We start from the raw sequence: 56420 nt of genomic DNA on the forward strand, positions 1-56420 counted from the left end.
CCGTCGGCTACGGGTTCTTCATCCCGGTCTTCTTCGTGTACTCCGGGATGAGCTTGAACCTCGCAGCCATCGCCGAGGCGCCGCTGCGGGTGCTGCTGTTCTTCGCGCTGATGCTCGCCTGCCGGGGGCTGCCCGCGCTGGCCGTGTACCGCGGCGTGCTGCCCGCGCGGCAGCGGGTGCAGACCGCCTTGATCACCGCGACCGCGCTGCCGGTCCTGGTGGCGCTGGCCGAGATCGGCCTGCGCAACGGCACCATGCTGCGGGAGAACGCGGCGGCGCTCGTCGGCGCCGGCGTCCTGACCGTGCTGCTGCTGCCGGCGCTGGCCGTCGCCGTGGACCGGCCGGCCGCTCAGCCGGCCGAGCGGGCCGACCGCGCGGGCAGGCGCCGCTCCAACGGCCCGGTGAGGAAGAGCAGGAACAGTCCCAGGTAGTTGACCGCCGGGAACAGCACGCCGAGGAGGAGGGCCACGAGGATGGTCCCGGTCGTGACCAGGCCGGCCACGGGGGGTTGCGGGGGCGTCCCGGCCCGGCGGAGCGGCTCGCGGCGCCAGACCAGCAGGCTCAGCGCCGTCAGGCAGGCCGAGCTGACCGCCATCGTGCCGATGTAGACGGCGACCGCGAGCCGGTCGACCCCGTAGAGGGCCACGACCTGCGTGGCGAAGGGCAGCAGGACGACGGTGAGGATCCAGACGAGGTTCACCCCGACGAACAGCCGGTCGTACGCGCCGACCTGCTCGACCAGCCGGTGGTGCACCAGCCACAGGCGGGCGATGACCGCGAAGCTGAGCAGGAAGGACCAGAACTGGCCGGCGTCCTCGGCCAGCAGGTCGGCGAGGTCGGTGTCCGGCGTCGCGTCGGCCAGGACCTCGACCAGCGGCAGCACCAGCAGCGTGATGGCGATGGCCACCACCGCGTCGAGGAAGGTGATCAGTCGGTCGAGCCCGCGTTCGGTCGCCACCGACCGGAGGCTAGGGGTCCGCGGCGCTCAGCGGTTGATCTCCACGAGCAGCACCCACGCGTTGGCGGTGGCGCCGGCCATCCCCAGGACCACGGCGGCGGCCAGCCAGTACAGCCCGCCTCCGCTGCCCGCCAGCAGCGTCGCCCCGCAGGCGACGAGCGCCGTCGCGGGCACCAGCACGATGACCGCGGGCCCGACCACCCGCCGCTCGCCGGTCGCCCGGTCCGGGCGGCCGCGCAGCAGGGGCGGCAGCGCGCCGGCGGCCAGCAGCAGTCCCGCGCCGCCGATCTCGGCGGCGAGCAGGGCCTCCGGCTGACCCGGGGCGAGTACCAGCACGCCGGCCGCCAGCAGCGCGACGAGCAGGCCGAGGGTCTGCGCGGCGCGGCCCGGGAGGTACGGGAACTCCAGGATGCGCGCCAGGTTGAGCGAGACCGCCACGAAGATCAGCCCGGCGAGCGCGGCGCAGGCACCGACCGTGGCGACGGCGAAGTCCGACCAGGCCTCGGGACGGTAGGCGTCCAAACGTCTCGACCTCCAGACGAGGTGGAGCGGGAAACCGGCTCGCGGGGGCGCTCATCGCTCCGCGTGCGGCGCGCCGACCACGGCCCCCGCGTGGTGCGCGTGGGGCACGTCGGCGAACAGGTCGACCAGCGCGTCCCAGCGGGTCCGCCGTCCCGGCGGGAACCGGGCCTCGGCCCGCCGCTGCCGCGACGACCCGGCCGGGTACCACCGGCGTCCCCAGAAGGAGTGCGGCCGGGCCAGCCGGACCGCGGCCACCGCCGCGACGAGCGGGACGAAGACCCCCACGACGCCCAGCACCGCCCGTCCCTTGAGGATCGCGACGAGGGAGAAGGCGAGGTTGACGGTGACGGTCAGCGCGAGCGGCAGGTCCCCGGGCAGCTGCTGGGCGTCGAACGGGTTGGCGCCGACCAGCAGCAGCGCGCCCACGACCACGGCGATGAGGACGGCGTCGATGGAGCTGCGGCCCTCCTGTGTCCAGTAGACGTCCTCCAGGTGCAGCCACAGCGCGAACTCGTCGAGGGTGAGCGCCGCGCCGACCCCGAACAGCACCGCGAGCACGTTCTGCCCGGCGCCGTCGGGCCGGTAGGTCAGCTCGACCAGGCCGGTGCCGAGCAGCAGGAAGATCCCGTACACCTCGTGGTGCACGTGGACGCCGCCGACGCTGGCGTCCCGGAACGGGCCGCGGCCGGTGCGGATGGCCCGCGTGATGAACCGCGTGGCCAGGAAGGTCACCAGGAACGCGCCGAGCATCCAGGCGACCACGATCCGCCGGCCGGCCAGCGCCGGGAGGAGCTCCAGCTCGATGCTCACGGTGCCACCGCCCTCTCCGAGGTCCCGATGGTGCCGGGCGAGCCGGGGGCGGGACCAGGGGCGGTCGCCCGAGGGACCGGGGTCCCTGGCGGACCGGGTCCGCCGGCGGGAGGGTCCGCGCAACGCCCGCGCCCGCGGAGGGAGAGCCCCGTGCGACAGCCCCGACCGCCCCGCCCCGCCCGCCGGGTCGCCGCCGTCGCCGCCGGTGTCGCCGGCGTCCTGGTGCTGGCCGGCTGCGACGCGGGCAACGACGCCGAGACCATCCAGGAGACCCCCGACGCCGCCGGCGTCGACGGCACGGTCGGCGCCGTCTCGGTGGACGACGTCTTCCTCGACGCCGAGGACACCGTCGAGGCGGGGGCCTCCGTGGCGCTGCGCGGGGTGTTCACGAACGACGCCGAGGAGGCCGACCGGCTGGTCGGGGTGTCGACACCGGCCGCGGAGTCGGTCGCGCTGCTCGACGAGTCCGGGCAGGTCAGCGCCGACGGCATCGAGCTGCCGGCCGGCGGTCAGGTGGACGCGGTCACCGGCGCCGTGCGGGTGCAGCTGGAGGGCGTGACCGGACCGATCGCGCCGACCGACACCGTGCGGGTCACCTTCACCTTCGAGACCGCCGGGGACGTGGGGCTCGACGTGCCGGTCGCCCCCGGGCCCGACCCCGACTAGGTCGCCGCCGGCCGCCAGCCCAGCGCCGGGCCGAGGCGGGTGGCGATGTCGGTGAGGATCTGCTCGTAGTCCTCGTCGGCGAGGCTGAACGGCAGGGCGAACACCACCTCGGCGACCTCCCGGAAGCCGGCGTGCGCGTACAGCGCCTCGGCGATCTGCTCGGAGGGGCCCAGCAGGTCGCGGGCGAACAGCAGCCGGGCCGGCCCCTGCGGCGTCGCCGTCCGCGGGGTGCGGGCCGCGACGTAGGCGGCGTAGCGCTCCCGCTGGGCGGCGGTGGCGCTGTCCGTGGGGATGACCACCAGGCCCTGAGACACCCGCCCGGCGGGGTGCGCGGCCCGGAACTCCCGGATCTGCGCGGCCTGGATCGCGGCGAAGTCCGTCGGCCCGTCCTCGGCCTTGACCACGCTCGACGTCAGGAGGTTCACCCGCTGCTCGCCGGCCCAGCGGGCCGAGCCGAGGCTGCCGCCGCCGTACCACATCCGTGACCGCAGCCCGGGGGAGTGCGGCTGCACCCGGTCGGAGAACTCCTCGACCACGCCCTCGCGCCCGGCGAAGGTGCTGGCCCGCTCGCCGGCGACCAGCCGCAGCAGCCGGGAGACCCGCTCGTAGGAGAAGTCCTCCGCGTCGGCGGTGTCCGGGTAGAGCGCGTCCCGGACGTCGTCCCAGTGCATCGGCGGGCCGACGCTGACGCCGGGGTTGAGCCGCCCACCGGAGAGGACGTCGACGGTGGCGAGGTCCTCGGCCAGCCGGAGCGGGTTCTCCCAGGCCAGCGGGATGACCGCGGTGCCCAGCTCGATGCGGCGGGTGCGCTGGGTGGCGGCGGCCAGGACGGCGACCGGCGAGGAGATGCCGTACTGCAGGTGCCGGTTGCGCACCCAGGCGCTGTCGAAGCCGAGCCGCTCGCCGAGCTCGACCACCCGCAGCGTCGTCTCGTGCCCCGGGCCGGGGTCATCGCCGTCGAAGGTGCCGATGGTGAGGAAGCCCAGCTTCGCCAGCGGGACCGAGGGGTTCGGCATGTCGCCGATCATGGCCGAGCCCGGATCCTGCTCCGCGCCCTGGCAGATGTCGACGAACCGCGGGTCGACTCCACGGCAGCGCGGCTGCCGCGGCCGGCGCGACACGCCGAGGGGGCGGCACGCCGAGGACAACCCCCTGTGACGGAACAAATACGCGCCGCTGACCAGCGGAACTTCCCCGTGACCGCTCCAGCGGCTTGACGACCGGGGGTCGCCCTCACCTACCGTCCTTCCTCGAACACCCCCCGTGAGCGGATCCGGCCGGCTGCCGGCCGCGCGTCCTCGGACGTCCGGCGGGGCGGTGTCCGCGGCACGCGCCTGCCGCCCGGGTCGGACGGTGACCCGGGGCGCGCCCGCGGGGACCTTCCGGGAGTACACCTCATGCACCACCCCTGTGACCACCTCCGGGTGCGTCGGGCGGGCCGGCCGTGACCGCGGTCCTGGAGCGGGTCACCGCCGAGCACGCCGCCGTCGTCCCCGCCGTCCCGCGGTCCCGGCGGGCCCCCTCGGGCGATGGCCGGGCCGTGTTCTGGCTCGCCGTCCACGTGGTGGTCGCGCTGGCCCCGCTCGCGCTGTCGTTCACCGAGGTCCGGCCGGGCCGCGGCTTCGCGGTCAACCTGTCGGTCGCCCTGGGCTTCCTCGCGCTGTCGGTGCTCGGGCTGCAGTTCGCCCTGGCGGCCCGCTTCTCCCGGCCCACGGCGCCGATGGGGATCGACTGGGTCCTCCGCTACCACCGGCAGATCTCGTTCCTCGCCGTCGCCGCGGCCTTCGGCCACCCGCTGCTGCTGTTCCTCGCCGAGGAGCGCTACCGGGTGCTGCTCGACGTCGTCAACGCGCCGCTGCGAGCCAAGTGCGCCTGGCTGTCGGTGACCGCCCTGGCCCTGCTGATGGTGACCTCGATCTGGCGGCGGGCGCTGCGGCTGAGCTACCCCGTCTGGCACGTGCTGCACTCGGTCCTGGGCGTGACCATCGTGCTGGCCGGCCTGGGGCACGCCTTCCTCGTCGACTACTACCTCAGCGAGCTGTGGATGCGCGTGGCGTGGATCCTCTACGCGGCGCTGTTCCTCTGGCTCGCGGTGTGGGTCCGGGTCGTCAAGCCGCTGCGGCTGTGGCGGCGTCCCTGGCGGGTCGTGGAGCTGTGGCCGGAGCCCGGCGGCAGCGTGACCGTCGGGCTGGAGCAGGCCCACCGGCACCACGGGCGGGACTTCAGCTTCCAGGCGGGCCAGTTCGCCTGGATCATGCCCGGCCGCATGCCCTTCCGGCCGACCTACCACCCCTTCTCGATCTCCTCGAGCGCGCACCGCTCCCGGCTGGAGTTCACGATCAAGCAGGTCGGGGAGTTCACCCAGTCCATCCGCAAGCTGCGCGTCGGCGACACCGTCTACGTGGACGGCCCGCACGGGTCCTTCACGCTCGAGCGCCACCCCGGGATGGGCTTCGTCTTCCTGGCGGCCGGGGTCGGCGTCACCCCGTTCCTCAGCATGCTGGCCACGCTCGCCGACCAGGGGGACCAGCGGCCCGTCTGGCTGTTCCTCGGCAACCGGTCCCAGGACCAGATCACCGGCATCCGCCAGCTGCAGAAGCTGCAGGGGCGGCTCAACCTCACGGTGGTGCACGTCATCAGCCGTCCCACCGACACCTGGCCGGGCGAGCGCGGCCGCATCGACGCCAAGGTGCTGGCCCGCCACCTGCCGCCGCACTTCCGCAACCTGCAGTACTTCATCTGCGCTCGCGAGGAGATGGTCCAAGCCGTCCGCTCCTCGCTCGGCGAGCTCTCCGTGCCCGCCGACCGCGTCCACAGCGAACACTTCGGGATGGTCTGACATGCGCTCCCTCGGAACCACCGCCGCCGCCTGGATCACCAGCTGGGTGATGCTGCTGCTCTGCCTCGTCTGGGCGGTCTTCCAGGTCTGACCGCCGGCGCGCGGATCGGCGGGGCGGGGCGCAGGCTGGGGCCGACCGCGAGAGCCCTCGACCCCGAGGAGTCCCCATGCCGCGTCGCCGGACCACGCTGGTCGCCCTGCCCTGTCTCGCCGCCGGCGTCCTCGCGGCCGCGGGACCGGCCTCCGCCGCCCCGGCGGCGGAGCGCGCACCGCTGGCCGTCGGGACCGGCGGTGCGGTGGCCACCGTCGACCCCGACGCCACCCGGGTCGGGCTGGACGTGCTGGCGGCCGGGGGCAACGCCGCGGACGCCGCGGTGGCGGCGGCCGCCGCGCTCGGGGTGACCGAGCCGTACTCGGCCGGCGTCGGCGGGGGCGGGTTCTTCCTCTACTTCGACGCCGCGACCGGGACGGTCTCCTCCATCGACGGGCGGGAGACCGCGCCGGCGGCCATGGGCCCCGACGCCTTCCTCGACGACGCCGGGCAGCCGCTGCCCCTGCAGGAGGCGGTGCAGAGCGGGCTGTCGGTCGGCACGCCGGGGACGCCGCTCACCTGGGAGCGGGCGCTGGCGGAGTTCGGCACGATCCCGCTGGCCGAGGCGCTCGAGGGGGCGATCGCCCTGGCCGAGGAGGGCTTCGTCGTCGACGAGACCTTCCGGCAGCAGACGGCGGACAACGAGGAGAAGTTCCGCCGGTTCGCCGCCACCGCCGAGCTGTTCCTCCCGGACGGCGCGCTGCCGGAGGTGGGCTCGGTGTTCCGCAACCCGGACCTCGCCGGCACCTACGACCTGCTGGCCGCGAAGGGCGCGGCGGCCTTCGCCGACGGGGAGCTGGCCGCCGAGGTCGTGCGGACCGCGCAGGACCCACCCGAGGCGCCCGGCGCCGCACCGGTGCGCGGCGGCCTGCTCGACGAGGCCGACCTCGCCGCCTACACCGCGCCGGTGCGGACGCCGACCCGCGTGGGGTACCGCGGCCTGGACGTGTACGGGATGGCGCCGCCGTCCAGCGGCGGGACGACGGTCGGCGAGGCGCTGGGCGTCCTCGAGGGCCTCCCGATGAGCTCGCTGCCGAGGGAGTCCGCGCTGTCGGCCTACCTGGACGCGGCCGCGCTGGCCTTCGCCGACCGCAACGCCTACGTGGGCGACCCCGCCGTGGTGGCGGTGCCCACCGACGAGCTGCTCTCCGACGGCTTCGCCGCCGAGCGCGCCTGCGGGCTCGACCCCGCGCGGGCCCTGCCGAAGCCGGTCGCACCCGGCAGCCCGGACGGCGGGTACGGCCCCTGCCCGGCCCCCGCGGGCGAGCCCGTGGCCGCGGGTGCCGAGGGGCCCTCCACCACCCACCTGACCGTCGCCGACGCGGAGGGCAACGTGGCCAGCCACACCCTCACCATCGAGCAGACCGGCGGCAGCGGCATCACCGTCCCCGGCCGGGGGTTCCTGCTCAACAACGAGCTCACCGACTTCACCTTCGCGCAAGCCGACCCGGCGCGACCGGAGCCCAACCTGCCCGGCCCGGGCAAGCGGCCGCGCAGCAGCATGGCACCGACGATCGTGCTGCAGAGCGGCGAGCCGCTGATGGCCCTCGGCTCGCCCGGCGGCGCCACGATCATCACCACGGTGCTGCAGGCACTGGTCAACCGGGTCGACCTCGGCATGGACCTGGCCGAGGCGATCGCCGCGCCGCGGGCCAGCTCGCGCAACGGCGCGGCGGTGGAGGCCGAGCCGGCGTTCCTGGCCGCCTCCGCCGTGGCGCTCGAGGCGCGGGGGCACACCTTCACCGAGGTGCCGGAGATCGGGGCGGCGACCGGCGTCGAGTTCCTCCCCGGCGGGCTGCTCCTCGCCGCCGCCGAGCCGTCGCGCCGGGGCGGCGGCGCCGCGGGGGTCGTCGACGACGTCCTCGGCGCGGCACGACCTCCGCTCGGCTCAGGGGAGGGCGGCGGCGAACCGTTCACCCCCGGCCTGGTCGCTGCCGACTGAGTTCGCACCTCCGGGGGCGTTGTGCCGGTGTGGCGCGGGTCACTACCGTCCCGCCGCACGACCCCCTGGAGGCAACGTGACGACGACGTCCGACCCCGCTCCCACCACGTCCACCCGCGGGCCGGTGCTCCCCGGCCGGCTCGGGGACCCGACCGCCGAGTACCGCACCGATCCCCGGGCCGACCGGCGGCTCCGCGAGGCCCTCGCCGCCCTCGGCATGGACGCGCCCGCCGCGCCCCCGCCGCTCACCCGCGCGGCGCCGATGAGCGCCCAGCTGGAGTTCCTCTCCGGCGCGCACGACGCCTTCGAGGGCCTGTACGCGGCGATCTGCGGCGACCAACCCGGCCGGGACGACGTCGTCCGCAGCCGGCGTTCCGCGCCGGGGCGGAACGGCGACGACATCCCGCTGCACGTCTTCCGGCCGGCCGGCGCGGAGGGGCGGACCCTGCCGGGCCTGGTCTACCTGCACGGCGGCGGCATGACGATCCTGAACTGCGACAACGGCGTGCACACCCGCTGGTGCGAGGACCTCGCCGCGCGCGGGCTGGTGGTCGTCGCCGTCGACTTCCGCAACGCCGGCGGTCCGGCCGGGCACCACCCGTTCCCGGCCGGGCTGGACGACTGCAGCGACGCGGTGGCCTGGATCGACGCGCACCGCACCGACCTCGGGATGTCGACGCTGGTGCTGCAGGGCGAGTCCGGCGGGGCCAACCTGTGCCTGGCGACGACGCTGGCCGCCAAGCGGAACGGGACGCTCGCCGCGATCGCCGGCGTCTACGCCATGGTGCCCTACATCTCCGGGGCCTACGGCTGGACCGAGGAGGAGAAGCTCGCCGAGCTCCCGTCGCTGGTCGAGAACGAGGGCTGGTTCCTCAACACCGCGATGATGGACCTGCTCGTCTCCGGCTACGATCCCGAGGACGCCCACCGGCGCGACCCGCTGGCCTGGCCCTACTTCGCGACCGTCGAGGACCTCACCGGGCTGCCGCCGCACGTCGTCTCGGTCAACGAGCTCGACCCGCTGCGGGACGAGGGCATCGCCTACTACCGCAAGCTCCAGGCGGCCGACGTGCCCTCGACCGGCCGGGTCAACCTCGGGCTGACCCACGGCGCGGACAGCATCTTCAAGAACGCCGTCGGGGACGTCTACGACTCGACCGTCGCCGACATCGCCCGCTTCGCGTCCGCACGCTGAGCGCCGCCGCCGGGCCTTCAGGGGACGACGACCACCGGCCAGCGGCCGGCGCGGACCAGCCGGCGGGACCGACGCCGGAGGCGCAGGCGACGCCGCCCGCGGCGCGGCCGCATCCGCCGTCCGCCCCGGGCGCGCGGACGGCCCGGCGTCCCCCCTCCTGGCGAGCAGCAGCCCGGCGGCCACGACGGCCGCCGCGGTGGCCGCACCCACGGCAGCCAGTGCGCGGCGCGGAGCCCGGTGCGCGGTGACCCGGGCCGGAGGTCGACCCGGGCCGAGGTCGGGGTCCTGGCGTCGGCGAGGCACCAGGACGGCCCCATGGCGTCACCCTCGCGGGCCCTGCGCGGGACTCCGTCCGGCGGCAGGATGGGGCCGTGGACGCGGAGTCGGGCCTGGAGCCGGACCGGGAACCCAACCTCGACGAGTTCGTGCTCGCCCGGATCGCCGAGGACAAGCGGATCGCAGCGGACGCCGCCGCGGCGAGCGGGCGGGAGGAGTGGCGCGTCGACGACGCCTCCGGGTCGCCGCAGGGCGGCGCCGAGCACGTCGCCCGGTTCGACCCGGCGCGGGTCCTCGCCGAGTGCGCCGCCCGGCGGCGGCTGGTCCTGGCCTGCCGGGACGCCCGTCCTGACCTGCACTTCCTCGGCGCCCGGCCGCGGGGGATGGCCGACTTCCCGCTCACGCCGACCGACCAGCACCAGCTCGCCGCGCTCACCCTCGCCCTGCTCGCCATGCCCTACGCGGAGCACCACGACTACCAGGACGAGTGGCGGCCGTGAGGTCCGCGCCGGGCCGCTCGCAGTTACGGCTCCGGGACGTTCAGCCCTACGGGTGCGGACCCGGCGGGGGTTGGGTGACACTCGGCAGTGCCAGCCGGTGGTCGGTCGAGGACGGACCCGTGGCCGAGGAGGTGCCGTGACCCGGAACCCCAGTCCGTGGAGAGCCTCCGACCCGCCGCGTCCGGGCGGCTGAGCCGATGCGACGGGGGCGGGTCCGCCGGAACGGTCCTCCGGGATCAGCGGGATGACCGCCGGGAGGGCGCGCAGGTTCCGCTGGGGGAGCGCCGCGGCCGTCGTGGCCGCTGCCCTCGTCGCGACGCCGGCCGCCCACCCGCAGCCCTCGGCCGCGCCGTCCGCGCAGGAGCCGGAACCCGCGCCCCTCGTCGCGCGGACCCAGTTGCTGGGCGCCCCGAGTGCCACGACGCCGTCCACGGCACCGCCCCGGCCGGCTCCCGCCCCACCGCCGCCTCCCGCGCCGCAGCCCCCGCCGCCGTCCCCGGAACCCCCACGGACCGACGCCCCGGCACCCGAGCCGCCGCCCTCGGCGAGGGGACCGGCGTCCCGGCTCGCGGCCGGCGGGATACCGGCCACCGCCCTGGACGCGTACACCGCCGCGGCGGCCGCGAGCCCGGTCCGGTGCCACCTCGACTGGTCACTGATCGCGGCGATCGGGCGGGTCGAGTCCGACCACGGCCGGTTCGCCGGAGCCGTGGTGCACACCGACGGGCGCTCGGCGCCGCCGATCGTCGGTCTGCGGCTGTCCGGTGGACCGGGGACGGCGGTGGTCCTGGACACCGACCGCGGCCGGCTGGACGGCGACCCGCACTTTGACCGCGCCGTCGGGCCGATGCAGTTCATCCCGTCCTCGTGGTCCCGCTACGCGAGCGACGGCGACGGCGACGGCCGGCGCGACCCGTTCGACGTGCACGACGCCGCCGCCGCGGCGGCCCGGTACCTCTGCGCCGCGGGCGGGGACCTCTCCGGGCCTGCGGGGCAGGCGCGGGCGGTGTTCGCGTACAACCACTCGAACTCCTACGTGGCGACCGTCCTCGCGCTCGCCGCCTCCTACGCCGGGACGCCGGTGCCGCGTCTGCCCGTCCCGGTCCCGGAGCCCGCACCACCGATCGAGCCCGCCCACCCCGGCCCGCCGCCCGCCGTCGAGCCGCCACCCGAGCCCGAGGCCCCGGCTCCGGCGCCGGAGGAGCCGCCGACCGACGTGACCGTGCTCGCGGCTCCTCCGGAGTCGCCGCCCGCGCCGGCTCCGGAGGAGCCGCCGGCCGCCCCCGCGCCGGAGACCCCGCCGGCCGAGGCACCGACGGGGACGCCGGCAGAGACGTCGACGGAGGGGACGGCGACCGACGAACCGGCCGCGCCGTCCACCGAGGACGAGACGTCGACCGAGGGCGAGACCTCGACCGGGAGCGAGGCGCCGTCCGAGGAGCCGACCGCGCCGTCGACCGAGGACGAGACGTCGACCGAGGGCGAGACCTCGACCGGGAGCGAGACACCGACCGACGAGCCCACCCAGGAGCCGGCGGACGAGCCGTCCACGCCGCAGGAGACGCCGGCCCCCGGTGAGCCGATCACCCCGGACCCGGAGGCGCCGACGCCGGAGACGCCGTCGGACGAGCCGAGGGCGCCGGCTCCCGACACCGACCCGTCCCAGGAACCGCCGGCGGAGACTCCCCCCGCCGACCCGTCCACGCCCGACGAGCCCACCCCCGCTCCGGAGGAGGCACCGGCCCCGGAGTCGCCGCCGGAGGGGCCGATCACGCCCGACCCGGAGGCGCCGGCGGACGAGCCGACCACGGCACCCGAACCCGCGCCGGTCCCCGAGGCACCCGCACCCGAGGAACCGCCCGCTCCAGAGCAACCACCCACACCCGAGGAACCGCCCGCTCCAGAGCAACCACCCGTACCCGAGGGACCGCCCGCTCCGGAGACCCCCGAGGCGCCGGAGCCGACCGCGGAGACGCCCGCTCCCGACTGCGCCGTCCCCGCGCCGATCGACGTCGTGGACGCCACCGGCACGGACGTCGCGGACGAGGTCGCCGCCGCCCTCGCCGCGGCCGGTCTCCTGGTCGGCAGCGTCACCGAGGAGCCCGCGCGTCCTGCCTCGGCCGTCGAGTACGCCGGCACCCAGAGCGCCCGGGCCCAGCAGGTGGCCGACGTCCTCGGTGTGGCCGCCGGGCCCGCCGCGGTCGACGGCATCACGATCGTGCTCGGCACCGACGACGGGCCGGCGCTCCTCGGCGTCCTCCCGACCCTGCCGCCGCCACCACCGCCGGGCGGCTGCTGAGGGCCTCGGCCGCCGCGGACGAAGGGGTCCACCGGGCCGAGGACGCCGATCGCGGCCTGGACCGCGGCGGCCGCGTCCAGGGCCCGGTCGGACCGTACTGCGCTCCGGTGCCCCGGAACCGGGCTAACCCCGTCCGACGTAGGGCATCCCGGTGGCCAGCACGGTCAGGTTCGCGACGTTGGCGTCCAGCGGCAGGCCGGCCATGTAGACGACGGCCCGCGCGACGTCCTCGACCGCCATCCGCGGCTCGGCCCGGACACTGCCGTCGGCCTGCCGGACGCCGGCCGCCATCCGCTCGGTCATCTCCGTCGCCGCGTTGCCCACGTCGATCTGGCCGCAGGCGATGCGGTACGGCCGGCCGTCCAGGGACGTCGCCTTCGTCAGCCCGGTGACCGCGTGCTTCGTGGCCGTGTACGCGGCCGACAGAGGCCGCGGCACCTGGGCCGAGATGGAGCCGTTGTTGACGATCCGGCCGCCCTGCGGCCGCTGGTCGCGCATGACGCGGAAGGCCTCGCGGGTGCACAGGAACGTGCCGGTGAGGTTCACCGCGACGACCGCCTGCCACACGTCCAGCGGCACGGCGCCGACCTCGGCCTCCGGCGCGGACCGGCCGGCGTTGTTGACCAGCAGGTCCACGCGCCCGTGGGCGGCGACGGTCGCGTCGAACAGCGCCCGCACCGCCCCCTCGTCGGTGACGTCGGTGGGCACCGGGTGCAGCCGCCCGGCCGGACCGCGGCCGGCCACCGCCCGCAGCGGCTCGGGCCGGCGGCCGGCCAGGACCACCCGCCAGCCCGCGTCGGCGAGGGCGAGGGCCGTGGCCGCCCCGATGCCGCTCCCCGCGCCCGTCACCACCGCGATCCCGTCCTGCACCGGTCCTCCCTCGCCTGGGCGTCGGGGGGATCCTGCCTGCCGGAGCGGATCGGGAGTAGCGTCCGCACCTCGCTCCACCGGTGCGGACGGCGGGAGACCACGCGATGGGTGCAGCACCGCAGCAGACCGGCTCCGCGGTGGTCGGCTCCCCGTTCGTGGTGCGGCTGCGGGACCTCGACGCGTCGTCCCTGCCGCTGGCCGGCGGCAAGGCGGCCAACCTCGGCGAGCTGCTCCGCGCGGGGCTGCCGGTGCCCGACGGCTTCTGCGTGACGACGCATGCCTACGACGACCTGGCCGCCGCCGCGGACCTCGCCGACGTCGTCGGTCGGCTGGCCGCCACCCCGGTGGAGGACTCCGCCGTGGCGACCGCGCTGGCCCGCGAGGCCCGGGAGCGCGTCCTGGCCACGCCGATGCCCCGCCCGGTGGCCGAGGCGGTCACCGCCGCGCTGCGCGCGCTCGGGGAGTCCGAGCCGGTGGCGGTCCGGTCGTCGGCCACCGCCGAGGACCTGCCGTCGGCGAGCGCCGCCGGCCAGCAGGACACCTACCTGGGCGTGGTCGGCACCGAGGCCGTCCTCGACGCGGTCCACCGCTGCTGGGCGTCGCTGTTCACCGACCGGGCGGTCGTCTACCGCCTGCGCAACGGGGTCGACCCCGCCGGCGTGCGGCTGGCGGTCGTGGTGCAGCGGATGGTCGACGCCGCGGTGGCCGGCGTGCTGTTCACCGCCGACCCCGTCGCCGGCCATCGCGGGCACACCGTGGTCGACGCCAGCCCGGGGCTGGGCGAGGCCGTGGTCAGCGGCGCGGTCGACCCCGACCACGTCGTGCTCGACAGCGCGACCGCCGAGGTGGTCGAGCAGCGGCTGGGGGACAAGCGCCTGGTCGTCCGCCCCCGGCCCGGCGGCGGCACGGAGACCGTGGAGCGACCGGCGACGACCGAGGCGTGCCTCACCGGCGAGCAGCTGCGCGCGCTGGTCCGGCTGGGCAACCGCGTCCAGGAGCACTACGGCCGGCCGCAGGACACCGAGTGGGCGATCGACGCGGCGGGGACGCTCTGGCTCACCCAGGCCCGCCCGATCACCACCCTGTTCCCGATCCCGGACGGTGACCCGGCCGGCGACGCGCTGCGGGTGTGGTTCTGCCTCAGCCTCGCGCAGGGGCTGACCCGGCCGCTGACGCCGATGGGGCTGGCGGCCGCCCGCGTCCTCGGCTCCTCCGTCGCCCGGCTGTACGGCCACCCCCCGGCCGATCCGGTCGCCGGCCCGCCGCGGGTCCGCGACGCCGCCGGCCGGCTGTTCCTCGACGTCAGCCTGGTCCTGCGCAGCCGCGCCGGCCGGGCGGTCTTCCCCCGGGTCCTCGACGTCATGGAGGCGCGCTCGGCCGCCGTCCTCCGCGGCCTGTTCGACGACCCGCGACTGTCCGTGGTCCACGGGTGGGGGCCCGTCGTCCGGCGGCTGGCCTGGGTGGCGGCGCGGTACGGCGTCCCGCTGCAGGTCGCCCAGGCCGTCGTCCGCCCGGCCGCCGCGCGCCGGCGGCTCGACCGCATCGAGACCCGGCTGCGGGAGCGGCCGCTGCCGGGGGACGGCGCCCCCGGGCGGCAGCGGCTGGACGCCGTCGTGGACCTCCTGGGGCACGCCCTCGGCGACCTGGCGCCGCGGATGGCCCCGCCGCCGGCCACCGGCTTCGCGCTGCTCGGCCTGGCCGGGAAGCTGCTCGGGCCCGACGCGCACCCCGGCGACCTGGCGACGGTCCTGCGCGGGCTGCCGCACAACGTGACCACGGAGATGGACCTCGCGCTGTGGCACCTGGCGTCCGCCGTCCGTGCCGACGCCGACGCCGCCGAGGTGCTGCGTCGGACGCCGCCGCAGGGGCTGGCCGAGCGCTACCGGGACGGCGCCCTGCCGGCGGTGCTGCAGGACGGGTTGCGCGGGTTCCTCGACCGCTACGGGTTCCGCGCCGTGGCCGAGATCGACCTGGGGGTGCCGCGCTGGGCCGACGAACCCACCCACGTCCTCGGCGTGCTCGCCAACTACCTGCGGCTGGAGGACCCGGCCGCCGCCCCCGACGCGGTGTTCGCCCGCAGCGCCGCGGAGGCGGAGGACGCCGTCGCCACGCTCACCGCCCGGGCCCGGCGCCGCGGCCCCGTCCGCGGCCGGGCCGTCGGGGTCGCCCTGGACCGCGCCCGGCAGCTGGCCGGACTGCGCGAGCTGCCCAAGTACGACATCGTCCTGGTGCTCGGCCGGGCCCGGGCACAGCTGCAGGCGGTCGGCGCGGAACTGGCGGCCGGCGGCGTCCTGGACCGGGCGGACGACGTCTTCCTCCTCGACCTGCGCGAGGTCGCCGACGCGCTCGACGGGGTGGACGTGCGGGACGTGGTCGTCGAGCGCCGCCGCGCGTACGAGCGGGAGATGACGCGGCGGCACGTGCCCCGGGTGCTGCTGAGCGACGGGAGCGAGCCGGAGGCCCGGGCGGTGCCCGGGCCGGAGGCGGACGGCGCGCTGCGCGGCACCGCGGCCTCGGCCGGGACGGTCACCGGCCCGGCCCGGGTCGTGCTCGAGCCCACCGGGGCGTTCCTGGCGCCCGGCGAGATCCTGGTGGCGCCCTCCACCGACCCCGGGTGGACGCCGCTGTTCCTCACCGCCGGCGGGCTGGTCATGGAGATGGGCGGGGCCAACTCGCACGGCGCGGTGGTCGCCCGCGAGTACGGCATCCCGGCGGTCGTCGGCGTCCCGGGCGCGACCGCCCGGATCACCACCGGCGAGCAGCTCACCGTCGACGGCGGCCGCGGCCTGGTCACCCCCGCCGCGCCGGAGCCCCCGATGTGACCTCGCGGGTCCCGACCGCGACGACGTCGCGCAACCCCGCACGGTCGAGTGCTCGCGCACGGCCACGACGGCCGCCGCTGCCGGCGTCCAGCTCTCCAGGCGCCAGGCCTCGTCCAGGGCGTCCACCGTGCGCTCGGCGCCTTGGGCCGGGACGAACACCTCCACGGTCACCGCGTAACCGGCCGGCTGCCTCGCGGCGCCGGTCACGGAGTCCGTCCCGCCCGGTGGGTGGGTTCCCGGGCCTCCTCGCGGAGGGCGGCGCCGGCCGCCGCCGCCCCCTCCGTGACGGTGGGGTACCGCGGGCTCCAACCCAGCTCGGCCCGGGCCCTGGCGTTGCTGACCCGCATGGAGGTGTCCACGACGCAGGCGGCGAGGTAGGGCGCCAGGAGCCGGAGCAGCCACACCGGGACCGACCGCGGTGGCGGTGCCCCCACCGCGGCGGCCAGCGCGGTGAACACCTCGCGCCACGTGGCTGCCCGGTCGTCGACGACGTTGTACGCCCGGCCGGGCAGCCCGCGCTCGAGCGCCGCGACGGTGGCGTCCGCGGCGTCCTCGTGGTGCACCCAGGCCAGCAGCCCGCTGGACACGACCGGGAGCCGCCGCCGTCGGAGGAGGGGCGCCACGGCGGCCAGGTCACCGCCGTACAGCGCCCCGTAGCGCAGGGCGATCCCCTCGGGTGCGGTGAATGCCTGCCGCTCGGTGGCGCGCATGGCGGCCAGGTGCGGGTCGAACCGGTCGCCCCGCGGCTCCCCGAACGGGTCCTCCTCGGTCAGCGGCCGGTCGCCGTGGTCGCGGATGCCGTAGCCGAGGACGATCGACTGGGTCAGGAACCGGTTCGCGCCGAGCGCGTCCGCGGCGGCGAGCAGGTTGGCCGTGCCCTCGGTGCGCAGCCGGTCGGTGGCTGCCATGCCGGAGTGCCGGTACGGCGGCCGGCGCAGCGCGGTGAGCTCGTGGATCACGGCATCCGCGCTCAGGCCGTCGGCGGCGCGCAGGAGGGCGTCCCGGTCCAGGGCGTCGGCCACGACGGGCCGGACGCCGGGCGCGGGCGCCCGGGCGGCGGAGCGGCTCAGGGCGAGGACCTCGTGGCCACCGGCGACCAGCGCCGCGGTCAGCGGGCGGCCCAGTGCGCCGGTCGCGCCGGCGAGCAGGACCCTCATCTCGGCACCTCCTCGAAAGCGGGGACGGGACGTCGACGGATCGACGTGACCGCCGAGCATCGGCCCTCCGGCCCGATCCGGCATCCGCCCTCGGTAGACCTCCGGGTGGAAGCCCCGGCGTCCGGCCCGGGGCCGGGGACCGCCCGTTCCACCGCCCCCGCGCCTACGATGACCGGTCGCAGCGTCCCGTCGCGGCGAGCGAGGGCAGGCGGGGCCGTCGGCGATGGCCGGAGCAGTCGGGCGAGTCCTCCTCCAGGCCGACCCCGTGCGGTCGGAGGAGCTACTGGCCACGAAGACCACCCCGCCCGGCCGGGAGCGGGGCTTCGCGTCGCGCCCACGGCTGCTGGCGCAGCTCGAGGCCGGTCTGGCCGGTGGGCTGATCCTCGTCTGTGCCGCCGCCGGGTCCGGCAAGACCGCGCTCCTCGCGGACTGGGCGCGCCGGTCCGGGCACCCGGTCGCGTGGCTCACGCTGGACGCCGGCGACGACGACCCGGTGCGCTTCTGGCGGTCGGTGTCCGCCGCCCTGGACCGGCTCGCGACCGCGCGCCCGGGGCGGCCGGTCCCGGGTGAGGCCGTGCTGGTCCTCGACGACTTCCAGCTGGTCACCTCCCCGCGGGTGCACGAGGCCCTGGCCGCCCTGCTGGACCACCGCCCGCCGCAGCTGCACCTGGTGGTCGCCAGCCGCGTCGACCCACCGCTGCCGCTGGCCGGCTGCGGGCGCGCGGCCAGCTCACCGAGCTGCGCGACGCCGACCTGCGGTGCACCCCCGAGGAGGCCGGCGTCCTGGTGCGCGGCGCCGGCGGAGCCGCCGTCGACGTGCCGGACGGCGCGGTGCGGGAGCTGGCGGAGCGGACCGAGGGGTGGGTCGCGGGGCTGAAGCTGGCCGCGCTGTCCCTGCGGGAGCGGACCGACGTCGCGGGCTTCGTCGCCTCCTTCGACGGGACGCACCGCCACGTCCTGGACTTCCTCACCGAGGAGGTGCTCGACCGCCAGGCCGGACCGGTGCGGCGCTTCCTCCTGGAGACCTCCCTGCTGGACCGCCTCAGCGGCGAGCTGTGCGACGCGGTGACCGGCGGCCGCGACGGCCAGCGGGTGCTCGAGTCGATCGAGGCCGCGCACCTGTTCCTCCTGCCCCTGGACGACGTCCGCGGCTGGTGGCGCTACAACCAGCTGTTCGCCGACCTGCTGCGCACCCGTCTCCGCGACGAGGAACCCGACCGGGTGCCGCTCCTGCACGCGCGGGCGGCGGACTGGTGTGCCGCCCACGGGATGGTGGAGGAGGCGGTCGGCCACGAGCTGGCGGCCGGCCATCCCGACCTGGCGGCCCGGCTGATCGAGCAGCACGTCGACGAGCGGGTGCTGCGCAGCGAGCGGGCCACCGTCGAGCGGTGGCTGGCGGCCCTGCCCGACGGGGTCGTGCGCGCCCGCCCGCGACTGCTGGCCGTGCAGGCGCTCCTGCCCCTGGTGGCCGGGCGGACCGACGAGGCCGAGGCGTCGCTGGCCGTTGCCGAGCGCAGCGCGCAGCGGGTCGACGAGCCGTTCGAGCCGTCGGTCGGCCGGTCGAGGAGCCTGGTCGCCGACGTCGGAGCCCTGCTGGCCTTCGAGCGGGGGTTCCTCGCCGAACTGCACGGAGACGTCCCGGGCACGGTCGACGGCTGCCGGCGCGCCCTGGCCCGGCTCGGCCGGGACCGCACGACACTGGCCGCCGTGGTCACCGGGCACCTGGGCGTGGCCGAGTGGCTCGCCGGCCGGCTCCCGGAGGCGGAGCGCGTCCTCACGGCCAGCGTCGCCGACCTCCGGACCGCCGGGGAGACGTTCCTGGCGGTCCGGATGAGCGACTCGCTCGGCCAGGTCCAGGAGGCGCGGGGGACCTGGACGCCGCGGCCACCACCTACGCCCGGGCCCGCCGCACCGTCGGGCCGGGCGGGCTGCCGGCGGCGGGGATCGCGGCCGTGGGCCTGGCCCGGGTCGCCTACCAGCGCGACCAGCTGGACGCCGCGCTCGGTCACCTGTCCGACGGCATCGCCGCGTGCCGCCAGCTGGTCTACAGCCAGCCGATGGCCGCCGGCCTGGCGCTGCTGGCCTGGACGCGGCAGGCGCGTGGCGACCCGGAGGGCGCCCTGGCAGCGATGGACGAGGCAGCCGGCGTGACGCCCGGGCCCCGCCGGCCCAGCCTGCTCGACCCGGTGCCGGCGCAGCGCGCGCGGTTGCTGCTGGTGCAGGGGGACGTCGCCGGTGCGGCGCAGTGGGTCACCTCGAGCGGCCTGCGCGCCGACGACGAGCCTGCGTACCCGGACGAGCCGGGGTACCTGGTGCTCGCGCGGGTGCTGCTCGCCCAGGACCTGCCGGAGCAGGCGCTCGGCGTGCTGGACCGGCTCGAGCCGATGGCCCGGGAGCAGTCCCGGGTCGCCGGTCTCGTCGAGATCCGGGCACTGCGCGCCCTCGCCCTCGCCGCCCGCGGCGCCGGGCCGGAGGCCCTCTCGGTGCTGGCCGACGCGCTGCGTGCGGGGGCGCGTGCCGGTCTCGTCCGGGTGCTCACCGACGAGGGACCGTCACTGCGCGCGCTGGTCCGCCGCCTGGTCGCCCGCTCCACGGCCGGGGACGTGCCGCCTGACCACCTCGGCCGGGTCCTCCGGGCCTTCGAGACCGCCCCCGCCCCGTCCGGCGCCGCGGGCCCGCTGGAGACGCTGAGTCCCCGCGAGGTGGAGGTGCTCCGCTGGGTCGCCGCGGGCCGGCGCAACCAGGAGATCGCCGACGCGCTCGTGGTGGAGCTCAGCACGGTGAAGAAGCACGTCACCCACATCCTGCAGAAGCTCGGCGTCGACAACCGCACGGCCGCGATCGCCCGCGCCCGCGCCCTCGGCCTGCTGCCGCAGGGACGCCAGGCCTGACGTGGACGCGGCGTTCTCGACGTCGACCCCTCGCCCCTGCCGCCGGTCAGCCGTGCAGCCGCACCGGCAGGCGGGTCAGCCCCCGGATCAGGATGCTCGACCGCCAGGTCAGCTCGCCGGGGTCGACGGCCAGGGTCAGGTCCGGGAAGCGGGCGAGCAGCGTCCGGAACGCCACGTCCCCCTCCAGCCGCGCCAGCGGCGCGCCCAGGCAGTGGTGCAGGCCGAAGCCGAACGCCAGGTGGCCGACGTCGGCGCGCTCCAGGTCCAGCTCCTCGGGGGACCGGAAGTGGCCCGGGTCGCGGTTGGCCGAGGCGAGCGCGACGAGGACGACCTGCCCGGCGGGGATCGGAGTGCCGGCGATCTCGACCGGCTCGGTGGTGTGGCGGAACGTGGCCAGGTCGACCGGGCCGTCGAACCGGAGGAACTCCTCCACCGCACGCGGGGTCAGGTCGGGGTCGGCGCGCAGCCGGGCGAGCGCCTCGGGGGAGCGGAGCAGCGCGTACACCCCGTTGCCGATGAGGTTCACCGTCGTCTCGTGGCCGGCCACCAGCAGCAGGAACGCCATGGAGACGGTCTCCTCAGCCGAAAGCCGGTCGGCGTCCTCCGAGGCCGCGATGATCCCCGACAGCACGTCCTCCCCGGGGTGGGCCCGCTTGTCCGCGACCAGGCGGTCCAGGTACCCCGCCATCGCCATCGCCGCGGCGGTGCGCTCGGCGGTGAGGTCGTCGGAGGCGAGCAGGGTGTTCGACCACGTCCGGAACGCCGAGCGCTCGTCGTCGGGCACCCCGAGCAGCTCGCAGATGACGCTCATCGGCAGCGGGAAGGCGAAGGCGTCGAGCAGGTCGACCTCCGCCGGCCCGGCGGCCATCGCGTCGGCCAGCTCCGTGGCGATCTGCTCGACCCGGGGACGCAGCCCGGCGACCGCCCGCATGGTGAACGCCCGGCCCACCAGCTTGCGCAGCCGGGTGTGGTCGGGCGGGTCGGAGTTGAGCATGTGCCGGGTCAGCTCGCGGGCGAAGGCCACCCGCCGCTCCGCCGGGACGGGGGAGGAGTCGAGCACCTCGGCGAAGCGGGCGCCGTCCTTGGACAGCCGGGGATCGGCGAGGGCCGCGCGGGCGTCCTCGTAGCGGGTCACGAGCCAGACCGGCAGGCCGATCGGGGTGCGGGCCCGCGCCACCGGCCGGTCCGCGCGCAGCGTGGCGAAGAGCGCGTGCGGATCGGCGAAGAAGGACTCGTCCAGCTGCACCACCAGGTCGTCGGCGGTCGTCGGCTCAGCCATCGTCGAGGTCCTCCTCCACCACCAGGTGGACGGCGGCCTCCTCGGCCGACGCCGCGCCGCCGTCGATGCCGCGGTCGGAGGCGAGCAGCTCGGACTCGGTGTCCCACGAGGTGCCCTCGTCCTCGACGAGCCGCCCCGCCCGGTCGCCGCCGACCTCCTCGTCGAGCAGCTCCCCGTCGGTGTCGGACGTGTCGCCCAGCCCGTCGCCGTCCGGGTCGGCCGGCTCCGGCACCTCGCGCGCCAGCCGGCCGTCCAGGCTCTCGCCGGCCGACTCCTCCTCGCCGGTGGTACCCCAGCCGGCGACCGCCCAGGGACGCTCGGCCGGTGACCAGCCCTCGTCGAGGGGGTCCACGCCGCGGTCGTCGAGGGTGTCCTCGGGGTCGAGGACGCCGGAGTCGTTCTCGCCGTCCAGGTCGTCGGGGGTGAGGTCGGGGTCGAAGGGCTGCATGGCTCACGTCTCCTGTCGTCGCCTCCGGCGAGGTCGCGACCTGCGCGCCGGCGCCGTCCGGGGACGGCGCTCCTCCGGGAGGTGGGCGGCGGAGCCCGAGTGTCGTCCGCTCCGGGGGAGGCGCACAAGGAGCTCCCGGCGTACGGATCGGGACGGTTCCCGTTGACCGGTGCGCGCGGTCGCGAGGACAACGAGGGGGCCCGGACACGAGTCGACAAGGAGGGGAGCCATGGACACGACCACCCAGCCTCTGGAGCACCGCACCTTCGCCCAGCCGGACGAGGTCCGGGAGGGCGACAACTGGCGGCTCGAACTGGTCAACCTCGCCGGGGGCGCCCAGGTCGGCCGGATCACCCTGCAGCCCGGCTGGCGGTGGTCCGACCACGTCAAGCCCGTGGCCGGCACCGACCTGTGCCAGGCGCCGCACCAGCAGTACCAGGTCTCGGGCCGGATCCGCGGGGTGATGGACGACGGGACCGAGTTCGAGGCCGGTCCCGGGGACGTGACGTCCCTGCCGCCGGGGCACGACGCGTGGGTCGTCGGCGACGAGCCCGTCGTGGCCATCGACTGGCAGGGGGCCTCCGTCTGGGCCCGCCGCACCTAGCCGGCCGGCGGCGCATGGTCAGAACTGACCATGCGCGCTCCCGCGCAAGACGACGCGTAATGGTGATGCGCACCACGCCGGCACGGGGCCACTCTTGGTCCACCAACCCCGTTCCTGGAGGGACTCCCATGGCCGCGGATCCCCGCGTCGCACCGGAGACCGACCCGCTGCTGCGGACCGGCCCCGATCCGGCGGAGTCGGACGTGCGTCCCGGCACCCGGGTGCTGCTGACGGCGTTCTCGGGGCTCACCCTGCTCGCCGTCCTCGCGCTGCTGGTCTCGCCGGAGCGGGCGCAGGAGGCCTTCGCGTGGAGCATCAAGATGGAGATCACCGCGGCGTGGCTCGGCGCGGCCTACGCCTCGGGCTCGGTGCTCTCCCTGCTGGCCCTGCGGCGCCGGCGGTGGGACGAGATCCGCGTCGCCGTCGTCACGGTCGGCGTGTTCACCGCCCTCACCCTCGTGGCCACCCTGGTCCACGCGCACCGGCTGAACCTGCTGCACGGCGAGGAGGCCGGGCAGTTCGCCGCGTGGGTGTGGTTCGCCGTGTACCTCGTCGTCCCGGTCGCCTGCGCGGCCGTCGTCGTGCTGCAGGAGGTCGGCCGGCGGCCGGCGCCGGACGTCGGCCACCCCCTGCCCCGGTGGCTGGCCCGCCTGCTCGGCGTCCAGGGTGTGGTCCTGGCCGCGGCCGGCGCGGTGCTGTTCCTCGGCGGCCTGACCGTGCACCACCACTCCGAGGTGGTCACGCGGTTCTGGCCGTGGGACGTGATGCCGCTGAGCAGCCAGGTGATCGGTGCGTGGCTGGTCGCGCTGGGCGTCGGCGCGCTCCTGGTCATCCGGCAGCGCGACCTGACCCGCATGCTCGTCCCGGCCGTCACCTACACGCTGTTCGGCGCGCTGCAGCTGGCCGTGCTGGTGCGGTACCGGGCGGACGTCGATCCGGGCGACCCGTGGCTGTGGGCCTACGTCGCGGTCTGCGCCGTGGTCACCGGAACCGGGGGCTACGGCTGGTGGGCGGCCCGGCGCGGGCGCAGGGCCGACGACCGGGAGGGCACGGAGGCCGCCCGCGACGGCTCCCGGGACGCGGTCGAGGGACGGGTCCTCGAGATCTGCTGAGTCTGGAGGGACCCGTGGGCTCGGAGCTCGCCGTGCGGGACCGGTCGCACACGCTCCCCGGCGTGCGCGGCCGGTCCGTCGTCCGGCTGCTGACGGCCGGGCCGCTGCTCGGCGCGTCGGCGGTCGCCGTCACCTCGGCGGTCGTGGGCCGGCTCCTCCGTTCCCTGGCGGCCGCGCGGCCACCGGCCCGGGCGGAGGCGCCGCCCCCGCCGTCCGTGGCCGGTGTCGACGTCCGGGTCACCTGGACGACGGTCGAGGTCCGCTGGACGGCGCGCTGACCCGCCCGCGGCGGGCAGCGCCCGGCCGTTGCCCGCGACCGGATATGATGGACGGCGTAGGGGAGTACCCCTCCACGAAGCGTCGTCAGTACGACCTGCCACCAGGTCCGGCGCGTCGGCCCGGGAGTCCACCGGGCGGGGGAGACCTGCCGACCGTGTGGTGGAGGCCCCTACGTGAGTACCGCTGACCTGTCGACCGGCGCTGCGTCCGTCGAGCCCGAGGGCTGGGTGACGCCGACCTGGGAGCAGGTCGTGCGCGACCACTCCGCCCGGGTGTACCGGCTGGCCTACCGGCTCTCGGGCAACCCGCACGACGCCGAGGACCTCACCCAGGAGACCTTCATCCGGGTGTTCCGCTCGCTGGCGGACTTCTCGCCGGGCACCTTCGAGGGCTGGCTGCACCGGATCACCACGAACCTGTTCCTCGACATGGTCCGCCGCCGGCAGCGGATCCGGTTCGACGCGTTGCCGGAGGACACCGAGCGGCTGCCGGGCACCGCGCCCAGCCCCGAGCATGTCTACGCCGACACCCACCTCGACCCGCAGGTGCAGGCGGCCCTGGACGCCCTCCCGCCCGACTTCCGCGTGGCCGTCGTCCTGTGCGACATCGAGGGGCTGACCTACGAGGAGATCGCGGCGACCTTGGGCATCAAGCTCGGCACGGTGCGCAGCCGCATCCACCGCGGCCGCGTGCAGCTGCGGCAGGCGCTGGCCCACCTCGCCCCACGGGCCGGCGCCGTCGCGACCGAGTAGGCGGCGTCAGCCCAGGACGTGGGTCTCCAGCCAGTCGTTGCGGAACGCGCCCCGCGGGTCCAGCCGCTCGACGAGGCGCACGAAGTCCGCGTGCCGCTCGTAGCGCGCAGCGATTCCCGCCGCGTCGGCGGCGAAGAGCTTGCCCCAGTGCGGCCGCGGCTCGAACGGCTCCAGCACGCGCTCGAGGTCGACCAGCAGCTCCGCGACCGGATCCGGGGCCGGCTGCCACGTGAAGTGCAGGGCGACGCTGTCCCGGCCGTAGCCGGTGCTCATCCAGAGCCGGTCGGCGGCGACCGTGCGGACCTCGCAGACCTGCAGCAGCGGCCGGACTCGCGGCGCCAGCGACCGCACCGCCTCCAGCGCCGGGACGGCGGACCGGATCGGCAGCAGGTACTCCGACTGCAGCTCGTCGCCGGCGCTGGGCGTGAACCCCATCCGGAAGTGGGGCAGGCGGTCCGACCACGACCCGCGCCGGCCGAGCTGCGGCGTGCACGGCGTGGGGTCCAGGCCGAGGACCGGGTGCCGGTCGACCGTCGCCGGGACGGCACCGAACAGGTCGCCCTCCGGAGCGGCGTCCCCGTCGGCGCGGGACTTGACCCACACCAGGTCGACGTCCTCACCCCAACCGGTGAACAGGCTGACGCTGTAGCCGCACGACACGATCTCGTCGAAGTGCCCGGTGAGCGCCGTCCACGACAGCCGCTCGTACACCCGCTGGGCCACCTCGTAGGCCGGCTCGACGTCGAGGGTGAGCCGGGTGACCGCGCCCAGCGCACCCAGTCCGACGACCACGCCGTCGAAGTCCGGCTCACCGCGGGCGATCCGCACCACCTCGCCGTCGGAGGTCACCAGCTCCAGCGCCGCGACGGCCGTCGCCAGGTTCCCGTTGGTGACCCCGGACCCGTGGGTCGCGGTGGGCGCCGCGCCCGCCCCCGCCGCCCCCCCCCCCCCCCCCCCCCCCCCCCCCCCCCCCCCCCCCCCCCCCCCCCCCCCCCCCCCCCCCCCCCCCCCCCCCCCCCCCGGCCGCAAGCGTCGAGGGAGGAGGCTGACATGAGGGAGCGGCTGCAGCGTGAGCGCGGCGCCAGCGTCGTCGAGTTCGCGCTGATCCTGCCCCTGCTGATGATCCTGGTCCTCGGGATCATCGAGTTCGGCCACGCCTTCCACGTGCAGGGGACGCTGTCCGCGGCGGCCCGCGAGGGCGCCCGGGTCATGGCCTTGCAGAGCAACCCGGCCGCCGCCCGCGCCGCCGTCCGCGACGCCGCCCCCACCCTCGACCCGGCGATCACCGACGCCCAGATCGCCGTCTCGCCCGCCGCGTGCCCGGCCACCGCGACGACTCCGGCCAACGTGCGGGTGACCATCAGCTACCCGATGCCCTTCCTGACCGGCTTCTTCGGGGCCGACGTCGACCTCACCGGGACGGGGGTCATGCGGTGCAACGGCTGATCCGTCCTCTGCGGGCCCGCGTCCTCAGGCGCCGGCCGGCCGGCGAGCGCGGCGCGGCAGCCGTGCTCCTGTCGGTCCTGCTCGTCCCGCTGCTCGGCTTCACCGCGATCGCCGTCGACGTCGGCGCCCTCTACGCGGACAAGGCCCGGCTGCAGGTCGCCGCCGACGCCGCCGCCCTCGCCGTGGCCCGCGACTGCGCCCGGGGTGCCTGCGGCGACGTGCAGGCCACCGCCCAGGAGATGGTCGACGCCAACGACGACGCCACTGCAGGCGCCGGGGCGGCCACCGCGGCACCGCCCGTGCTGCAGAGCGGGCCCACCCGCGTGACGGTCACCGGCAGCGCTCCCCGCGAGCACTGGTTCGCCCCGGTCATCGGCCACGACGCGAGTGCGGTGTCGGCGACGGCGACCGTCACCTGGGGCGCGCCCAGCGGCGGGACGGCGATGCTGCCGCTGATCTTCTCCTGGTGCGAGTGGCAGGCCCAGACCGGCGGCGGCATGCCCTCGGGGACGACGCAACGCACCATCGTGCTGCCCAAGAAGTCCGACACCGGCTGCACCGGCCCCTCGCGCATGTTCGTGCCCGGCGGCTTCGGCTGGCTGCAGTCCGACGGCGGCAACACCTGCAAGGCGACCACGCGGATGGGGAACCGCTTCGACTCCGAGCCGGGCAACAACCCCTCGCAGGGCTGCTCGGTCGGCGACATCGCGGCCCTGGTGGGCCGGACCGTGCTGCTCCCGATCTTCGACGAGTCCGGCGGCACCGGCAGCGGCGCCTGGTACGAGGTCTACGGCTACGCCGCCTTCACGATCACCGGCTACCACTTCGGCGGCCAGTTCGACTCCGGTGAGCCCTGCACGGGCGAGGAGCGCTGCATCCGCGGCTACTTCACCCGCTTCGTCGACGCCTCCGGCGCCTTCGACACCAGCACAGACGCCCCGGACCTGGGCGCGTCCATCCTCCGACTGATCCGATAGGGGCGCTTCCGTGAGACGCCGACTGCTCGCCGCCGTCGCGGCGCTGGTCCTCGTGGCCGCCGGCACCGTGGTGCTGCTGGCCTACGTGCGCGGCGCCGACGCCCGCGCCCTCGCCGGGGTGCGGACGGTGGAGGTGCTCGTGGTCGACCAGCCGATCCCTCAGGGCACCCCCGCCGAGGAGATCGCCGACCTGGTCCGCACCGAGGTCCTGCCCGCCAAGGCGGCGGTCGACGGGCGGGTCACCGACCTCGGGCAGCTCAGCGACCAGGTCGCCACCGTCGACCTCGAGCCCGGCGAGCAGCTGCTCGCGGGCCGGTTCGCCGCACCCGCCGACCTCCAGGCGCCCGGCACCGTGCCCGTTCCCGAGGGGATGTCGGAGGTCAGCGTGCTGCTCGAGCCGCAGCGGACCGTCGGGGGCCGGCTGGCCGCCGGTGACGAGATCGGCTTCTACATCTCCATGGACCTCGAGGGCAACATCGACGAGGACCCCGAGGACGAGCAGATCGGCACCACGCACGCCACCCTCCACGGCGTGCTGGTGACCCAGGTGCAGGGCGCCCCGGTGCCCGCCGACGCGCAGACCGCCTCGACCGGCACCCCGGCGCCGTCGGACAGCGTGCTGGTCACCCTGGCCCTGCCGGCCCGGGACGCGGAGATCGTCGTCTTCGGCATGGAGCACGGCAGCGTCTGGCTCACCCGGGAGCCCGAGGGCGCCGACACCTCGGACACCAAGATCATCACTCAGGGCAACGTCTACGGCGACGCCGTCCTCGGCCGGGTCTCTGTGGGAGGTGACGACGAGTGAGCCGCGTCGTCCTCGCCGGCGCCGGTGACGACCTGCGCGCCCGGGTGGTCCTCGCCGTGGACGGCGACGTCCAGACCCTGCCGCCCGGCCGGCTGCCCGCCGACCCGGCCCGCCTGTTCGAGCTGCTCACCGACGGGGAGCTGCCCGACGTCCTGCTCGTCGGCCCGCTGGCCACCCACGACGAGGTGCTCACCCTGGCCGGGCGGCTGGACGTGCAGTGCCCCGGGATCAGCGTCGTCCTCGTCACCGAGCCCGCACCGGACACGTGGCAGGCGGCCATGCGGGCCGGCATCCGCGACCTGCTGCCGCCCGGCGCCGACCCGGCCGAGATCGCCGCGGCCGTCGACCGCGCCGGCGCGGCCGCCGCGGACCGGCGCCGGGTGCTGCGGCCGCTGGAGGAGACCGCCCGCTTCACCGGCCGGGTGATCACGGTCGCCTCGCCCAAGGGTGGAGTCGGGAAGACGACGGCGGCGACCAACCTCGCCGTCGGGCTCACCGCGGCCGCGCCGCAGTCCACGGTGCTCGTCGACCTCGACGTGCAGTTCGGGGACGTCGCCTACGCCCTCGGCCTGGCGCCCGAGTACACGCTGCCCGACGCCGTCCACGGCCCGGCCAGCGAGGACACGATGGTGCTCAAGACGTTCCTCACCCAGCACCCCAGCGGGCTGTTCGCCGTCTGCGGCTCGGAGTCGCCGGCCGCCGGCGACACGGTGACCGGGGACGACGTCAGCCGCCTGCTGCAGGCGCTGTCCCGGGAGTTCCGCTACGTCGTGGTCGACACCGCGCCGGGCCTCTCGGAGCAGACGCTGGCCGCGATCGACCGGGCCACCGACGTGATCCTGCTCAGCAGCATGGACGTGCCCGGCGTCCGCGGCCTGCGCAAGGAGATGGCGGTGCTCGGCGAGCTCGGGATGATCCCGGCCGGCCGGCACGTGGTCATGAACCTCGCCGACCCCAAGGGTGGGCTGTCGGTGCGCGACGTGGAGGTCGCCATCGGGTGCGGCGTGGACGTCGTCGTCCCGCGGTCCCCGGCCGTGCCGGCGTCGACCAACCAGGGTGTGCCGATCCTGGCCAGCGGCCGCAAGGACCCGGCGGCCAAGGAGTTCCGCCGCCTGGTGTCCCGCTTCGCGGCCACCCCGCTGGTCAAGCCGGGCCGGTACCGCGCCAAGCACCGGGCGGCGTCGTGAACCTCGCCTCCCGCCTCGCCGCGGCGAAGGGCGGTCCGGCCGACGCCGACGTCCCGCCGGTCCCGCTGCAGAAGCCCGCGCCGGTGCCGCCGGCCGTGCCCGCTCCCCGGCCCGTGACCCCGGCCGGGGCCGGCGGGACCACGGTCGCGCCGACCGATGCGCTCACCCGGCTCAAGGACCGCGTCGCCAAGGCGCTGTTCGACCGCATGGGCTCCCGGATGAACGACCCGTCGCTGTCGGAGGACCAGCTCCGCGGCATCGTCCTCGGCGAGCTCGACGCCGTCGTCGACGAGGAGAAGGTGCCGCTGTCGCCCGACGAGCGGGCGCGGCTCACCGCCGAGCTGGCCGACGACGTGCTCGGCTTCGGCCCGCTGCAGAGACTGCTCGACGACCCGACGGTCACCGAGATCATGTGCAACGGCCCCGACATGGTCTACGTCGAGCAGGGCGGCAAGCTGGTCCGCTCCGCCGCGCGGTTCACCTCGGAGGAGCACCTGCGCCGGGTCATCGACCGGATCGTGTCGAAGGTGGGACGGCGGATCGACGAGTCCTCGCCGATGGTCGACGCCCGGCTGGCCGACGGCTCCCGCGTCAACGCGATCATCCCGCCGCTGGCCTTCTCCGGATCGACGCTCACGATCCGCAAGTTCGCCAAGGACCCGTTCGGCGTCGACGACCTCATCGGTTTCGGCACCCTCTCGCCGGAGATGGCCGAGCTGCTGCGGGCCTGCGTCGAGGCCCGGATGAACATCATCGTCTCCGGCGGTACCGGCACGGGTAAGACGACGCTGCTCAACGTGCTCTCGTCGTTCATCCCGGAGGGCGAGCGGATCGTCACCATCGAGGACGCCGTCGAGCTGCAGCTGCAGCAGGAGCACGTCGTCCGCCTGGAGTCGCGACCGCCGAACATCGAGGGCAGGGGCGCGATCACCATCCGCGACCTGGTCCGCAACAGCCTGCGGATGCGGCCCGACCGCATCGTGGTCGGGGAGTGCCGCGGCGGGGAGTCCCTGGACATGCTCCAGGCGATGAACACCGGCCACGACGGCTCGCTGTCGACGGTGCACGCCAACTCCCCGCGTGACGCCATCGCCCGCCTGGAGACGCTGGTCCTGATGGCCGGGATGGACCTGCCGCTGCGGGCCATCCGCGAGCAGATCGCCTCCGCGGTGGACGTCGTCGTCCAGCTGACCCGGTTGCGGGACGGGACGCGGCGGGTCACCCACGTCACCGAGGTGCAGGGCATGGAGGGCGAGACCGTCACCCTCCAGGACGCGTTCCTTTTCGACTACTCCGCCGGGGTCGACCCCTCGGGCCGGTTCCTCGGCAAGCCGGTCCCCACCGGTGTGCGGCCGCGGTTCACCGACCGGTTCGAGGAGCTCGGCATCCGCCTCTCCCCGTCGGTGTTCGGGATGCCCGAGCCCGTGCGGGCGCGGAGGTGGGCCTGATGTCGCCGGCGCTGCTCCTGGGCGGGCTCGCGCTGGTCGCCGGTGGGCTCGCCGTGCTCGTCCTCGGCGTGGTGCCGGCAGGGCCGCGCCGGGTGCCGCTGGCCCGGCTCGACCCCTCGGTCGCCCCGCCGCCGACCCTGCTCTCGAAGGTGGCGGCGCAGGCGCAGGGCGGGGTCGAGCAGGTGATCGCGCGCCGCGGCGGCGTCGCGACCGGCGCGGCCGCCCTGGAACGAGCCGGCATCGCGAGCTCCCTGGCCGAGGTCGTCCTGCTCACCGGCCTGGCGACCGTCGTCCTCGGCGCGGTCGGCTGGCTGCTCGGCGGCCTGCTGACCGGCCTGCTGCTCGCCCTCCTCACGCCGCTGGGCGCCCGCGCGACGGTGAGGCTCAGGATCAGCCGGCGGCAGGCCCGCTTCGCCGACCAGCTCGACGACGCGCTCCAACTCATGGCCAGCAGCCTGCGGGCCGGGCACAGCCTGCTGCGCGCCGTGGACGCGGTGGCCGACCAGGCCCCGGCCCCCATCGGCGAGGAGTTCGCGCGGATCGTCAACGAGACGAGGGTCGGCCGTGACCTCGGGGCCGCGCTCGACGAGGTGGCCGAGCGGGTGGACAGCGACGACTTCCGCTGGATCGCCCAGGCCATCGCGATCCACCGGGAGGTCGGCGGCAACCTGGCCGAGGTGCTCGACACCGTCGGCAACACGATCCGGGAGCGCAACGCGATCCGCCGGCAGGTGAAGGCGCTGTCCGCCGAGGGGCGGCTGTCGGCCTGGGTCCTCATGGCCCTGCCCGTCGGCATCGTCGCCTTCCTGACGGTGACCAACCCGGTCTACCTCTCCGCGTTCACCGAGTCCCTGACCGGCTGGATCATGGTCGTCGTGTCGGTGGGCCTGCTGGTCGTCGGCGGGCTGTGGCTCAAGAAGACCGTGGCGATCCGGTTCTGATGAGCGCCGTCCCCGCCCCCGTCCTCGCCGCGACGCTCGCGGTGGCCCTCGGCGTCCCGCTGCTCGGCTGGGCGCTGTTCGCACGCCCACAGGACGACGCCGCCCGGTCACGGGCCAACCTCACCCGCGGGCTCGACATGGCCGGTGCCGGCCCGCGGACGGCCGTCCGGGCCGGTCCGGGGCTCCTCGGCCGCCTGGCCGCCGCGCTCACCCCGGCGGGGACCGTGACCCGGCTCGACCGGCTGGCCGGCACAGCCGGGCGGCCCGCGGACTGGCCCGTCGCACGGCTGGTCGCGGCCAAGCTGGTCCTGGCCGCGATCGCCGGGGCTCTCGGGCTGCTGGTCGCGAGCAGCAGCCCTGGCCCCCTCACCGTGCTCATGGCCGCCGGCGTCACCGTCGTCGCCTACTTCGTGCCCGAGCTGCTCCTGTACAGCCGGGGCCAGGAACGCCAGCAGGCCATCGGGTTGGAGCTGGCCGACACCCTCGACCAGATGACCATCGCCGTCGAGGCCGGCCTCGGGTTCGAGGCGGCCATGGCGCGAGCCGGCAGGAACGGGCGCGGACCGCTGGCCGAGGAACTGGTGCGCACGCTGCAGGACATCGGGGTGGGCCACCCCCGCCGGGAGGCCTATCTCGCGCTGGCCGAGCGCACCGGGGTCGAGGACCTCAAGCGGTTCATCCGCGCGGTCGTCCAGGCCGACGTCTACGGCGTCTCGATCGCCGACGTGCTGCGCACCCAGGCGCAGGAGATGCGGCTCAAGCGCCGGCAGCGGGCGGAGGAGAAGGCCATGCAGATCCCGGTGAAGGTCATCTTCCCGCTGATGCTGTGCATCCTGCCGACGCTGTTCATCGTGCTGCTCGGCCCCGCGGCCATGGACATCGTCGACGCCTTCAGCCGCTGAGCGGAGTGCAGGATTCCTCTCTTCCTGCACTCCGCTCGTCGGGGGTCAGCCGGTGGAGCGGGGCTGGGCCGGGTTGGTCGGGTCACCCGCGGACGGCGGGTTGATGGCCGGGCCGGTGGTGGCCTCGGAGACCTTCGAGCCGGCCGCGGCGTGCACCGGGTCGTCGGCGGCCGCGGCGGCCGGGTCGCCCCCGGACGGCTGGGCGCCCTCTCGCAGCGCGGACAGCCGGTTCTCCATGATCGTCACCACCTGCAGCCGGTTGGCGTGCGCGCGCTCGTACTCCAGCAGCGTCTCGACGCCGGCCGCGTCGAGCGTGCGGATCCGCGAGGTGAGCCCCTCCACCGGGAGATGGTCGTAGTCGGGCAGCGGCAGCTGGTCGTGCTCGGTCATGGGGGGCCGCCTACCCGTTCCCGCGGATCCGACACCGGGTGTGAGGCCACGGTCGCTGGGTAGGCGGCGGAGGCGGGAGCGCCCCACCGCGGGCCTCGCAGTTCGTCATCGACAGCGATCGAGGAGTGGTCCCCACCTCATGGACGTGTCCTTCCTGGCGCCCGTCTTCACCGCCTCCGGGCCCTACGCCACCGTGTGTGCCGACGTCACGCACACCACCGAGAGCGCCGACACCGAGGTCGAGCTGCGGGTCCGCGCCGTCGCCGAGCGACTCGGCGAGCAGGGCGCGCCGGAGGCGGTCGTCGAGGCGGTCCGCGGCCGCCTGCTCGAGGCGAACGACGGCGGGGACGTCGCCACCCTCCGAGGGCGGGCCCTGATCGTGGCCGCCGACGGCACCGTCGTCCTGGACCAGCCGCTGATCGACACGCCGCGGCAGGAGGTGGCCGAGTGGTCGCCCACCCCCAACCTCCTGCCGGTCCTGCGCCAGCTGCCCGGGCGGGTGCCGCACGTCGTCGTGGTCACCGATCGCGTCGGCGCCGACATCTCGGTGGCCACCCTCGCCGGCCGCCCGGAGATCGAGGACGAGGTCGAGGGCGACAGTTTCCAGATCCGGAAGTTCCCCGGCGGCGGCTGGGCGCACCACCGCTACCAGCACAACGCGGAGAACAAGTGGGTGCACAACGCCGACAACGTCGCCGAGCGGATCTCCTCGCTGGTGCGCCGGCTGCAGCCGAGGTTCGTGCTGGTCGCCGGTGACGTCCGGGCCCGGCAGATCCTCACCGACCGGGCCGGCGACTCGTGGAAGGACCTCGTCGTCTCCATGGACGAGGGCGGGCGCGCCGCCGGTGCCGACCGGGAGCCGGTGGACCGGCGCGCTGCCGAGCTCGTGGCCGAGCACGAGGCCCACGAGGAGGCGGAGACCGTCGAGAAGATCGCCGCGGCCGGCGCGCACGGCCTGGCGGTGACCGGCAAGGCGTCGGTGGTGGAGGCCCTGCGCAAGGGGCAGGTCGAGACCCTGGTCCTCGCCGACCAGCAGGACACCGACGACACGCTGCTCGTCGGCAACTCCGCCCTGGAGCTGGGGGTCGACCAGCACGACATGGACGCGCTGGGCACCCAGGGCACCGTCGTCCCGGCCGAGCGGGCGCTGCTCGCCGCCGCCGTCGCCAGCAGCGCCGCCGTCGTCGTGGTGCCCCGCTCGGCCATGCCGGACGGCATCCCCGTGGCCGCCGTCCTCCGGTACACCGACGACTCGACGCCCTCCCCGCAGTGACCGCGTCCCCGACCGAGGAGGAGCCCACAATGAGCGACCCGCACCAGCCGGCCACCGCACCCGGCACGTCGCCGGGGGACGTCGAGCACCGCGCCGCGCTGGCCGAGGTGCTCGGCAAGGAGGTGTGGCCCGCCGACCGGGACACCCTCGTCGCCAAGGCGGAGGAGGCGAACGCGCCGGACCGGGTGGTGGCCGACCTGCGCCGGCTGCCCTCCGGGCAGCAGTTCGCCAACGTGCAGGACGTCGCCCGCGCGCTGGGCATCGGCACCGAGCAGGAGCGGTTCTGAGATGACCACGAACAAGGAGCCCAGCCCGGAGGCGCTGGCCAACGTCACCGAGGAGAACGTCCGCACCCGCTCGCAGCTGCTGCCCGAGGAGGAGGGGCTCCAGGGCAGCGGCATGGAGGAGGTGGCGGCCGAGGTGATCCTGGCCGAGTCCGAGGAGCGGACGGTCCACACCGATCCGGACGACGCCCAGGGTGGCCACCGGCAGTCGTCCGACACGGCGGACCTGCCCTGAGCGGCGTCCACGAGCACCCGGTCCAGCTGCGCTGGTCGGATCCCGACTCCCTCGGCCACGTCAACCACGCCCGGGCGCTGAGCCTGCTCGAGGACGCGCGGCTGGCGATGGCGGAGGGGGACTCCGGTGACCGGGGCCTGATCCTCGCCCGGCTCGAGGTCGACTACCTGCGCCAGCTGTACTACCGGGCGGGGGAGCGGCTGTGCGTGCGCAGCTGGGTGACCCGCCTGGGGACGAAGTCGATCACCGTGCGGCAGGAACTGGTGCAGGACGACCGGGTCGCCATCCGCGCCGACGTCGTCATGGTGCTGTTCGACTTCGCCGCCGACGCCAGCCGGACCATGACCGACGCCGAGCGGGCGTACTGGGCCCGGTTCCGCGCCGACTGAGCCGGTGGGGTTCTTCGCAGGGTTCGCCGAGCAGCGGGTCGACGTGGCCGGCGGCGTCACGCTGCGGGTGCGGTGCGGCGGGTCGGGGCCACCGGTCGTCCTGCTGCACGGCCACCCGCGGACCCACACCACCTGGCACCGGGTCTCTCCGCGGCTGGCCGCGGCCGGGCACACCGTCGTCTGCCCCGACCTGCGCGGCTACGGGCAGTCCACGGCGCCGCCGCCGGCCGACGACCACGCCCAGGCGTCGAAGCGGGCGATGGCCGGCGACGTGGTCACGCTGATGCGCTCCCTCGGCCACGACCGGTTCGCCGTCGTCGGGCACGACCGGGGCAGCTACGTGGCCCTGCGGACGGCGCTGGACCACCCCGCGGCGGTCACCCACCTGGCCGTCGCCGACTGCATCCCGATCGTCGAGCACCTCGACCGCGCCGACGCCCGGTTCGCCGCCGCGTGGTGGCACTGGTTCTTCTTCGCCCAGCCCGACAAGCCCGAGCGGGCCATCGGCGCCGACCCCGACGCCTGGTACGGCGCGCTCGCCCCCGGCCGGGCCGAGCGCATGGGGCCGGAGAACCACGCCGACTTCCGCCGCGCGATCGCCGACCCCGCCACCGTGCGGGCCATGCTCGAGGACTACCGGGCCGGTCTGACCGTCGACCGTGCCGCCGAGGAGGCCGACCGCGCCGCCGGACGGCGGGTCGCCTGCCCGACGCTGGTGCTCTGGTCGGCCCGCGACGACCTCGAGGACCTGCACGGCGACCCGCGGACCATCTGGGCGGACTGGACCGACGACCTGCGCGGCGGCGGACCGATCGACAGCGGCCACCACGTCGCCGAGGAGGCGCCGGAGGAGCTGGTCGCGGCGCTGGTCCCGTTCCTGCGCGTGTGATCGTGCAGTCGTGACGGGGTACGTGCAGGTCATGCCCAAGACGACGAAGAGCGGGAAGGCCAAGAAGGACGAGATCCCGAGCACGCTGGAGCGGTCCGACGAGAAGGCGCAGCGGACCTTCGCCAAGGCGCACGACTCGGCGATGGACTCCTACGACGACGAGCGCCGGGCCAACCAGGTGGCGTGGGCCGCGGTGAAGCACACCCACGAGAAGGTCGGCGACCACTGGGAGCCCAAGGAGGGCGGCCGGAAGGGGCCCTCGGACCGGCAGGCCGAGGGTGGCCGGGACACGAAGCGGGAGACCAAGGGCGGCGTCGACGCCAACGCCTCCAAGGAGCACCTCATGGAGGTCGCGAAGGAGCTCGACGTCTCCGGTCGGTCGAAGATGACCAAGGACGAGCTCGTCGACGCCATCCAGAAGGCGAACGACCGAGAGACGGCCAAGAGCCGCCGCTAGTCCAGCCTCAGTGGTCGACACGTGTCGACGACGTGCTGAAACGGGCGCCGATCACGAATCCAGGCTCGATGTGGTCGTGGTGTGCGCTGAGGACGATCCGGTCGAGAACGGGCTCGACCGGATCGTCAGGCTCTGCTTCGCGCTTGCGTGACCCTTTACGGTGCGCCGAGGCCGTAGGTGTAGGAGCCGGTGGACCAGTTCATCGTCGCGTTGTACGTGTACCCACTCATCGTTCCGTCGCCGTTGTCCTCGTTGGCCGCAAAGCACTCGAAAACGGTCGTCTGCTCGGTGAGGTCGTCGGTCGAACCGCCACCGACCGGGGAACAACTCACCTCGATGATCGGGCCGTCGATGACTCCGTCGGCCGCGTGTTCCTCGGCCATCTTCTTGACGCTTGCCTCGATCTCCGTGACGGAGGTCCGCCGCGCCGCGCGTTCCGCTTCGTCTCGTCTTTCTTGAGCGGCGGCAGCGGCGGCTTCTCGACGCTCCTGCCTCTCGCGCTCCTCGGTCGCGGCCTTCTCAGCCGCGGCCTCGGCGGCGGCCTCGGCCTGTCGTGCGTTGTCCGCGACCTTCCAGGCGATACCGCCCCCGATGAGACCCAGGACCAGCAGAGCGCCCCCGGCCATCAAGAGCCACTTGACGATCCGCCGGTTCTTCGGGCCCGAGTCGGGTTCACGAAGGCCCGAGCTCGGCCCGGCTGTGTCAATGGGAGGGGGTAGTGCGAGCCACGTCTCGCCGTCCCAGTACTGCTGACCCCCCGAGGGCGTGGGATACCAGCCTGCAGCCGGAGTGGTGAGTGCGGTCGCATGGCCGTTCCGGGCGGATTCGGTCGGCGCTCCGGACGCGTCCTGTTCTGGGGCGCCGTCGGGGGGCGTGGTGCTCATGCGAGAACATTCGCACAGACCTTCGAATCCACATGAATTCGACACCCCCCTTGTGGGGACGACTTCCCACTCTGCTCCGAGCAGTGGGGTGCACGGCGCGGTGGATCTCGATGTGGGCCGCGCCCCCGCCGGTGCTGCCATTCTGAGGACGCGATGCCAGTTTCGACGAGCTTGCCGTTCGCGGTTCCGCAGCAGATCAGAGACGCGCCGAGCCCGGGCAGGGTGAGGCTCAGCCGGTCGGGATGAGGAGCAGCTCGGTCTGCCGGTCGCCCAGGTAGGTCACGCCCTCGTCGGTGAGCGCGATGCCCTCCTCCAACGCCATGCGCACGGGCTGGCCGCCCCACTCCGGCACCGGCACGCGGACGCAGAGCTCGAGGGCGTAGACGGTGTCCGGGTGCAGCACGCGGTCCCCGGCGCCGGGGACGCCGCGCTGGTCGTCCCACATGCCGATCACCGGGCCGGCGCCGTGCCCGTGGAAGCCGACGGGGTGGGAGTAGACGTCCCCGTCGATGCCCTCGGCCGCGGCGGCGGCGCGCGCGGCGGCCAGCACCTCGTTGCCGGTGCGGCCGACGACGAGGTGCGCGGTGGTGAGGTCCTGCAGCCGGTTGCCCGTCGCCAGAGCCGACCGCAGCCCCGCCGGTGCCTCGGTCTCGCCCGGCCGCAGGACGTAGCCGTTGCGCTGGCTGTCGGTCTTCAGCCCGAGGCTGGACAGGCCGACGTCGCAGTGCACGAGGTCGCCGGGCTCGACCGGCACGTCGTAGGGGACGGCGGGCAGCAGCGCGCCGCGCTCCGCGGCCGGCGGCACCCCGGCCCGCTGGACGTCGACCACGGGGTGGAACCAGGGCCCGACGCCGAGGTCGGCGAACCGCTGCCGCAGCCACCAGGCCAGGTCGGTGGCGGCCGTCTCGCCCACGGTCAGGACGGCGGGGGAGAAGGCCTCCTCGACCACCGTGCGGGCCAGCCGGTTGAGCCCGTCGAGCGCGGCGATCTCCTCCGGCAGCCGGGTCTCCAGCCAGCCGACCGCCAGGTCCTCGGCCGACACCAGCCGCTCCGCGAAGGGGCCCAGGGCCTCGGTCAACAGCCGGTGCTCGGTGTGCGAGAGGCCGTCGGCCAGCGCGAAGTCGGCCGACACGTCGATCCCGATGCGACCGGGGTCGGCCTGCTCCACGAGGCGGCGCACCTCCGCCCACTGCGCCGCCTCGGTGGCGGGTGCGCCGTCGTCCTCGGGGGACCACGCGGGCAGGAACTGGCCGACGGGGTAGCGGGAGACCGCGACCGCGGTGACGCCGTCGTCGCTGCGGTGCAGCACGAGGACCGTGCGGCGCCGCGCCGACAACCAGGTCGCGGGGAGGAGCGTGGCCAGGACGGGGTCCTCGTTGTACTCGCGGCCGACCACGAGCCACAGGTCGATGCCGGCGCGGTCCATGAGCCCGGGCAGGAGGTCCAGCACCCGCTGGGTGAGCCACCGGTCGCGGACGTCGGCCTGCACGCGCAGCGGCATCGGCACCGTGCGCGTCGGGTCCGGTGCGACGAGGGTCACGCAACACAGGGAACCAGAATCCCGGCGTCCCCACCGGTCGAGCGGTGCGGCCCCTGGAGGGACCGGCGTCAGGCCGGCTCGCCGGCGGGCGCGCCCTCCTGCGGGTGGTTGTCGTGCAGCCGCACGCTGCGCTGGCGGGGGAGGACGGCGACCACCCGGTCCCGTCCGGCCTGCTTGGCCTCGTACATGGCGCCGTCGGCGCGGTCGATGAGCCGCCACATGGCGTCGGCGGCGTCCTCCCCGTCGACCGGCCGGACCAGCGCCATGCCGATGGACGCCGTCACCGCGTGGTGGTCCGGGGTGCGGCTGCCGGCGACCGCGCCGCGGAGCCGCTCGGCCAGCCGCGAGGCCTCGGCGGAGTCGCTGACCAGGCCCAGCACGACCAACTCCTCACCCCCGATGCGGGCCAGGACGTCGCTGGGCCGGACCGTGGCCGACAGGGCCGTGGCGACGGCGCGCAGCACCGCGTCACCCGCGGCGTGCCCGTGGGTGTCGTTGAGCTTCTTGAAGTGGTCGAGGTCGAGCACCATCGCCGCCACCCGCGACCCCTCACGGCGGGCCTGGCGCCACACGCGCGGCGCCTGCTCGACGAGCGAACGCCGGTTGGCCAGGCCCGTGAGCGGGTCGAGGTTCGACAGCGCCTGTGTGGCCTCCAGCAGCCGCTGCACCCGGCGGCGCAGCACGTAGACGCCGAGCGACGCGCCGTTGAGCACCCCGGCGGTGATCGCCAGCTGGACGAGGACCCCCACCAGGGACTCATCCGGGCCGTGCGTCAGCGCGATGCCGCTGGAGAGCACGGTCATCAGCACGCTCACGCCGACCATCCACGGGCCCAGGAACCAGGCCGCGACGAAGCACGGGAACAGCAGCAGCAGCGGTGGCGCGTGCCGGGGGTCCTCGATGCTGAGGACGGAGACCACGTACACGACGTGGCCGAGGAGGACCACGCCGAAGGTGGCCCAGGGGCCGGCCCGCTGCCGCACCGCCAGAGGCAGGGAGACGGCCAGGCAGGACAGCATCACGACCGCGTACCAGACGCGGGCGGTCCCGGGGTGCACCGCGCCGTCCACCATCAGGGTCACGCACCCGACGAGCCCGCCGAGGAAGGTGAGGATCGCCAGCGTCATGACGGCGACCCGGTGCTCCGGTCCGCGGCTCACCGCCGTGCCGGAGGCGCGGCGCGGTGTGTCGGTGTCGTTGCGTCGCCGCCCGGTCACCGCTGCAGGATGCCCTACCGAGGGGGTCCACGGGGAGTGGCTGCGCGTCGCGAGTCGGACGAGTTCCGTGAAGCGGCGCTCGGTCGACGCCGGTCCGCTCCGGTGCCAGGCTGGCCGCCATGTCGCACCCCGAGCCCGGCCGGGTCGTCATCCGCACGCTGACCGACCACCCGCTGGTCGCCAACGGGCCGGCCAGCTCGCTGCGCATGGTGGCCCCGGGCTCGGAGACCGCCGGGCGGTTCGGGCTCGTCGAGTACACCGTCGCGCCGCACAGTTCCGGGGCGGCGCCGCACTACCACCACACGTTCTCGGAGTCCTTCTACGTGCTCTCCGGGGAGCTGACCGTCTACGCGGACGGCACCTGGCGCCCGCACCGTCCCGGCGACTTCGCGCTGGTGCCCGAACGCGGCGTGCACGGCTTCCGCAACGACGGCGAGGAGCGGGCCTCCTTCCTCATCCTGTTCGCGCCCGGCATCGCCCGCGAGCTGTTCTTCGCCGAGATGGCCGAGCTGCGCAACAGCGGACGGCAGCTGTCGCCGGAGGAGATGGCCGCGTTCTACGCCCGGCACGACCAGGTGATGGTCGACGTCTGACGGTGGCAGGGTGAGGTGCCCAGCCTGCGATCGCGAGGAGGCGCACATGCCGCAGGGGCCGTGGTTCTACTGCCTCAAGCACCACACCGTCGAGGACCGGGACGGCTGTGCCGAGCGGCACCGGCTCGGTCCCTACGCCACCCGTGAGGAGGCCGAGCACGCGCTGCAGTCGGTGGCCGAGCGGGAGGAGAAGCTGACCGCCGAGGACCGCGCCTGGGAAGGGGACTGAAGGAGGACCCCTGCTCCCCACCGCTCCCGAGCTCGCGGCGGGGCGCTGCAGGGGGCCGCCGTCCTCCTCACCCTCGCCAGCGGGGCGAGGCTCGGGACGGGGCCGCCTCCCCCGCCCGGCATGATCGGCCAGGGACGCCGGGCGGTCCGGCGGCGCGGGAGGAGGCCACGTGACGGACGGACGCTCGGTGGAGGACCTGGTCGTCGGGGTGATCGGCGGCACCGGTCCGCAGGGCCGGGGGCTCGCGGTGCGGCTGGCCGCGGCCGGCCAGCGGGTGCTGCTGGGCTCGCGGGACGCCGAGCGAGCCGCCGCCGTGGCGGAGGAGGTCGCCCGCCGTGCCGCGGCCGCCGCCGGGGGCGTCGAGGTGTCGGTGCAGGGCGGGTCGAACGTCGACGTCGCCGGCGCCGCGGACCTGGTGGTCGTCGCCGTGCCGTTCGCCGGGCACGCCGACACCCTCGCCGAGCTGGCCACGCCGCTGGCGGGGAAGGTCGTCGTCGACTGCGTCGTCCCGATGGCGTTCGACGAGCTGGGGGCCTACGTCCTGGACGTGCCCGAGGGGTCGGTCGCCCAGCAGGCGGCCGCGCTGCTGCCCGACGCGCAGGTGGTGGGCGCGTTCCACCACCTGTCCGCCGTCCTGCTCGAGGACCTGTCCCGGCCCGTCCTCGACGGAGACGTCATGGTCGTCGGCGACGTGCGCGAGGCGACCGACACCGTGCAGGCGCTGGCCGGCCGGCTGCCCGGCATGCGCGGGGTCTACGCCGGCCGGCTGCGCAACGCCCGCCAGGTCGAGGCGCTGACCATCAACCTCGTCTCGGTCAACCGCCGGTACAAGGCGCACGCCGGCATCCGCGTCACCGACGTGTGAGGAAGGACCCCGCTGCCCCCACCGCTCGCAGGCTCGCGGCGGGACCCTGCAGCGGGGCCGATGGCCGCGGTCGATCGTCCGGAGGACGATCAGTCGAAGGAGTGCTCCGGGCCGGGGAAGGCCCCGGTGTGGACGTCGTCGGCGTACTCGCGGGCCGCGCGCAGCAGCTCGGCCCGCAGGTCGGCGTACTTCTTGACGAACCGCGGCACACGTCCCCCGGTCATCCCGGCCATGTCCGGCCAGACCAGCACCTGGGCGTCGCAGTCGATCCCGGCCCCGATGCCGATCGTCGGGATGGCCAGCTCCTTGGTCACCTGCGCGGCCAGCGCCGCCGGGACCATCTCCAGGACCACGGCGAAAGCGCCGGCCTCCTGGACGGCGTGCGCGTCGGCCAGCAGCTGCTCGGCACCGGCGCCGCGGCCCTGCACCCGGAAGCCACCGAGCGCGTGCTCGCTCTGCGGCGTGAAGCCGACGTGCGCCATCACCGGGATGCCGGCCTCGGTCAGCGCCCGCACCTGCGGCGCGACTCGCGTCCCGCCCTCGAGCTTCACCGCCTGCGCGCCGCCCTCCTTCATCATCCGGACGGCGGTGGCCAGCGCCTGCTGCGGGCCGGCCTCGTAGCTGCCGAACGGCAGGTCGGCGACGACCAGGGCGCGTCGCGTCGACCGCGTGACCGCCTTCGTCATCAGCAGGATGTCGTCGACGGTGACCGGGACCGTGCTGTCCAGGCCGAGGACGACGTTCCCGCCGGAGTCGCCCACCAGGAGCACCGGGATGCCGGCCTCCTCGAACACCGACGCGCTCACCGTGTCGTAGGCGGTGAGCATCGCCCACCGCTCGCCGCGCTCCTTCGCCTGCTGCAGGTGGTGCACGCGCACCCGGGCGGTCGAGGTCCCGCCGTAGAGCACCGATTCCGTCATGAGTGTGATGCCGCTCCCTCGCGGACGCTGGGCAGGCTCTCCCGCCAGCGGTTGGTGATCGGCAGACGCCGATCCCGGCCGAACGCCTTCAGGCTGATCTTCGTTCCCGGTGCCGACTGCCGGCGCTTGAACTCGGCGGCGTCCACGAGGCGGAGCACCCGCGCCACCACCTCCGGGTCGTGGCCGCGCTCGAGCAGCTGCGCCATCCCGAGGTCGCGGTCGACGTAGTCGGCGACGACCGCGTCGAGCTCCTCGTACGACGGCAGCGAGTCGGTGTCCACCTGCCCCGGCGCCAGCTCGGCCGACGGCGGCTTGTCGATCGAGTTCTGCGGGATGGGCTCGGTCTCCCCGCGGCCGCGGGCGTAGGTGTTGCGCCAGCGCGCCAGCTCCCACACGAGGGTCTTGGGCACGTCCTTGATCGGGGCGAAGCCGCCGGCCGAGTCGCCGTAGAGCGTCGAGTAGCCGACCGCGATCTCGCTCTTGTTCCCCGTGGTGAGCAGCAGGTGGCCGTGCTGGTTGGACAGCCCCATGAGCAGCGTGCCGCGCACCCGCGCCTGGAGGTTCTCGGCCGCGACGCCGGAGAGGTCCACCTGCGCGTGGTAGGCGTCGACCATCGGCGCGATCGGGACGACGGTGTAGTGCAGCCCCGTCCGCTTGGCGAGGTCCTCGGCGTCGGCCAGCGAGTGCTCGCTGGAGTACTTCGAGGGCAGGCCCACGCCGTACACCCGGTCGGGGCCGAGGGCGTCGACGGCGAGCGCGGCGCACACCGCCGAGTCGATGCCGCCGGAGAGGCCGAGCACCACCGAGGGCATGCCGTTCTTGTCGATGAAGTCGCGCAGCCCCAGCACCAGGGCCCGCCAGACCTCCTCGCAGTCCTCCAGCGGTCGCACGATCGAGGCGGTGCGCGCCTCGAACGCCGGCACCGACTCCTCGGAGACCACGTGCCGGGTGACCGTCATCGGCCCGATCCGGCCCTCGCGCCGCTCGGGGACCGACGACGGGTCGATGGTCAGGTCGGCGGTGAGCAGGTGCTCGACGAACTGCGGCGCCCGGCCCAGCAACTCGCCGTCCGGCGCGACGACCATCGAGTCGCCGTCGAAGACCAGCTCGTCCTGGCCGCCGACCTGGTTGCAGTAGACGACGCTCGCGCGCGCCTCGGCGGCGCGGCGGCGGACCAGCGGCAGCCGCAGGTCGTCCTTGGCCCGCTCGTAGGGCGAGGCGTTGGGGGAGACGACCAGGTCCACGCCGGCCTGGCCGGCGACGCCGCACGGGCCGCCCTCGACCCAGAGGTCCTCGCAGACGGTCAGCGCCACGTCGACCCCGTGCAGGCGGACGACGGGCAGCTCGGTGCCGGGCACGAAGTAGCGCGCCTCGTCGAAGACGCCGTAGTTGGGCAGGTGCCGCTTGTAGTAGCGGACCACGACCTCGCCGCCGTACAGCAGCGCGGCGGCGTTGCGCGGGGCGCCGCGGCGCGGGTTGGCGTCGGCCGGGCGGTCGTCGTCGGTGGGCGGCTCGTCGACCGGTGCCGGGCCGCTGCCCTCGGTGTGCGCGAGGTAGCCGACGACGACGGCGGTCCCGCCCAGGCCCTGGTCGGCCAGCGACGCGGCCAGGTCGACGAGGGCGTGCTCGCTGGCGGCGGCGAACGACTCGCGGAGCACGAGGTCCTCGGGCGGGTACCCGGTGAGGGTCATCTCCGGGAAGACGACGAGGTGCGCGCCGGCCTCGGCGGCCTGCGCCGTCCAGCGGGCCACCAGTTCCGCGTTGCCGGGGAGGTCCCCGACGCGGGTGTCGACCTGGGCCAGGGCCACGCGCAGCTGTACCTGCTGTCCAGTCACCCGGTCAGTCTGGTCGCCGACCCGGCACACCGGCCACGCGGGGCAGGGTCAGTTCGGCTCGGGTACGGCAGGGGGCGACGGCCGCGGGGCCGGGACGCCGTTGACGGCGCCGGGCGCGGGGCCCTCCGGAGTGGTGCGCTCGAGGAAGCGCAGCAGCTCGACGGGGAACGGCAGCACGACCGTCGAGTTCTTCTCCGCCGCCACCTCGACCATCGTCTGGAGCAGCCGCAGCTGGAGCGCGGCGGGCTGGGTGCTCATCACCTGCGCCGCCTGGGCCAGCTTCTCCGAGGCCTGCAGCTCGCCCTCGGCGGTGATCACGCGGGACCGCCGCTCGCGCTCGGCCTCGGCCTGCCGGGCGATCGACCGCTTCATCGTCTCCGGCAGCGCGACGTCCTTGATGTCGACCCGGTCGATGTGGATGCCCCAGTCCACGGCGGGGCTGTCCATCATCAGTTCCAGGCCCTGGTTGAGCCGCTCGCGGTTGGACAGCAGGTCGTCGAGGTCGCTCTTGCCGATGATCGAGCGCAGCGACGCCTGGGCGACCTGGCCGATCGCCGCCTGGTAGTTCTGCACGTCGATCACCACGCGGGCGGGGTCGAAGACGCGCCAGTAGACGACGGCGTCGACCTTGACCGTCACGTTGTCGCGGGTGATGCCCTCCTGCGCGGGCACCGGCATGGTGACGATCTGCATGTTCACCTTGTGCATGCGGTCCACCGCGGGCCGGATGAACGTCAGGCCCGGCGGCCGGGGATCGCCCTGCAGCCGGCCGAAGCGCAGGACCACCCCCCGCTCGAACTGGGTGACGACCCGGACGCTCGCGCCCAGCAGCACGAGCAGTCCGACGACGACGATGGCCAGGAGTGCCAGAACGGCGTCCATCTCGCCCTCCGCCGGCGGCGCCGGGGCCGGACGCGCAGGTCGCGCCCGTGGCCGCGGCGTCCTCGTGACGGCGCCCACATGCTAGATCGCCGACCGGCCCGCGGCGGTCGTGCGGACGCGCGGATCAGTTCCCGTCGCCGCGTGGTCCGTCACGGTCACGGGGGTCGGGCGGGAGATGCGCCGCGGCGCCGCCCGACCGCCGCCGACGGGCGTCACCTGCCGAGCAGGGCCGCCAGCTGGTCGGCGTGGTCGCGCTGGTGTCCGGGGAGGAACGCCACCAGGTCGCCGAGGGTCACCGGCCCGTCCACCTCGTGGACGCCCGCGCGGTCGAGATCGGCGGGGCCGAGGCCGGCGACGCTGTCGAACAGCGCCGCCTGCGCCCGCCGCAGCTGCTCGAGCAGCTGGAGCGGGGGCACGTCGCGGTAGCCGGCCACCCGCTCGGGCTCGTCGGGGACGAAGTCGGCCAGCAACGGCTCGGACTGCGTGCGCAGGCGGTAGATGCGCTCGGTGAACACCAGGGCGCTGTCGCGCAGGTGACCGGCCACCTCCCGCGGTGTCCAGTCGAGCTCGGAGGAGTACGAGGGGAAGTGCCCCAGGCGGACCAGCCGCTCGCGGTCGTCGGGGGAGAGCCGCGCCCGCCAGCCCTCGCCGGTGACCGCGCGGGCCAAGAGGAGGTCGACGCGCGCCTGCTGGCGCGCGAGGCTGTCGGCTGCCGCGGCCGCCCGGCCCGGTACGAGGGTGGTCATGCCGCACCCTGGCCCGGCGGCCCGCCGCTGACCAGGGCCCTTCTCCCCGGGCCGGATGTGGTCCTCGTCTCACCTGATCAGGGGTCGGACGGTCGGCACGGTGCGACCCCGACCGGGCGGCGTCCTCACCGGGCCGTGATCCCGTGAGCGACCTGGGGCGGCCGATCTAGGCTCGGCCGGTGCTGCAGGGGAGGGAGCGGGAGCAGGCCGCGGTGGCCGCCCTGCTGGCCGACGCGGCTGCCGGACGCGGCGGCGCCCTGGTCCTGCGGGGGCAGCCCGGCGTCGGCAAGTCGGCGCTGCTGGCGGATGCGGCCGACACCGAGGACCGCACCGTGCTGCGGACCCAGGGCATCGAGTCGGAGTCGCCCCTGGCCTTCGCCGCGCTCCAGCGGCTGCTCCGGCCGGTGGCCGCGTGCACCGACCGGCTGCCCGCTCCCCAGGCGCAGGCCCTCCGGGCCGCATTCGGCGAGGTCACCGGGGGAGAGGCCGACCGGTTCCTGGTCTTCCTCGCCGTCCTCGGCGTGCTGGCCGAGGCCGGTGAGCAGGCTCCGGTGCTGGCCGTCGTCGACGACGCCCACTGGCTGGACGACGCGTCGGCGGCGGCGCTGCTCTTCGCGGCGCGGCGGCTGCAGAACGAGCGGGTCGCCCTGCTGTTCGCCGCCCGTACCGGCGACGTCCGCACCTTCGACAGCGGCGACCTGCCGACCCTCGAGCTCGGCGGCATCGACGCCGAGGCGGCGGGCGCGCTGCTCAGCGAGCGGGCTGGGGTGCCCGTGCCCCCCGAGGTCCGGGACGCGCTGCTGGGCGGCACCGGGGCCAACCCGCTGGCGCTGGTGGAGCTGGCCGAGGCGCTGACCACCGACCAGCTCTCCGGTGCGGCGCCTCTGCCCGAGCGGCTGCCGCTCACCGAGGGCGTGGAGCGGGCCTTCCTCGACCGCTGCCGGCGACTGCCCGCCGAGGCGCAGTCGGTGCTCCTGGTGGCCGCGGCGGACGACTCCGGCCGGGCCGCGGTCATCCGGCAGGCGGCCACCGCCCTGGGAGCGGGCGAGGACGGGCTGGAGACCGCCGAGCGGTCCGGGTTGCTGCGGGTCCGGGACGGCGCGGTCGAGCTGCGCCACCCGCTGGTGCGGTCCGCGGTCTACGGCGCGGCCACGAGCTCCGGTCGCCGGCGGGCGCACCGGGCCCTGGCCGCGGCCCTGACCCGGCCGGACGACGCCGACCGCCGCGCCTGGCACCTCGCCGCCTCCGTCGAGGAGCCGGACGCGGGTGTCGTCGCCGCGCTGGACGCCGCCGCCGAGCGGTCGGTGGCCCGGGCCGGGCACGAGGCCGCCTCGGCCGCGTGGGAGCGGGCCGCCGAGCTCTCGCCGCCGGGGGAGGGCCGCGCCGGACGGCTGTACCGCGCCGCGCTCTCCGCCTGGCGGGCCGCCCGGTCGGTGCGGGCCGCGGGCCTGGTCGACGCGGGGCTCGCCCTCACAGCCGACCCCGGGCTGCGCGCGGACCTGCGCCGCCTGCGCGCGCACCTGGAGTTCCACGCCGCGTCGCCGGACGAGGCGCACCGCATGGTGCTCGACGCGGCCGCCGAGGTGGCGTCCCACGACCGCCGCCAGGCCGGTGACCTCGCCATGCTCGGCGCGGCGCTGGCCGCTTCCGGCGCCCGCTCGGGCAGCACCGTCGACCCCACCGCCCTGCTGCCCGACGCGGGTCCGGACGCACCCGTCCGCGACCGCTGCCTGGTCGCGCTCACCCGCGGGCTGCACGCCGTGCCGCGGCGGGACTGGGCGACGTCCACCCGGTTCCTGCGCGCGGCCGTCGACCTGGCCGACGACCTCGACGACGTCGCCGACGAGGACCTGCTGCTCAACCTGGGCGTCGCCGCGTGGCCGCTCGGGGACGACGAGGTCGCGCTGCGCCTGCAGGACCGCCTGCTGCGCTCCGCCCGCGACATGCGCGCCGTGGTGATGGTCGTGCACGCCCTGACCCGCCGGAGCATCCCGGACCTGGCCACCGGCCGCTGGGCCACGGCGGCCACCGGAGCCGGGGAGGCGCTCCCCCTGGCGCAGAACTGCGGGCAGCCGGTGCTCGCCGCCTGGCCCACCGCGGTCCTCGCCGTCCTGGCGGCGCTGCGCGGCGAGACCGACCGGGCCGTCGCGCAGCTGGCCGCCTTCGAGGCCGTCGCCGCGGAGTGCGCGCTGGGCATCGTCACCGAGATCGTCACCGACCTCGCGCGCTGGACCCGCGGGCTGCTCGACGCGGCCGACCCGGCGGCCGCGCTGCACCCGCTCGAGCAGCTGCGCTCCATCCCCGGCGGGCAGCTGGCCGCGCTCGACCGGATCGAGACGGCCGTGCGCGCCGACCGGACCGCGACCGCGCGCGCGTGGGTCGACGACCTCGGGGCGTACGCCGAGGGGACCGGCGCCGCCTGGGCGGTCGCCCTCGCCGCGCACGGTCGGGCGGTGCTCGCCGACGGCGCGGACGCCGACGAGCAGTTCCGGACGGCGCTCGCCGCGCACGAGAACTCCCTGCGGCGGCCGGCGCAGGCCCGCACCCAGCTCGCCTACGGCCGCTTCCTGCGCCGCAACCGGCGGCGGGTCGACGCCCGTCCGCACCTGCGGGCCGCGCTGGCGACCTTCGAGGACCTGCGGGCGGCGCCGTGGGCCGAGCAGGCCCGCCAGGAGCTGCGCGCGTCGGGGGAGACCGCCCGGCGGCGGAACGGCGGCGTCCCGGCGACCGAGCTCACCGCGCAGGAGGTGCAGGTCACGCGGCTGGTGCGGCAGGGGCTGTCCAACCGCGACGTCGCGGCGCAGCTGTTCGTCAGCCCGCGCACGGTCGACTTCCACCTGCGCAACGTCTTCACCAAGCTGGGTGTGAGCAGCCGGACCGAGCTCGCGGCCCTGCCGCTCGACTGAGGAGGCCCCGTGGGAGTCCGGCTCGCCCGGGTCCACGACCCCGACGCGGTCCGCGGACCGGGGCCGCGCTTCCTCGTCGAGCGGCTGTGGCCGCGGGGGGTCCGCCGCGCCGACCTGCCGCTCGACGGCTGGCTGCGCGAGGTCGCGCCCAGCACGGAGCTCCGCCGCTGGTTCGGCCACGAGCCCGCGCGCTGGGCGGCGTTCCGCCGCCGCTACCTCGCCGAACTGCGGGCCGCCCCGGAGGCGTGCCGGCCGCTGCTCGACGCCGCCCGCACCGGCGACGTCACCCTGCTGTACAGCGCCCGCGACCGCGAGCACAACAGCGCCGTGGTGCTGCGGGAGCACCTGCTCGCCCGGCTCGGGGAGGCCGAGGACTCTTCCACCGATCGAGATCGGTCCTAGAATCCCCGGGCATGGCCGACCACGTCGCCGCGGTCGCCGCGCTGGCCGAGCCCACCCGCCGCCGGCTCTACGAGCACGTCGTCCGGCAGCCGGCTCCGGTGAGCCGGGACGAGGCGGCGGCCGCCGTGGGGGTCCCCCGGGGCACCACGGCCTTCCACCTCGACCGGCTGGTGGCCGACGGGCTGCTCGACGTCCACTTCGAGCGGCGCACCGGCCGCACCGGCCCGGGCGCGGGGCGCCCGGCCAAGCTCTACCGGCGCGCGGACTGCGCGGTCGAGGTCTCCCTGCCCGGACGCCGCTACGACCTCGCCGGGGAACTGCTCGCGGGGGCGCTCGAGGAGGCCGACGCCTCGGGTGAGGCCCCCCGCGAGGTGCTGGGCCGACGGGCCCTGCGACGCGGGCGGGAGCTGGGGGAGGGGGTCGCCACCGACGGTGGGCGGGCCGCCGTCCTGCGCGTCCTGGAGGAGCACGGCTTCGAGCCGCGGGTCGGGGACGACGGCGCGGTGGTGCTGGCCAACTGCCCGTTCCACGCCCTCGCCGCCGCGCACACCGACCTGGTCTGCGGCATGAACCTGCACCTGCTGGCCGGACTCGTCGAGGCGGTCCCGGACGCGGACCTGACCGCACACCTCGCGCCGGAGCCCGGCCTCTGCTGCGTCCGCCTGGAGGCCGCGGCACCGCATCGGCCTCCGTTGACAGGGATGTGACACGGGTCTCTACTTCTAACCATCGTTGGTCTTAGAAGGAGGGTCCGCCATGACGATCCACCTCAACCGGTCTCACACCGCCTCGGCGGTCGACCCGGCCCACCAGGCGTTCGTGCTGCTGCGGACGGTCTTCACCGTCGCACCGATCGCGTTCGGCCTGGACAAGTTCGCCAACCTGCTCACCGACTGGCCCGGTTACCTCGCCCCGTGGATCGACGACCTGGTGCCCGGCACCGCGCAGCAGGCCATGTACGCCGTCGGTGTGGTCGAGATCGTCGCCGGGATCGTGGTCGCCGTGGCGCCGCGGATCGGCGGCTGGCTGGTCGCCGCGTGGCTCGCCGGGATCATCCTGAACCTGCTGACGATCCCCGGGTTCTACGACGTCGCGCTGCGTGACTTCGGTCTGCTCGTCGCGGCGGTGGCCCTCGCTCGCCTGGCGGCGCGGTACGCCCCGGCGCGGACGCGGCAGCCGATCGCCGGCCGGGAGGCGGCGTGACCGCGGCGGAGGTCGTCGGGACCGGCCCGCAGCGGGACACCCCGCTGCGGGTGGTCCACCCGCGCGGGCCGGTCGACCTCCCGGCCGCGCGGGACGCCGTCGCTGCCCTGCTCCGGGCCCTGGGCCGCGACCCGTCGACCCCGCACCTGGCCGACACCCCGCGGCGGGTGGCGGAGTCCCTCGCCGAGCTGCTCACCGGCCGGCCGTTCGAGCTCACCAGCTTCCCCAACGACGAGGGCTACGACGAGCTGGTCATCGCCCGCGACATCCCGCTGCAGTCGCTGTGCGAGCACCACCTGCTGCCGTTCTCCGGGGTCGCGCACATCGGCTACCTGCCGGGGGAACGGATCCTCGGGCTGTCCAAGCTGGCCCGCGTGCTGGAGCTGTTCGCGCGCGACCTGCAGGTGCAGGAGCGGCTGACCCAGCAGGTCGCCGACTGGCTGCAGGAGCACCTGGCCCCCCGCGGCGTCGGTGTGGTCATCGAGGCCGAGCACCTGTGCATGTCGCTGCGCGGCGTCCGCGCGCCGGGCGCCCGCACCGTCACCTCCGCCCTGCACGGCGCGCTGCGCTCCGACGCGCGCTCCCGTGCCGAGTTCTTCGCGCTCACCGGAACCACCTGAACCCCGCCCGGGAGGAGGAACCCGTGCCCCCACAGGACCCGTTCGTGATCGTCGGTGCCGGGCTGGCCGGCGCCAAGGCCGCCGAGACGCTGCGGGAGGAGGGCTTCCACGGGCCGGTCGTGCTGGTCGGCGCCGAGCCCGAGCGCCCGTACGAGCGGCCGCCGCTGTCCAAGCAGTACCTGCTCGGGACCGCCGAGCGCGGGAAGGCCTTCGTCCACGACGAGGGCTGGTACGCCGCCCACGACGTCGACCTGCGCACCGGCGTGCGGGCCACCCGCCTCGACCCCGCCGTGCACCGGCTGACGCTGGACACGGGGGAGGAACTGCCCTACGCCCGCCTGCTGCTGACCACCGGCGCCTCGCCGCGGCCGCTGCGGGTGCCCGGCGCCGACCTCGACGGCGTCCGGTACCTGCGCACCCTCGCCGACGCCGACCGGCTGAAGGCCGACCTGGCCGAGGGCGGACGCCGGGTCGTGGTGGTCGGGGCCGGCTGGATCGGCATGGAGGTGGCCGCGGCGGCGCGCACCCACGGCAACGACGTGGTCGTCGTCGAGCCGCAGCCCACGCCGCTGTTCGGCGTCCTGGGCCGGCGGATGGGCACCCACTTCGCCCGCCTGCACCGCGGCCACGGCGTGGACCTGTTCACCGAGGAGACGGTCCGCGAGCTGCGGGGCGATGGCGGCCGGGTCACCTCGGTCGTCACCGACCGGCACGAGGGGCTGCCCGCCGACCTCGTCCTGGTGGGCATCGGCGTGGCGCCGGAGACCGGCCTGGCCGCCGCGGCCGGGCTCGAGGTGGACGACGGTGTGGTCACCGACGAGCGGCTGCGGACGGCGGCGCCGGACGTGTTCGCCGCCGGCGACGTGGCGCGGTGGTTCGCGCCGTTCTACGAGCGGCACGTGCGGGTGGAGCACTGGGCCAACGCGCTCAACGGGGGCCCGGCGGCCGCCCGGTCCATGCTCGGCGCGGAGGCTCCCTACGACCGGCTGCCCTACTTCTTCACCGACCAGTACGAGCTCGGCATGGAGTACTCCGGCCTGGCCTCGCCCGAGGACGACCTCGTGTGCCGCGGCGATCCGGAGGACGGCGAGTTCACCGCCTTCTGGACCGCGGACGGCCGGGTCACCGCCGCGATGACGGTCAACGTGTGGGACCTCACCGACGACGTCCAGGCGCTGATCCGGTCCCGCCGTCCGGTGGACCCGGCCCGGCTGGCCGACCCCGACGTCCCGCCGGTCGATCTCGCGGCAGGCTGACCGCGCGATCCGGGGACGTCGGAGGGCGGGTCCTCGTGTGTCGGGCACCCCGAGGGGGCAGGCTTGGGGCGACGTCACACCCCGGAAACGACTGGACGCGATCATGGCGAGCATGGACCGGCAGCAGGAGTTCGTCCTGCGCACCCTCGAGGAACGCGACATCCGCTTCGTGCGGCTGTGGTTCACCGACGTCTCCGGCTACCTCAAGGCGGTCGCGGTGGCGCCGGCGGAGATCGAGGCGGCCTTCGCCGAGGGCATCGGCTTCGACGGCTCGGCGATCGAGGGCTTCGCGCGGGTCTACGAGTCCGACATGCTGGCCAAGCCCGACCCCGCGACCTTCCAGGTCATGCCGGCCACCGAGGGGCGGCCCAGCGACACGGCGCGGATGTTCTGCGACCTCACCCTGCCCGACGGCTCCCCGTCGTGGGCCGACCCGCGGCACGTGCTGCGCCGGGCGCTGTCGAAGGCCGCCGACATGGGCTTCACCTTCTACACCCACCCCGAGGTCGAGTTCTTCCTGCTCAAGGACCTGCCGACCGACGGCCGCACGCCCGAGCCGGCCGACACCGGCGGCTACTTCGACCTGTCCACCCACAACGTCGCCCACGACTTCCGCCGCGAGGCGGTCTTCGCGCTGGAGGCGATGGGCATCTCCGTGGAGTTCAGCCACCACGAGGTGTCGCCGGGGCAGCAGGAGATCGACCTGCGCTACGCCGACGCGCTGTCGATGGCCGACAACATCATGACCCTGCGGCACGTCGTCCGGGAGGTCGCGCTGGCCCAGGGGGTGCACGCGACGTTCATGCCCAAGCCGTTCACCGACCTGGCCGGGTCGGCGATGCACACCCACCTGTCGCTGTTCGAGGGCGACCGCAACGCCTTCCACGACCCGTCGGACCCGATGAAGCTGTCGACGACCGGCAAGCAGTTCATCGCCGGCCTGCTCACCCACGCCAAGGAGTTCACCGCCGTCACCAACCAGACGGTCAACTCCTACCGGCGGCTGCTGGCCGGGACCGAGGCCCCGACGGCGGTGACGTGGGGCCGGGCCAACCGCTCCGCGCTGGTGCGGCTGCCCTCCTACAAGCCGAGCAAGGCGCAGTCGGCCCGCGTCGAGGTCCGCTCGCCGGACTCCGCGTGCAACCCCTACCTGACCTTCGCCGTCCTGCTCGCCGCTGGGCTGCGCGGCATCGAGAAGGGCTACGAGCTGCCGCCCGAGGCCGAGGACGACGTCTGGTCGCTGACCGACACCGAGCGCCGGGCCGCCGGCTACGACGACCTCCCGGTGTCCCTCGGCGAGGCGCTCACCGCGATGCAGGGCAGCGAGCTGGTCGCCGAGACCCTCGGCGAGCACGTGTTCGAGTTCTTCCTGCGCAACAAGTGGGAGGAGTTCAACGCCTACCGGCGCAACGTGACGCCGTGGGAGCTGAGCACCTACCTGCCGGGCCTGTAGGAGGGCCTCGTCGCCCCCCGCACCTCGCAGGCTCGGCAGGGGACCGCTGCGACGAGGCCGTTCCATCACGTCACCCCGGAGGCGACGAGGTCCTTCACCTACCCTCGACGCGTGGCCCGCCTGCTCGTCGTCGTCCCGCACGAGACCGACCCGCCCGCCCGGCTCGCCGGGTGGTTGCGCGACGCCGCGCTCGAGCTCGACGAGCGGCACCTCGGCACCGGCGACGAGCTGCCCCAGACGCTGGACGCGGTCGACGGGCTGCTGGTGCTCGGCGGCCCACAGTCGGCGACGGACGACGAGGCGACCAGCCCGGAGCTCGTGGGGGTCCGCAAGCTCCTGGCCGAGGCGCTGCAGGCCGACGTCCCCACGCTGGCCGTCTGCCTCGGCGCGCAGCTGCTGGCCCAGGTCGGCGGCGGACTGGTGCGCCCGGGCGTCGACGGGCCCGAGGTCGGCGCCCTGCTGGTCGCCAAGCGGGACGCCGCGGACGCCGATCCGCTCTTCCGGCCGCTGCCGCTGAGCCCCGACGTGATCCAGTTCCACCACGACGAGATCGCCGAGCTGCCGGCCGGTGCCACGCTGCTGGCGAGCAGCCCGATGTACCCGCACCAGGCGTTCCGCGTCGGCCGGCACGTCTACGGCATCCAGTTCCACATCGAGACGACCCCCGAGATCGTCGCGGAGTGGGCGGAGCGCGACGTGGTCGGCGTGGCCGCCAGCGGCCTGGACCGGGAGACCGTCTGTGCCCGAGCCGCCGCGGTGCACCCCGACCTCGAGGAGGTGTGGGCGCCGTTCGCCGGCCGCTTCGCCGACCTCGTGCGCACCCGCGCCCGCGCGGCGGCCTGAGCCCGTGACGGCCAGCGAGCAGCGGGAGGTCCCGCGCCGGGCGGTGGTCCGGCTGGTGCGGTTCGGCTTCCTCGACGGCGAGCGAGCCGCCCGGATCCTGTCCGAGCCCGAGATCGGCCTGTGGGACCTCGAGCGCAACGAGCCGGCCGACCCCGAGGCGGGCCCGGTGGTGTCGGCGCTGGCGCGCACCGGCGACCCCGACCTGGCGGTGCTCTCGCTGCACCGGCTGATCGAGGCCCTCGACCGGGCCGACCCCGGCGGCGGCTCGGCGGCCACGCTCCTGGCCCGGCTGCGCGGCTCGGCGCTGCTGCGCGCCCGGCTGCTCGGCGTGCTCGGCGCCAGCTCCGGCCTGGCCGACCACCTCGCCGCCCACCCCGGCGACTGGACGGCCCTGGACGGGGACGGGCGGGGCTCCGTGCGCCCGACCGCCCACGCGCTGGAGCGGCAGATGCTCGTCGCCGTCGGCGCCGACCCCGACGACCCGCCGTGGGGCGTGCGCCTGGGCAGGGCCGCGCCCGACGCCGCACCGAAGCGGGTCGCGGACCTGCGGCGGGCCTACCGGCGGGCCGTGCTGTCGGTCGCCGGCCGCGACCTCGGCGAGGGCCTGGCCGCCGAGGACGTCGCCGCGGAGCTGGCCGACATCGCCGCCGCCGTCATCACCGCGGCCCTGGCCGTCGCCGTGGCCGAGCAGCCGGCCGACGCCGCGGCCTGCCGGCTGGCGGTCATCGGCCTGGGCAAGTGCGGTGGGCGGGAGCTCAACTACGTCAGCGACGTCGACGTGGTCTTCGTCGCCGAGCCGGTCGACCCCTCGGACGAGGAGGCGCCGGCGATCCGCAGCGCCACCCGGGTGGCCGCCGCGCTCATGCGCATCTGCCACCAGGCGGCCTGGGAGGTCGACGCCGCCCTGCGCCCGGAGGGCAAGGCGGGCGCGCTGGTGCGCACCCTGAACGGGCACGCCGCCTACTACCGGCAGTGGGCCAGCACCTGGGAGTTCCAGGCACTGCTCAAGATGCGCCCCGTCGCAGGCGACCCCGACCTCGGCCGCGCCTACGTCGAGGAGCTCTTCCCGATGGTGTGGCAGGCCGGCGACCGCCCGGGTTTCGTCGCCGAGGTGCAGGCGATGCGTCGCCGGGTGCTGGAGAACATCCCCCCGGCGCAGGCCGAGCGGGAGCTCAAGCTCGGCCGCGGCGGGCTGCGCGACGTCGAGTTCGCCGTCCAGCTGCTGCAGCTGGTGCACGGGCGGGTCGACGTCCGGCTGCGGGTCGGCGGCACGCTGCCGGCGCTCATGGCCCTCTCCGCCGGCGGCTACGTGGGGCGCGACGACGCCGCGACCCTCATCGCCTCCTACCGCTTCCTGCGCACCGTCGAGCACCGTCTGCAGCTGTTCCGGCTGCGCCGCACCCACCTGCTGCCCACCGACGAGCAGCAGCGCCGCTGGCTGGCCCGCTCGCTGGGGTACAAGCCCGACACCCGCGGGGACGCCGTCGCCGTCCTCGACGCGGAGCTGGCGCTGCACACCCGCGAGGTGCGCCGGCTGCACGAGAAGCTCTTCTACCGGCCACTGCTGTCGGCCGTGGCCAAGGTGCCTGCCGAGGCCGCGCAGCTGGGCTCGAAGGCGGCGGCCGACTGGCTGCGGGCCCTCGGCTTCGCCGACCCCGACGGTGCGCTGCGGCACATGGCCGCCCTCACCGGCGGGGTGTCCCGGTCGGCGGCGATGCAGAAGTACCTGCTGCCGGTCGTGCTGCAGACCCTCGCCGACTGCGCCGACCCCGACGCCGGGCTGCTGGCCTACCGGAAGGTGAGCGAGGCCCTCGGCGGCAACCAGTGGTACCTGCGGCTGCTGCGCGACGAGGGGCAGGTCCCCGAGCGGCTGGCCCAGCTGCTCGGCTCCAGCCAGTACATCGCCTCGCTGCTCACCCGCACCCCGGAGGCGCTGCGGATCCTCGCCACCGACGACGAGCTGCGGCCGCGCACCGCGGCGGCGCTGGCCGGGGCGTGGCGGCAGGCGGCCGGGCGCGCCGCCGACCCGCAGGACGGCGTCCGGGTGCTGCGCAGCCTGCGGCGCTCCGAGCTGCTCCGCGTCGCCGCCGC

The 56420-nt window shown here is 75.6% G+C and carries 56 protein-coding genes (2 of these 56 cut by a window edge); 39 read left to right on the forward strand and 17 right to left on the reverse strand.

What is annotated here, in order from left to right:
• Positions 1–431, forward strand: the end of a protein-coding gene (locus ACI782_RS11495) for a cation:proton antiporter (protein WP_456909200.1). The gene continues 805 nt to the left of window position 1, outside the view; only the last 431 of its 1236 coding nucleotides appear in the window; its start codon lies off the left edge, out of view; the stop codon is at positions 429–431.
• On the opposite strand, the gene ACI782_RS11500 is transcribed toward ACI782_RS11495, so the two are convergent.
• Genes ACI782_RS11500 through ACI782_RS11510 form a run of 3 tightly spaced genes read right to left on the reverse strand, consistent with a single transcriptional unit; the run spans position 350 to position 2290 of the window.
• Positions 350–958: a TMEM175 family protein gene (locus ACI782_RS11500; protein WP_456909202.1), complete on the reverse strand. Its 609-nt coding sequence runs from the start codon at positions 956–958 to the stop codon at positions 350–352. The two genes, ACI782_RS11495 and ACI782_RS11500, sit on opposite strands and share 82 nt — an antisense overlap.
• Positions 959–985: 27 nt before the next feature.
• The gene (locus ACI782_RS11505) at positions 986–1480 is read right to left on the reverse strand and encodes a hypothetical protein (RefSeq protein WP_456909204.1); all 495 of its coding nucleotides are present in this window, start codon (positions 1478–1480) and stop codon (positions 986–988) included.
• A 51-nt stretch (positions 1481–1531) separates the two neighbouring features.
• Positions 1532–2290, reverse strand: coding sequence for a hypothetical protein (locus tag ACI782_RS11510; RefSeq protein WP_456909206.1), 759 nt, complete (start codon positions 2288–2290; stop codon positions 1532–1534).
• Positions 2291–2440: 150 nt separating this feature from the next.
• On the opposite strand from ACI782_RS11510, the gene ACI782_RS11515 reads away from it, so the two are divergent.
• Positions 2441–2956, forward strand: a complete 516-nt coding sequence (locus ACI782_RS11515; protein WP_456909208.1) for a copper chaperone PCu(A)C — start codon at positions 2441–2443, stop codon at positions 2954–2956.
• Here ACI782_RS11515 and ACI782_RS11520 read toward each other — a convergent pair.
• A complete protein-coding gene (locus ACI782_RS11520) occupies positions 2953–3972 on the reverse strand; it encodes an LLM class flavin-dependent oxidoreductase (RefSeq protein WP_456909210.1) in 1020 nt (339 codons plus the stop codon). The two genes, ACI782_RS11515 and ACI782_RS11520, sit on opposite strands and share 4 nt — an antisense overlap.
• 428 nt (positions 3973–4400) lie before the next feature.
• On the opposite strand from ACI782_RS11520, the gene ACI782_RS11525 reads away from it, so the two are divergent.
• The 5 genes from ACI782_RS11525 to ACI782_RS11545 all read left to right on the forward strand — a co-directional run bounded on the left by ACI782_RS11525 (position 4401) and on the right by ACI782_RS11545 (position 12098).
• Complete coding sequence (locus ACI782_RS11525) at positions 4401–5795, forward strand: ferredoxin reductase family protein (RefSeq protein WP_456909212.1); 1395 nt, start codon at positions 4401–4403, stop codon at positions 5793–5795.
• 167 nt (positions 5796–5962) lie between these two features.
• On the forward strand, positions 5963–7828 hold the full coding sequence (gene ggt, locus ACI782_RS11530) for a gamma-glutamyltransferase (protein WP_456909214.1): 1866 nt from the start codon (positions 5963–5965) through the stop codon (positions 7826–7828).
• A gap of 76 nt (positions 7829–7904) precedes the next feature.
• A complete protein-coding gene (locus ACI782_RS11535) occupies positions 7905–9023 on the forward strand; it encodes an alpha/beta fold hydrolase (RefSeq protein ID WP_456909216.1) in 1119 nt (372 codons plus the stop codon).
• Positions 9024–9394: 371 nt separating this feature from the next.
• On the forward strand, positions 9395–9799 hold the full coding sequence (locus tag ACI782_RS11540) for a DUF6221 family protein (RefSeq protein WP_456909218.1): 405 nt from the start codon (positions 9395–9397) through the stop codon (positions 9797–9799).
• A gap of 244 nt (positions 9800–10043) precedes the next feature.
• Positions 10044–12098 (forward strand): lytic murein transglycosylase, encoded by a 2055-nt coding sequence (locus tag ACI782_RS11545; RefSeq protein ID WP_456909220.1) that lies wholly within the window; start codon positions 10044–10046, stop codon positions 12096–12098.
• Between the two features lie 123 nt (positions 12099–12221).
• On the opposite strand, the gene ACI782_RS11550 is transcribed toward ACI782_RS11545, so the two are convergent.
• On the reverse strand, positions 12222–12968 hold the full coding sequence (locus ACI782_RS11550; RefSeq protein WP_456909222.1) for an SDR family oxidoreductase: 747 nt from the start codon (positions 12966–12968) through the stop codon (positions 12222–12224).
• Between the two features lie 104 nt (positions 12969–13072).
• Between ACI782_RS11550 and ACI782_RS11555 the strand changes: the two genes are divergently transcribed.
• Positions 13073–15790, forward strand: coding sequence for a PEP/pyruvate-binding domain-containing protein (locus ACI782_RS11555; RefSeq protein WP_456909224.1), 2718 nt, complete (start codon positions 13073–13075; stop codon positions 15788–15790).
• Between the two features lie 203 nt (positions 15791–15993).
• Here ACI782_RS11555 and ACI782_RS11560 read toward each other — a convergent pair whose 3' ends face one another.
• Entirely contained in the window at positions 15994–16947 is a 954-nt protein-coding gene (locus ACI782_RS11560) for an NAD-dependent epimerase/dehydratase family protein (RefSeq protein WP_456909226.1), read from the reverse strand.
• A gap of 265 nt (positions 16948–17212) precedes the next feature.
• Here ACI782_RS11560 and ACI782_RS11565 point away from each other — a divergent pair, with 265 nt between their 5' ends.
• Together ACI782_RS11565 and ACI782_RS11570 are read left to right on the forward strand one after the other, a co-directional pair.
• Positions 17213–17824: a hypothetical protein gene (locus tag ACI782_RS11565; protein ID WP_456909228.1), complete on the forward strand. Its 612-nt coding sequence runs from the start codon at positions 17213–17215 to the stop codon at positions 17822–17824.
• An 859-nt stretch (positions 17825–18683) separates the two neighbouring features.
• Positions 18684–19838, forward strand: coding sequence for a LuxR C-terminal-related transcriptional regulator (locus ACI782_RS11570; RefSeq protein WP_456909230.1), 1155 nt, complete (start codon positions 18684–18686; stop codon positions 19836–19838).
• Between the two features lie 46 nt (positions 19839–19884).
• Here ACI782_RS11570 and ACI782_RS11575 read toward each other — a convergent pair whose 3' ends face one another.
• Both ACI782_RS11575 and ACI782_RS11580 read right to left on the reverse strand, forming a co-directional pair.
• Positions 19885–21117, reverse strand: a complete 1233-nt coding sequence (locus ACI782_RS11575; protein ID WP_456909231.1) for a cytochrome P450 family protein — start codon at positions 21115–21117, stop codon at positions 19885–19887.
• The gene (locus ACI782_RS11580; protein ID WP_456909233.1) at positions 21110–21565 is read right to left on the reverse strand and encodes a DUF5709 domain-containing protein; all 456 of its coding nucleotides are present in this window, start codon (positions 21563–21565) and stop codon (positions 21110–21112) included. The genes ACI782_RS11575 and ACI782_RS11580 overlap by 8 nt, the downstream gene beginning before the upstream one ends.
• A 229-nt stretch (positions 21566–21794) precedes the next feature.
• On the opposite strand from ACI782_RS11580, the gene ACI782_RS11585 reads away from it, so the two are divergent.
• The 4 genes from ACI782_RS11585 to sigE all read left to right on the forward strand — a co-directional run bounded on the left by ACI782_RS11585 (position 21795) and on the right by sigE (position 24312).
• Positions 21795–22169, forward strand: a complete 375-nt coding sequence (locus ACI782_RS11585) for a cupin domain-containing protein (RefSeq protein WP_456909235.1) — start codon at positions 21795–21797, stop codon at positions 22167–22169.
• Between the two features lie 128 nt (positions 22170–22297).
• On the forward strand, positions 22298–23281 hold the full coding sequence (locus ACI782_RS11590) for a hypothetical protein (protein ID WP_456909237.1): 984 nt from the start codon (positions 22298–22300) through the stop codon (positions 23279–23281).
• 62 nt (positions 23282–23343) lie between these two features.
• A complete protein-coding gene (locus ACI782_RS11595) occupies positions 23344–23559 on the forward strand; it encodes a hypothetical protein (protein ID WP_456909239.1) in 216 nt (71 codons plus the stop codon).
• Between the two features lie 174 nt (positions 23560–23733).
• Positions 23734–24312, forward strand: a complete 579-nt coding sequence (gene sigE, locus ACI782_RS11600) for an RNA polymerase sigma factor SigE (protein WP_456909241.1) — start codon at positions 23734–23736, stop codon at positions 24310–24312.
• A gap of 6 nt (positions 24313–24318) precedes the next feature.
• Here sigE and ACI782_RS11605 read toward each other — a convergent pair whose 3' ends face one another.
• Positions 24319–25161 carry a D-arabinono-1,4-lactone oxidase gene (locus ACI782_RS11605; RefSeq protein ID WP_456909243.1) on the reverse strand — a complete coding sequence of 281 codons (843 nt, stop codon included), beginning with the start codon at positions 25159–25161 and terminating at the stop codon, positions 24319–24321.
• A gap of 201 nt (positions 25162–25362) precedes the next feature.
• Here ACI782_RS11605 and ACI782_RS11610 point away from each other — a divergent pair, with 201 nt between their 5' ends.
• From ACI782_RS11610 to ACI782_RS11640, 7 genes are read left to right on the forward strand one after another with little or no spacing between them, the layout of a single operon-like run.
• Positions 25363–25758, forward strand: coding sequence for a TadE/TadG family type IV pilus assembly protein (locus ACI782_RS11610; protein ID WP_456909245.1), 396 nt, complete (start codon positions 25363–25365; stop codon positions 25756–25758).
• Positions 25746–26735, forward strand: coding sequence for a pilus assembly protein TadG-related protein (locus tag ACI782_RS11615; RefSeq protein ID WP_456909247.1), 990 nt, complete (start codon positions 25746–25748; stop codon positions 26733–26735). Before ACI782_RS11610 ends, ACI782_RS11615 begins: the two co-directional genes overlap by 13 nt.
• 10 nt (positions 26736–26745) lie before the next feature.
• Positions 26746–27540: a Flp pilus assembly protein CpaB gene (cpaB, locus tag ACI782_RS11620; protein ID WP_456909249.1), complete on the forward strand. Its 795-nt coding sequence runs from the start codon at positions 26746–26748 to the stop codon at positions 27538–27540.
• On the forward strand, positions 27537–28727 hold the full coding sequence (locus ACI782_RS11625; protein ID WP_456909251.1) for an AAA family ATPase: 1191 nt from the start codon (positions 27537–27539) through the stop codon (positions 28725–28727). Before cpaB ends, ACI782_RS11625 begins: the two co-directional genes overlap by 4 nt.
• A complete protein-coding gene (locus tag ACI782_RS11630) occupies positions 28724–30175 on the forward strand; it encodes a CpaF family protein (RefSeq protein ID WP_456909253.1) in 1452 nt (483 codons plus the stop codon). The genes ACI782_RS11625 and ACI782_RS11630 overlap by 4 nt, the downstream gene beginning before the upstream one ends.
• Entirely contained in the window at positions 30175–31116 is a 942-nt protein-coding gene (locus tag ACI782_RS11635) for a type II secretion system F family protein (RefSeq protein ID WP_456909255.1), read from the forward strand. Before ACI782_RS11630 ends, ACI782_RS11635 begins: the two co-directional genes overlap by 1 nt.
• A complete protein-coding gene (locus ACI782_RS11640) occupies positions 31116–32018 on the forward strand; it encodes a type II secretion system F family protein (protein WP_456909257.1) in 903 nt (300 codons plus the stop codon). Before ACI782_RS11635 ends, ACI782_RS11640 begins: the two co-directional genes overlap by 1 nt.
• Before the next feature lie 45 nt (positions 32019–32063).
• On the opposite strand, the gene ACI782_RS11645 is transcribed toward ACI782_RS11640, so the two are convergent.
• Entirely contained in the window at positions 32064–32408 is a 345-nt protein-coding gene (locus tag ACI782_RS11645; protein WP_456909259.1) for a hypothetical protein, read from the reverse strand.
• 139 nt (positions 32409–32547) lie between these two features.
• On the opposite strand from ACI782_RS11645, the gene ACI782_RS11650 reads away from it, so the two are divergent.
• Genes ACI782_RS11650 through ACI782_RS11675 form a run of 6 tightly spaced genes read left to right on the forward strand, consistent with a single transcriptional unit; the run spans position 32548 to position 35935 of the window.
• Positions 32548–33681, forward strand: coding sequence for a baeRF2 domain-containing protein (locus tag ACI782_RS11650; protein WP_456909261.1), 1134 nt, complete (start codon positions 32548–32550; stop codon positions 33679–33681).
• Between the two features lie 29 nt (positions 33682–33710).
• Positions 33711–33968: a DUF2795 domain-containing protein gene (locus tag ACI782_RS11655; protein WP_456909263.1), complete on the forward strand. Its 258-nt coding sequence runs from the start codon at positions 33711–33713 to the stop codon at positions 33966–33968.
• A 1-nt stretch (position 33969) separates the two neighbouring features.
• Positions 33970–34200: a hypothetical protein gene (locus ACI782_RS11660; RefSeq protein ID WP_456909265.1), complete on the forward strand. Its 231-nt coding sequence runs from the start codon at positions 33970–33972 to the stop codon at positions 34198–34200.
• A 26-nt stretch (positions 34201–34226) separates the two neighbouring features.
• A complete protein-coding gene (locus tag ACI782_RS11665; RefSeq protein WP_456909378.1) occupies positions 34227–34589 on the forward strand; it encodes an acyl-CoA thioesterase in 363 nt (120 codons plus the stop codon).
• 4 nt (positions 34590–34593) lie between these two features.
• A complete protein-coding gene (locus ACI782_RS11670) occupies positions 34594–35478 on the forward strand; it encodes an alpha/beta fold hydrolase (RefSeq protein WP_456909267.1) in 885 nt (294 codons plus the stop codon).
• A gap of 10 nt (positions 35479–35488) precedes the next feature.
• The gene (locus tag ACI782_RS11675) at positions 35489–35935 is read left to right on the forward strand and encodes a ChaB family protein (protein ID WP_456909269.1); all 447 of its coding nucleotides are present in this window, start codon (positions 35489–35491) and stop codon (positions 35933–35935) included.
• Positions 35936–36090: 155 nt separating this feature from the next.
• Here ACI782_RS11675 and ACI782_RS11680 read toward each other — a convergent pair whose 3' ends face one another.
• From ACI782_RS11680 to ACI782_RS11690, 3 genes are all read right to left on the reverse strand, one after another.
• The gene (locus ACI782_RS11680; protein WP_456909270.1) at positions 36091–36819 is read right to left on the reverse strand and encodes a hypothetical protein; all 729 of its coding nucleotides are present in this window, start codon (positions 36817–36819) and stop codon (positions 36091–36093) included.
• Between the two features lie 229 nt (positions 36820–37048).
• The gene (locus ACI782_RS11685; RefSeq protein WP_456909272.1) at positions 37049–38359 is read right to left on the reverse strand and encodes a M24 family metallopeptidase; all 1311 of its coding nucleotides are present in this window, start codon (positions 38357–38359) and stop codon (positions 37049–37051) included.
• Positions 38360–38427: 68 nt separating this feature from the next.
• Positions 38428–39576 carry a diguanylate cyclase domain-containing protein gene (locus tag ACI782_RS11690; protein ID WP_456909274.1) on the reverse strand — a complete coding sequence of 383 codons (1149 nt, stop codon included), beginning with the start codon at positions 39574–39576 and terminating at the stop codon, positions 38428–38430.
• Between the two features lie 119 nt (positions 39577–39695).
• On the opposite strand from ACI782_RS11690, the gene ACI782_RS11695 reads away from it, so the two are divergent.
• From ACI782_RS11695 to npdG, 3 genes are all read left to right on the forward strand, one after another.
• Positions 39696–40169, forward strand: a complete 474-nt coding sequence (locus tag ACI782_RS11695; RefSeq protein ID WP_456909276.1) for a cupin domain-containing protein — start codon at positions 39696–39698, stop codon at positions 40167–40169.
• Positions 40170–40215: 46 nt separating this feature from the next.
• A complete protein-coding gene (locus ACI782_RS11700) occupies positions 40216–40398 on the forward strand; it encodes a hypothetical protein (RefSeq protein WP_456909278.1) in 183 nt (60 codons plus the stop codon).
• Between the two features lie 169 nt (positions 40399–40567).
• Complete coding sequence (gene npdG / locus ACI782_RS11705; protein WP_456909280.1) at positions 40568–41263, forward strand: NADPH-dependent F420 reductase; 696 nt, start codon at positions 40568–40570, stop codon at positions 41261–41263.
• Positions 41264–41352: 89 nt separating this feature from the next.
• On the opposite strand, the gene panB is transcribed toward npdG, so the two are convergent.
• From panB to ACI782_RS11725, 4 genes are all read right to left on the reverse strand, one after another.
• Positions 41353–42183 (reverse strand): 3-methyl-2-oxobutanoate hydroxymethyltransferase, encoded by an 831-nt coding sequence (panB, locus tag ACI782_RS11710; RefSeq protein ID WP_456909282.1) that lies wholly within the window; start codon positions 42181–42183, stop codon positions 41353–41355.
• Positions 42180–44018: an NAD+ synthase gene (locus ACI782_RS11715; protein ID WP_456909283.1), complete on the reverse strand. Its 1839-nt coding sequence runs from the start codon at positions 44016–44018 to the stop codon at positions 42180–42182. Before ACI782_RS11715 ends, panB begins: the two co-directional genes overlap by 4 nt.
• 48 nt (positions 44019–44066) lie before the next feature.
• Complete coding sequence (locus ACI782_RS11720) at positions 44067–44900, reverse strand: slipin family protein (protein ID WP_456909285.1); 834 nt, start codon at positions 44898–44900, stop codon at positions 44067–44069.
• Between the two features lie 212 nt (positions 44901–45112).
• On the reverse strand, positions 45113–45646 hold the full coding sequence (locus ACI782_RS11725) for a DinB family protein (protein ID WP_456909287.1): 534 nt from the start codon (positions 45644–45646) through the stop codon (positions 45113–45115).
• A gap of 179 nt (positions 45647–45825) precedes the next feature.
• Here ACI782_RS11725 and ACI782_RS11730 point away from each other — a divergent pair, with 179 nt between their 5' ends.
• The 9 genes from ACI782_RS11730 to ACI782_RS11770 all read left to right on the forward strand — a co-directional run.
• On the forward strand, positions 45826–48552 hold the full coding sequence (locus ACI782_RS11730; RefSeq protein ID WP_456909289.1) for an AAA family ATPase: 2727 nt from the start codon (positions 45826–45828) through the stop codon (positions 48550–48552).
• 9 nt (positions 48553–48561) lie between these two features.
• On the forward strand, positions 48562–48954 hold the full coding sequence (locus tag ACI782_RS11735) for a DUF488 domain-containing protein (RefSeq protein ID WP_456909291.1): 393 nt from the start codon (positions 48562–48564) through the stop codon (positions 48952–48954).
• 11 nt (positions 48955–48965) lie between these two features.
• Positions 48966–49661, forward strand: coding sequence for a helix-turn-helix transcriptional regulator (locus tag ACI782_RS11740; RefSeq protein ID WP_456909293.1), 696 nt, complete (start codon positions 48966–48968; stop codon positions 49659–49661).
• A gap of 49 nt (positions 49662–49710) precedes the next feature.
• Positions 49711–50157 (forward strand): hypothetical protein, encoded by a 447-nt coding sequence (locus tag ACI782_RS11745; RefSeq protein ID WP_456909295.1) that lies wholly within the window; start codon positions 49711–49713, stop codon positions 50155–50157.
• A complete protein-coding gene (folE, locus tag ACI782_RS11750; protein WP_456909297.1) occupies positions 50154–50777 on the forward strand; it encodes a GTP cyclohydrolase I FolE in 624 nt (207 codons plus the stop codon). The genes ACI782_RS11745 and folE overlap by 4 nt, the downstream gene beginning before the upstream one ends.
• Before the next feature lie 23 nt (positions 50778–50800).
• Positions 50801–52033, forward strand: a complete 1233-nt coding sequence (locus ACI782_RS11755; RefSeq protein ID WP_456909299.1) for an NAD(P)/FAD-dependent oxidoreductase — start codon at positions 50801–50803, stop codon at positions 52031–52033.
• 112 nt (positions 52034–52145) lie between these two features.
• Entirely contained in the window at positions 52146–53486 is a 1341-nt protein-coding gene (locus ACI782_RS11760) for a glutamine synthetase family protein (RefSeq protein WP_456909301.1), read from the forward strand.
• A 111-nt stretch (positions 53487–53597) separates the two neighbouring features.
• A complete protein-coding gene (locus ACI782_RS11765; RefSeq protein ID WP_456909303.1) occupies positions 53598–54329 on the forward strand; it encodes a type 1 glutamine amidotransferase in 732 nt (243 codons plus the stop codon).
• A 4-nt stretch (positions 54330–54333) separates the two neighbouring features.
• Positions 54334–56420: the 5' portion of a bifunctional [glutamine synthetase] adenylyltransferase/[glutamine synthetase]-adenylyl-L-tyrosine phosphorylase gene (locus tag ACI782_RS11770; protein WP_456909305.1), read on the forward strand. 1015 nt of this gene lie beyond the right edge of the window; the window shows 2087 of its 3102 coding nt (coding positions 1–2087); it begins with the start codon at positions 54334–54336; the stop codon falls past the right edge of the window.

This window comes from Geodermatophilus sp. SYSU D00703 (assembly GCF_054050155.1).

Excerpts from the sequence above, each read along its gene's own strand:
- ACI782_RS11720 (WP_456909285.1), bottom strand. The coding sequence starts at position 44,900 with ATGGACGCCGTTCTGGCACTCCTGGCCATCGTCGTCGTCGGACTGCTC.
- ACI782_RS11520 (WP_456909210.1), bottom strand. The coding sequence starts at position 3,972 with ATGCCGAACCCCTCGGTCCCGCTGGCGAAGCTGGGCTTCCTCACCATC.
- ACI782_RS11680 (WP_456909270.1), bottom strand. The coding sequence starts at position 36,819 with ATGAGCACCACGCCCCCCGACGGCGCCCCAGAACAGGACGCGTCCGGA.
- ACI782_RS11560 (WP_456909226.1), bottom strand. The coding sequence starts at position 16,947 with ATGAGGGTCCTGCTCGCCGGCGCGACCGGCGCACTGGGCCGCCCGCTG.
- ACI782_RS11655 (WP_456909263.1), top strand. The coding sequence starts at position 33,711 with ATGAGCGACCCGCACCAGCCGGCCACCGCACCCGGCACGTCGCCGGGG.
- ACI782_RS11700 (WP_456909278.1), top strand. The coding sequence starts at position 40,216 with ATGCCGCAGGGGCCGTGGTTCTACTGCCTCAAGCACCACACCGTCGAG.
- ACI782_RS11555 (WP_456909224.1), top strand. The coding sequence starts at position 13,073 with ATGGGTGCAGCACCGCAGCAGACCGGCTCCGCGGTGGTCGGCTCCCCG.
- ACI782_RS11660 (WP_456909265.1), top strand. The coding sequence starts at position 33,970 with ATGACCACGAACAAGGAGCCCAGCCCGGAGGCGCTGGCCAACGTCACC.
- ACI782_RS11640 (WP_456909257.1), top strand. The coding sequence starts at position 31,116 with ATGAGCGCCGTCCCCGCCCCCGTCCTCGCCGCGACGCTCGCGGTGGCC.
- ACI782_RS11580 (WP_456909233.1), bottom strand. The coding sequence starts at position 21,565 with ATGCAGCCCTTCGACCCCGACCTCACCCCCGACGACCTGGACGGCGAG.
- ACI782_RS11635 (WP_456909255.1), top strand. The coding sequence starts at position 30,175 with ATGTCGCCGGCGCTGCTCCTGGGCGGGCTCGCGCTGGTCGCCGGTGGG.
- ACI782_RS11695 (WP_456909276.1), top strand. The coding sequence starts at position 39,696 with ATGTCGCACCCCGAGCCCGGCCGGGTCGTCATCCGCACGCTGACCGAC.
- ACI782_RS11585 (WP_456909235.1), top strand. The coding sequence starts at position 21,795 with ATGGACACGACCACCCAGCCTCTGGAGCACCGCACCTTCGCCCAGCCG.
- panB (WP_456909282.1), bottom strand. The coding sequence starts at position 42,183 with ATGACGGAATCGGTGCTCTACGGCGGGACCTCGACCGCCCGGGTGCGC.
- ACI782_RS11760 (WP_456909301.1), top strand. The coding sequence starts at position 52,146 with ATGGACCGGCAGCAGGAGTTCGTCCTGCGCACCCTCGAGGAACGCGAC.
- ggt (WP_456909214.1), top strand. The coding sequence starts at position 5,963 with ATGCCGCGTCGCCGGACCACGCTGGTCGCCCTGCCCTGTCTCGCCGCC.
- ACI782_RS11650 (WP_456909261.1), top strand. The coding sequence starts at position 32,548 with ATGGACGTGTCCTTCCTGGCGCCCGTCTTCACCGCCTCCGGGCCCTAC.
- ACI782_RS11725 (WP_456909287.1), bottom strand. The coding sequence starts at position 45,646 with ATGACCACCCTCGTACCGGGCCGGGCGGCCGCGGCAGCCGACAGCCTC.
- ACI782_RS11610 (WP_456909245.1), top strand. The coding sequence starts at position 25,363 with ATGAGGGAGCGGCTGCAGCGTGAGCGCGGCGCCAGCGTCGTCGAGTTC.
- ACI782_RS11745 (WP_456909295.1), top strand. The coding sequence starts at position 49,711 with ATGACGATCCACCTCAACCGGTCTCACACCGCCTCGGCGGTCGACCCG.
- ACI782_RS11740 (WP_456909293.1), top strand. The coding sequence starts at position 48,966 with ATGGCCGACCACGTCGCCGCGGTCGCCGCGCTGGCCGAGCCCACCCGC.
- ACI782_RS11545 (WP_456909220.1), top strand. The coding sequence starts at position 10,044 with ATGACCGCCGGGAGGGCGCGCAGGTTCCGCTGGGGGAGCGCCGCGGCC.
- ACI782_RS11645 (WP_456909259.1), bottom strand. The coding sequence starts at position 32,408 with ATGACCGAGCACGACCAGCTGCCGCTGCCCGACTACGACCATCTCCCG.
- ACI782_RS11575 (WP_456909231.1), bottom strand. The coding sequence starts at position 21,117 with ATGGCTGAGCCGACGACCGCCGACGACCTGGTGGTGCAGCTGGACGAG.
- ACI782_RS11590 (WP_456909237.1), top strand. The coding sequence starts at position 22,298 with ATGGCCGCGGATCCCCGCGTCGCACCGGAGACCGACCCGCTGCTGCGG.